Genomic DNA, 57,671 nt, shown 5'->3' with positions numbered 1-57,671 from the left:
CCCATTTACGGGAAGCTACCATTTGGACAGCCTTGCGGGAGCCAAGCCAATGTTTCAGACGTACAGACAGCTCCTCCCGAGCTTCCGTACCACCTTTACCTGCTTTCATTCCCGGAAATTGAATGACATTCCACTTTTCCATCATCCTCAAGGCACCCCATTCGATTAATTTGAATTTTCGTGTTTCGTTCTCGATGGTTCTGATTATAGATAGATTAGAAGACGTAGTTTGTCAGAATAGGTGGGCAGGGTCCAAAAAGTTTACGACAAAAGAAATGAGTCTGGCGCGGTGGAGCAAACCCCCCGGCCTTATTGAGGTTTCTGTCCTTTCCTTACTTGATTCCGACAAAGGCGATGTCTGATTTTGAACCGACGATGCTTTGGTCTCGCCATCATTTGAGCAGGATAGCTGTGGAATGCCACGGAAACCTGTCGGTAAAAAATGGTAGACGACAAATGTTCTTATGGTTCCATTTTGTCGTGCAGAAAAACTGGGGATATGGAGATTCACTTTACAAAAAAAGCTATTCCACCACTTATCTGTGAAAAGTCATCTGTGAAAGAAATGCAAAAAAACCGTTAGCCCAGGGGCTAACGGTTTCTCTTATATGTTTAGATCAGGTTGTGACAGATTACACACGCTTGGCTCCGCGGCCTCCACGTTTGCCTTCTGTGTTCTTCTTAAGCGAAGAGATCCGCTCTTCACTATCTTTCAGGAAGCGTGACATTTTATCCTCAAATGAAGGTTTGCCTGCTGCGGGCTTGAAAGAACGGCCTCCGCGGTCACCACGGTTAAATCCACCGCCGCCGCCACCACGACCTTGGCCACCACTTGGGCCTCCGCCGCTGAATCGTTCGCGATCTCCTCCACTGCGTTCCGGTCTAGGAGCTCTCGGGGGTCTGGATTGTGTTTGTTGCTCAACCGGTTTGTCAACAGCTTGCTTAATGGAAAGTCCGATCTTGCCATCCTTGTCAACGTTGATAACCTTCACTGTAACGAGGTCATTCAGCTTCAGGTGGTCGTTGACATCTTTGACGTAATTGTCGGCGATTTCCGAGATGTGAACGAGACCCGTGACACCTCCTGACAGATCCACAAATGCTCCAAAATGCGTGATTCCTGTCACCTTGCCCTCTAACTTGGTGCCCACTTCAATTGCCATAGAATAAAATGATCCTCCCTTAAAAATATACAACCCGATTTTTTGAATGCCAAAATCAATGCTGCGCTAATGTAATTATACCTTATGCCGTAAACCAAGGTCAACTGAACACTACCCCATCAGAGAGCCTATTTTTTCCGGTTTAACGGCTTCAGACACACGGATAACAAACCTAGCTCGGTAATGGACCGAATTCCATCAGTTCCCTGACTCTTCAACCTGGATCGGCGTTTCCTCAGGAAGATAATATCCCTTTTTCCGCGCCAGCTGTCCTATGTATTCAGGGTCATTCAACCGGCTGACTTCGTACTTCAACTGTTCCAGCTTCTTCAACGTATCTTCCTTTGAAGCTTGCTGAGTGGCCAGATGAGAACTCTTGTCCGAAATTTGTGCATTCTGCACAAGGAATGTATATCCTGCCCATATTACAAATACAATCATAAACGTCATCCAAAGCATGAGGCGCCTTTTTGCACCGGCAGATTTTCCTTGGTTAGTTGGAGCCTTTGATCTGCCCACAGGTGTTTTACCCATTACGGACCTCCTTAAAACCAGCGTTTCCATATCGCTGCAATTCTTGTACCCACACGGATCATGAAGCGTGGCGTTACCCAATATTTCAGGAGCGGCCTAAACATCCAGCGGAACAACTTGCCGAAAGGTACCAAAAATTGCAGTACCAGCCTGCCCAGGAATAATAGTATCGCAATTACAAAACCGAATAATACGCGAATGAACTTATAAATTCCTTTAACCGGCATAACGATCAGGATGTTAAGGATATGTCCACACCAATGAATCAGCGTTCTTGCGAGTTTAATTAACATTACCACAAAACGCTGGGTTGTAACACTTAAAAGCCAAAAATAGAAGCAAACCCCTATAATCAGCCCCAAAAAGACATAAAACCGCAACTGTCCGTGGTTTCCGGCGTATAGCATCCGAAAAACGAACAGCGCGGAAGCAACCCAGTACAACAGATCGAGCGTGTGAATACTCCATCTCGGAAACCGCAGCTGTCCGGACAGTACCCGGTAACTGTCGTAGGCCATTCCCATCACGACCCCCGAAGTAAGCATCCACATCAATGTGATCCATTGAGTATCCGGACTCATCGGAACATCTTGCCGAACAGGCCTTTACTATTCTTGTTCTGGGAACCGGGGTCCAGATATTGCAGAGAACTGACAGTGCCTTCAATGGATAAGAGGCCTTCCTCCAGGCTCAGGTTTTTGATATGTAAATTGTGCCCCCGGATGGTCAGATGCCCAAGTTCAGTCTGCAGCAAAAATTCCTCACTGTCGAAGCTCTCCACGTTGGTGACACCCGTCAGATCCAGCAGTTTCCGATTCTGCATGCTCAGATGATGCTGTTTGGCCTTACCGTGCTCAACCATGGCATGTACCCCTCCTTCTTACACCTAGCTTATGGATGTGGAGGTTGGATTAGAACCAGCGTTGTTGAACAAATAACCCGGCATCCAGTAAAAACAAAAACGCCCTCCCTTGTTACAGGAGGACGTTTCGATTCAACTTGCATTGAATGAATATTCAATACCAGATGTACTGTTACCAGTTCATCCCGTTATCCTTGGCGATCGGCTCTTCCTTCACCAAGGTGTAGAGGCTGCTCGCCTCATCCTTCTTGGTACTCTCGGCAATTCGTTCCACCTTCACGGTGACCAGTTTCTGACCGAACTGAACCGTCAACTCATCGCCTACTTTGACATTGGCGCTGGGCTTCGCTTCACGTCCGTTCACCAGAACACGTCCCTGTTCAGAGACGTCCTTGGCCACAGTGCGGCGTTTGATTAGCCGGGAGACCTTCAGGAATTTATCAAGACGCATTATTTTACGGCTTCTTTAAGTTTGTTGCCTGCTTTGAATGCAGGAACAGTGGACTCAGGAATCACGATTTCATTCCCTGTTTGTGGGTTACGTCCGGTACGACCGGAACGTTTGCGGGTCTCAAAAGTGCCAAAGCCGATCAATTGTACTTTGTCTCCGCTGGCAAGTGCATCTGTAATTTCTCCCAAAAAGCCGTTCAATACGGACTCAACGTCTTTTTTAGTCAAACCACTTTTGGTTGAAATGTTGTTAATCAGATCTGTTTTGTTCATTTTTAAAAGCCTCCCAAATTGAAAAAAAAGTATCTGCGATCCATGACAATACATTGATTGCCGCTGATTCGCGTTAGGTCACTACACATGTATTCTGGCTTGGCATCTGAAATCCTGCCTTGGTCCGCGACTTTTTTTAGCTTTTTGTCGATGGTCCGCAGGCAACAGTCTAAGACCAGTACCCGAAACCATCTGTCGCTAAACACCAACCCCAATTAATTCAGATGAACACATGTTCGTATATCATAACACACTGCATAGTATGATGGAATAAGGCTAATCGGTATTTTCCAGAAAATTGAACCGGTTATAATCCTGCCTTCTTCGCATCCTGCCAGAACTGCTCCATCTCTTCTACATTGCTATCTGCTGGTGTTCTTCCCTGTTCACGAAGACGCTCCTCAATGTACTGGAAACGCCCAATGAATTTGCGGTTCGTCGCAGCAAGTGCCTCTTCCGGGTCCGTATCGATGAATCTTGCAACGTTCGCGGCTGCGAATAATAAATCCCCCAGTTCCAGCTTCCGTTCTTCCGCAGACTGGCCTTGTTGCACTGCTTCTTTCAACTCCGCCAGTTCTTCCTCGATCTTGGCAAACACACCTTCAACATCATCCCAGTCAAAGCCAACTTTGGCTGCTTTCTTCTGTAACTTGTATCCCTTCATCAATGCAGGCAAGTCACGCGGTATACCATCCAGCACGGAAACCTTCTGCTGATCCTGGCCCTTACGCTTCTTCTCCTCTGCCTTCATCTGTTCCCAGTTCTGAAGAGCTTCATTCGCATCTGCTGCCTGATTATCGCCAAAAACATGTGGATGGCGGAAGATCAGCTTATCATTCAACCCTTCGATGACATCATACACATTAAATGTGCCCACTTCTTCTTCCATCTGGGAATGCAATAAAATCTGCAGCAACAGATCACCCAGCTCTTCTTTCATATGGTCAGGGTCATCCTCATCGATTGTCTCAATGACTTCATACGTCTCTTCAATCAGGTTTTTGCGAATGGACTGATGCGTCTGCTCCTGATCCCATGGACAGCCACCCGGGCTGCGAAGAATATTCACGATCTCATGCAAACGTGCGAAGGATCGGCGACGCAGGGCATCATCGGTGTTCTTCGGTACATAGATCAGTGACAGATTGCCGTACCCTTCGATCCGATCCAGTTCGTGTAGCGGAATTTTGTGAATGATCTCCTGGCCCTGTACACCCAGTGCATGACCGACAAATACGGGATAATCATCCGGGTAAACTTCCATCAGGCACAGCTTCACGTCCGAAGCAGTGAACACATCGTAGACTTGTCCGATCAACGTATGTAGCTGTGGTTGTACCAGTTCTGTATTCAGGCTGCTGGCATCCAGGAGTTGAAAGCCTTCAATTGGATCGAATCCAAGTCGGATAAAGGCTTCGTCCAAAAAGCTTTCCCCACCCATTACACGTAGTGAGATGCCCATTTGCGGGCAGCGTTCTTTGAGCAGTCGCACACTTGCTTCTGCCACCATGGGATGACCGGGTACGGCATACACAATCTCCGTTCCAGCCTCACCCTTGCGAGCAGCCTCGATCAGTTGGTTCGCAATCTCATCATACACCTCGGGGAAGGAGGACTTTGCCTCATAGATGGCATCAAATGAGGTCATCTCCAGTCCCTCTTGCTTCAGATCATTCAATACGGGATGATCCATGGTACGTACATACAGTGTAGCTGCATGTTTCATTTTTTTGATAATACCTACGGTCAGTTGGTCTGCATCTCCTGATCCAAGACCCACTATGGTTAAAGCTGCACTCATTACGTAAACCTCCATCCGGACTATCCTGGTCAGGCTCACTCATTCAGCGTGCCTGAACAGGACTAATTACACGTATTATAACAGAATCATTCGATATCCTATAATTGCATATTGGGTGTGCAGATGCAGAAGCACTATGAGCATGAAGCTAACGCAGCACACGCAGTCTGCGCAGCAGCTTGGCGAGGCGAGGCCCCAACTTGGGTACTGCCGCCAGCTCTGCAGCGGTCAGCAGCCCTGTCCGGGCCGCCGCCAGCAAGAACACGGCCGAGCCTGCGGCAATGCCCAGCAGGCTCACGCCCATCGCGGCCAGCCTGCTGTCGGCCGCGATACCCATGCCGCCGAGTACCGCTTCGGCGGCCCAGGCCGTGCCTACCGCCGCCAGACTCATGGCGGCGATCACCAGCGCCGGCTTCGCCAGGACGGCGCCAGGGGCAGGGCGCAGGGCGACAAGTCGCGCCAGCAGCGCCACATTCAGGCCAGCCGCCAGCATGTAGGCGACTGCGCCTGCCAGAGCCGCGCCGCTGATGCCCAGCGCCGGCACAAGCATAACGTTCAGCAGCGCCTTGACGCCTGCGGCGGCCAGCATGCTGAACGCGGGTGCGCGCACGGCGCCGAGGCCTTGCAGCAGCGCCGCCGCAATAATGCTGACGGTGCTGCCCGCAGCCGTCAGTGCCATGTACCGCAGTGCTTCGGTGCCTGCGGCATCTCCGTACAGCATGCGGTTAATCGGCTCCGCCAGCACCGCGAGACCCGCGGATGCCGCCAGGCCGATCAACCAGAACCAGCGCAGCGCGAGGCCTGCTTGCTGCCGGACGGCTTCTGGCCCGCCCTTTAACCGGGCTTCCGCCATCGCCGGAATAAACAGCACAGACAGTGACGTAGCCAGCATCGTCACCAGTTGAACCAGTGGCAATCCACGGTTGTAGATGCCGAAGGAAACCATCGACTGGAGCTCATCCAGTCCTTCTCCCCGCAGCAATCGGGGCACGGTGAAGGTATCTACCAGATTCATCAGCGGTACAGCCAGCGACCCGAGACAGACGGGAATGGCGTACATGAGCAGCGTCTTGATCCACTCACCATTGGATCGTGATCGTTCTGCCAGAGCGGGGCTAACAGCACTCACCATTTTCCTCTGTGGCGTAGCCGGTCTATGCTCTTGATGCTCTTGATGCTCCTGACGTTCTGATCCAACCTCCCCGCCTCTACTGCTCCATTCCGAATCCAATTGCCCGGTTCGCTCTTCCTTGCCTTTTCGCCGATGACGGACCATGTACCCTAACATGGTAAGCAGCCCAACCATTCCGCCGGCAACGGAGCCCATCATGGCACCAGCGGCAATCGTCTCAAGCGAAGCGTCCCGTCTCATCAACCATAGAAGCAGAACAATCATGACGGTGACACGTATCGTCTGCTCCACCACTTGGGATACCGCTGTTGGCACCATCTGCTGTAATCCCTGAAAATACCCACGCAGCCCTGTCATCACCGGAACAAACAACAAAGCCCATGAAGCAGCACGAATTGATGGAACCACATGACGGTTGCCAATCATGTCAGCGATCAGCGGCGCACCTGCATACATCAAGAGCGCCATAATAAGTCCAATTCCTCCAAGCAGCATTGAGGATAACCGAATAATCCTTCTGCTCTCGTCCGGTCTTCCAAGTGTATTCTGCTCTGCTACGAATTTGGATACGGCCAGAGGCAGCCCAGCAGCAGCAAGCGTAACAATGAGCATATATAACGGATACACCGTATTGTAAATGCCAAAAACACCGTCTCCCCCCAGATTCTGCAACGGAATTTTTTGAAAAGCACCAATGATTTTGGAGATAATGGCGGCAAGCCCAAGAACAAATGCACCCTGTAGCAGCCTTGAGCCTGTAGACGGCTGTTTCATAAGTCCCTCCTGCGTAATCCTTTTAAGCATACCTTGTTATTATACCTGCCTGAGGGCATACAGACTAACTCTGTACCATGACACCCGTCTGGATCAACTCCTTTCCCTTAAAACGCAAAAACTCCCGTATGCCCGAATCAGGGCACCAGGAGTTGATTTGCTATCTATTGCTCCATTTGCTTGCCAAGGAAACCAGCAGCTGTCTCGGACATCTTCACTTCCATCTGAGACATCTTCACCGATTCATCCTTATTGAACAGGATAACCGTTCCGATGGGGTCACCACCTGAAATAATCGGCGCAATAACAAATGATGATAACGTCTCGTCATGATCTTTGCTAAGCTCATAAGAACCGTTGTTTGTTTCCAAAATGGTCTTTCTGTTTTCCATACAGCCCTCTAACAGTTGACCTACCTGCTTGTCCAAATACTCTTTCTTGGAGCCTCCTGCCACCGTGATGATGGTATCCCGGTCGGAAATCATCGTTACATGACCCGTACTCTCATACAGGGATTCTGCATATTCTTTGGCAAAATCACCAAGTTCGCCAATTGGCGAATATTTTTTAAGGATAACTTCTCCATCACGATCCACGAAAATTTCCAGCGGATCACCTTCACGAATACGTAACGTACGGCGGATTTCTTTTGGAATGACCACACGACCAAGGTCATCTATACGGCGGACAATACCAGTAGCTTTCATTTCACATGTTGCCCCACTTTCTCGAGAAGATTTTTCAACTACTGTTCCTTAATGGGTAGAGGAAAGTCCCAGAACGTTTAGTGTGATATCTTGACCATAGTATTCATCTGTTCCCATTTCCTTATACATGCTTCGGAGAATATAGTTGTGTAACTTTTGAAGAAGGCGACCATGTACCCATACAGCTTGAATATATACAAGAAGAAGCAAGAAGGAGGTCCTAAGTCCTCCCCTTGCTTCTCTGTATGGTTGTCCATAATTACGTAGTACAAGGCATTCATTCGGGCGGATTTAACCCTGAACGTATGCTAACACAGCATGATTTACTAACTTACTTACTGCTTGTACCTTCATCTGTAGTTGCATCTTTGTCTGTTCCAGTCGTACCTTGGTCAGTCTTGGTATCCGTACCTTTGGAGTCATCCGTTTTTGGTTCGGTTGTTTTCTCTCCTTCAGTTCCTGTACCCGTTGTACCCTCAGTTGTACCTTCAGTCGTGCCTTCTTCAGCTTTTTCTGTTTTTGGCAGTTTGACTTCTTTTACGATTTTGTCCAATTCATTTTGCATGAACGTATCAATCTCAGCAGCTGCCAATTGGCTCTTCAGACTTTCTTTTTGCTCAGCTGTCAATTTGGTGAAGTCCGCTTCAGTACGAGCTTCCACTTTCATGATGTGGTAACCATACTCCGTCTCAACCGGATCACTGATTTTGTTCAGTGGCAATGTTTTTGCAGCTTCCTTGAATGCCTCTACCCAGCTGCCTACAGGTGTTTCTTCGTACAATCCACCTTTTTCAGCAGAACCTGGATCTTCGGAATATTCTTTTGCAATTTTAGCAAAATCAGCTCCGCCATCCAATTTCGTTTTTACTTCTTTTGCGATTTTCAGTGCATCTTCTTTTTTACGCTCTTTTTGCGTTTTTGGATCTGTGAAGTTAATCAGCACGTGACGAACGGAAGCCGTAGTGAACTGATCTTTGTTTTTCTCAAACTCAGCCTTGACTGCATCTTCCGTAACGCCTGTTTCTTTGTCTTTAATAACTGTCATAATCCGAGTCATGTAGTTTTTAATGTTATCGTCTGTCAGGTTCTGAGCTTTGAGCATTTCTGTCCATTGATCCGCCTGAACAGATGCTTTCATTTTATCGAATTGCTCAGTTGCCGCTTTGGAACCCGCTGTTTTGGCTTCTTCACTTGCTTTGCCACTCAGATATTCATAAGCAACTTCCTGTTTTACCAGATACTCTTTGAAATCATCCATATCCATCATTTGTGCATACTCCGGATAGAGGAATTTCATGACACGTTGCTCCATGTCGAATTCATTGGCTGTAATGGTACCACCATCATACGTAGCGACTACAGCACTCGTATCTGTCGATTCCGGTGTTTTTGCTTCTTCCTTCTTGCCACATGCAGCAAGCAGTGATAGGGATAGTACTGCGACCATGCTCACAGACAGTACTTTTCCTACTTTTTTATACTTTGGTAACATCTTTTAGTTCCCCCTTTGATTTAAAAGCCGTCTTCATGGACTCCAGAATTTTCTCTACCAGCTCCATTAGTTGCTTATCCCCAAGCCCCTTGCCTTTAGCGTGAATCAGCATATGGGGTCCTTGTTCAAATTGTACACGTCTTTCGAACTGATTTCCAATGTGCGCGATTTTCGAGAGTTCAAAGGCATGTTCACGCCCTTCATAAAACTTCACGGTAATGTCCTCACCACGTTGGGAAATGGACTCAATACCGTAAATTTTGCCGTATACTTTCATCCGCGCAACAGCCAGCAAGTTAATGACAGCTTCCGGAAGATCACCGAACCGGTCAACCAATTCGTCTTCCAACTCCATCGCATCGTCGAAGGATGCAATGACCGCCACTTTTTTGTAGATCTCAATCTTCTGAATACTGTCATAAATATAGTCGGACGGCAAGTAGGCATCGATACTGAGATCCAGCGTTGTGTTCCACTGGTCGGAAGGTACCGGCTCTTCGCCAAGCATCGTAACTTTGCGTTTGTTGATCTCCTCCGCAAGCATCTGGGAATACAGATCAAACCCGACGGAAGCGATGAAGCCATGCTGCTCTGCTCCCAGCAGATTTCCTGCACCACGGATCGACAAGTCACGCATGGCAATTTTGAATCCTGAACCCAGTTCGGTAAATTCTTTGATTGATTGCAGACGCTTCTCAGCAACTTCAGTAAGCACTTTATCCCGTTGGTACGTAAAATAGGCATACGCAATACGGTTGGAACGACCCACACGTCCGCGCAGCTGATACAGCTGGGAGAGCCCCATTTTATCCGCATCATGTACGATCAGTGTATTTACGTTGGGAATATCTACCCCGGTCTCAATGATACTTGTGCTCACAAGCACGTCATATTCACCATCCAGGAAGTCCAGAATCGTCTTCTCCAGCTCGGTTTCCGACATCTGACCATGTCCCACACCAACCTTGGCTTCAGGCACAAGTTCAGAAATTTCGGCAGCCATCTCCTGAATTCCCTGAACACGGTTGTAGAGGTAATACACTTGCCCACCACGAGCAAGCTCACGTTCAATGGCTTCGCGAACAAGCGCCTGGCTGTGTTCAACCACATAGGTCTGTACCGGGAAACGATTCTCTGGCGGAGTCTCAATAACGGACAGATCACGAACACCCAACATCGACATATGAAGCGTACGCGGAATCGGCGTTGCCGTCAGCGTAAGCACGTCCACATTGGTTTTCAGCTTCTTCAGTTTCTCCTTATGGGTTACTCCGAAGCGCTGTTCTTCATCAACAATGAGCAGTCCCAGGTCCTTGAACACCAGATCCTGCGACAGCAATCGATGCGTCCCGATGACAATATCTACTGTGCCTGCCTTGATGCCTTTGGCTGTTTCATTCTGCTCTTTACGGGAGCGGAACCGGCTAAGCACATGGATGTTGAACGGATAACCGGAGAACCGCTCACGGAACGTCTCAAAATGCTGCTGTGCCAAAATGGTTGTCGGAACCAGTACAGCCACCTGTTTGCCTTCAATCGCTGCTTTAAATGCAGCCCGAATAGCCACCTCGGTTTTGCCGTAACCTACATCCCCACACAATAAACGGTCCATTGGACGGTTTTGTTCCATGTCCTTCTTGATTTCTTCGATCGCACGCACCTGATCACGTGTCTCATCGTAAGGGAACATGTCCTCAAACTCCTGCTGCTCCGCAGAATCCTTGTCGAATCCAAACCCTTTGGAGGTCTGACGCTCTGCATACAACTTGATCAGATCATCAGCAATATCCTGTACGGATGTGCGGACTTTATTTTTAACCCGTGTCCACTCATTGCCGCCCAGCTTATATATTTTCGGTTCTTTTTCTTCGGAACCCACATACTTCTGAATCAGATCGATCTGCTCAATAGGTACAGACAGTTTGTCTCCACCTGCATAGAGAATATGCATGTAGTCCTTATGAATGCCGCCAACCTCGAGGGTGCCGATCCCAAGGTACTTACCAATCCCGTGGTTCTGGTGAACGACATAGTCGCCCACTTTTAGCTCACTATAGGATTTGATCCGTTCAGCATTATCTACATTTCGAATCGGTTTGCGTACTTTACGCTGTTTTTGCGAGAACATCTCGCCCTCGGTGACAACAGCCAAATGAATGGACGGCATTTCAAATCCCGTTTGCAAGTTACCGATCATCATCTCTGGCTCTGGAATATCATAGTCCATCAGTACCCGGCGCATCCGCTCAAGTCGCTCCTCACCGTTCGCCAGCATGAGCACTTGAACTCCGGCCTTCTGCCAGCGCTCCATCTCTGCCTTCAGTACGTTCATCTGTCCATGGAAATCCTGCATGCCACGACTGATGAAGTTCAGAATGTTCTGTGGTTGGGTGTGTGGAACTTGGCGCAAAAAGATCGACATAAACAGCGTCTGGAATGGACGCTCATACAAGAGTTCATCACCGTCTGCGGATAATGGAAGATCCGGAAGTGTTTTTCCGTTTTGCATCAAATGCAGGTTCCACTCCGATTCATCACGGTCCAGCTGTTTCGATGTCTCCGATAATCTGGCAGGCTCATCAAGGACCAGCAGGGTATCTTCTGGCATATAGTCGTAAATCGTTTTATTCTCCGGATAGAGCGGAGAGATATATTTATACATTTCAGAGAAATACACGTGCTCCCGCAAAAGCTCAATCTCCCGATGAATTTCTTCACGAAGACGCAGCTTCGCCTGCCGGTCCGTCATTTTCTCCAGCTGTTGTTCGAGCAAAAGAGCAGCCGCATCGGCAGCCTGTTCCATTCGTTCACGATCTGCAATTAACTCCTTGCATGGCAAAACCGTAATCTCTTCAATTCGTTCAATTGAACGCTGATCGGCTGGGTCAAATGTCCGAATGGAATCGATTTCGTCATCAAATAACTCCACTCGATATGCGATCGATGAAGTAACCGGATAGAAGTCGATAATACCTCCGCGAACACTCATCTCACCACGAGATTCTACGCGCTCTACACGCTCATATCCGAGCTTAACCATCTCAAGCAGGAAGGAGTCCAGTTGGAGTGTGTTGCCCTGTTTAATTAAAATTCGAGCATTGGCCATCACTTCCGGAAGCGGAACATAACGTCTTACCCCGGAAAAAGGAATCACAACAACGCCCCTGAATCCCTGGGCGCAGCGGACCAACACATCAATACGCTGACCCAATGTTTCCGGGCTGGAAACAGCGGCTTCAGCAGCGACAAGTTCGTTGGCAGGATAGATCAACACCTGATCGGGTGAAAGCGCTTCCTGTAAATCTTCTGCAATTTTTTGAGCTGAAAACATATTGTGCGTTACTACGAGCAATGGTCGGTTCATTTCCTGATGCAGAGCTGCCAGCATAATCTGACGCGCCGAGCCGGATAGACCCGAAACCAATTGTTCCTTCATGCCGGACTTGATTCCGGCTGTAATGGACCCGAAGTCCGGATCTTTGGAAAAAGCCTGTATAAGTGCTTGTAACAAAAGGGGCACCTCTCTTATAACTTACTTGATTATCTCACGCATACGCGTAGCATCACTATTAAAATGGATACAAATTCCTTTTTCTCCTGTTTCATCATAAAGGATTACTCGCAACATTGCCACATCTGTTGATGTGGCGGGACCTGATTTGGATATAGCAGTGGCTTTCATGCCAACTGAAAAGAAGCCTCAGCAGGCTGCCAAGGCTATAAAAGGTGGAGCGTTATTACGCAACCGCCCTCAACTGTCATTCGATCCTGCTACAGCGATGTCTATTGAAGCGGACTCGCGAGCAGGCTGAGCTCCGGATTGTGCTCCAGGGCTTCCTTACAATAATCACATGTAATCCGAACGGTAATGTCACCACCGGAATTATACGCTATTATATCCCTCCGCTCGTCGGGGGTCAAGAAATGAAAGCCGAGCTCTGCTTCCGTTATCCGGGCAGAATCGATTCGTCCGATAAAGGTACGGCAATGCCTACATACGTAATTCACTGACATGTTTATGCCTCCTGAACATGGTTTATACGTCCAGTATGTCCAGTATGGCTGAATCGAACCCGTCTTTTTGATCATTTTACCAAGTTGTTTTACAACATTATCCGTTAAACTTCGCCATTGTTTGTTCAAACGTATGAGTCAAGCTATGCTCCAGGGCATCACATGTTTGCTCAATGGTCTGATCAAGGGCTTCCTTTTCTTTCTTCATGAATGTCGACAGTACATAATCGACAATGGCATGTCCTGGCTCAGGACGGGATATTCCCATGCGTACCCGGTTAAACTGCTGTGTACCGGTGTGCTGAATGATGGACTTGATCCCATTATGCCCGCCTGCACTGCCTTGGTAACGCAATCTGACTTTGCCAATCTCAGTATCCATGTCGTCGTACACAACAATCAGATCTTCAAGACTAACTTTATAAAAATCCATATACGCTCGAACTGATTCGCCAGATAAGTTCATATAAGTCATAGGTTTAATCAGCACTGTTTTCACACCGCCAATATGACCTTCTCCAATCAGCGCCTTACATTTACTCTGTGTAATGGAGATACTATGACGATCAGCCAACCGATCGAGTGCCATAAAACCGATATTATGACGAGTTTTGGCATAGTTCGAGCCTGGATTTCCAAGTCCGACAATCCACTTCATCTTGTTCCCTCCTTCGGATTAGCCTGAGGTGAGGCATAGACTTCGAATGTTATATTTCATATAATATCAGGAAAGTAAAGTTCCGATTTACTGTAGTATTCACAGTTAATATTTTATCAACCCAGGAAGGTGAGCGGGTTTTGCGCGAAGACAACGGACAACTGACTCAACATAGCGATTTTATCTATCATCTCGAATATCACGTACCTGTACAGGTATACGACCGCGACACCCATATTGAGATTGGACTCATCACCCGTTTTGATAATCAATTTGTCGAAATTGCCGATACACTTTTTCATCGGCGGCGTTTCCGATTTATCTCCCGCCCCGGGTATTAACCATATAAGATGAACGAACCATTTTACACTGGATCACTGCGCGTGCAGAAACATCTTCTGGTGTAAATGAGTAGTTCAACTTATATGGACTGACCAGGGTCTGTTTCACTTTTAATAAAACGGCACGCCGACAGGGGTTACATTTTCCATTGAACCGGAAAACGTAACCCCTCTACTACTTTATGCAGACATCCTTATTCAATTTCAAACAGCTTGCTGATTGACAATTCCTCATGAACCCGGATAATCGCTTCTCCGAGCAAAGGCGCTACAGACAACACTTTGAGTTTGCTAGTCGGATTAGCATGCGTAATTGGAATGGTATCCGTTACGATGACTTCCTTCAATGGTGCATTCTCCAAACGTTCCATCGCTGGTCCAGACAATACCGGGTGAGTACAGCACGCGTATACTTCTTTTACGCCGCCTTCCATCAGAGCATTCGCTCCCAGTACAATCGTTCCCGCCGTGTCAATAATGTCATCGATCAGAATGGCTGTTTTGCCCTCAATGTTACCGATAATGTTCATCACTTCGCTCACATTTGGCTCAGGACGACGTTTATCGATAATCGCCAGGGGTGCATTCAGGAAATCAGCCAGTTTACGTGCACGCACTACGCCGCCGTGGTCAGGCGACACAACAACCGGATTTTCGATCTGTTTCGACCGGAAATATTGAGCCAGAATCGGCACGCCGAGCAAATGGTCAACCGGAATGTCGAAGAATCCCTGAATCTGCATTGCATGCAAGTCCATCGCGATGACACGCGTTGCACCTGCTTTTTCAATCAAGTTAGCAACCAGTTTCGCTGTAATCGGGTCACGCGAACGTGCCTTGCGATCCTGTCTTGCATAGCCGTAGTAAGGTATAACAACGTTAATCGTCTTGGCAGATGCCCGTTTGAGTGCATCAATCATCACGAGCATTTCCATCAGGTTATCATTAACCGGCAAGCAAGTGGACTGCACGATGTAAACGTGACAGCCCCGAACACTCTCGGAGAGTTTCACTTGAATCTCGCCATCACTAAAGCTGGTTGTGTGGGATTCACCCATAGGGATCCCGATATAATCAGCAATTTGATGGGCAAGCTTGGGGTTAGAATTGCAAGTAAATATTTTTAATTTCGAATCAAAATAAGTCATAAAATAAAAACCCTCCGTGCTGGTTCATTGGAATCTATAAGCGTCTGCGACATGTCGGCACCTCCCGGATCTTCGGGAGGCAATCTTGTTATCAAAACCCCTTATTGGGGTTTGGCATTTTGTTTCTTGGCTTTGGCACGTCCGCGAATCTTCTCCGCATAACCAGGTTTATTCTCCTGACGTGGACGAGCAATGGCCAGATCATTCTCGGGAACGGAATGGGTAACGGTAGAGCCAGCAACCACATAAGCGCCTTTTCCTACCGTAATCGGTGCAATCAGATTGACGTTGCTGCCTACAAAAGCATCATCTTCAATCGTCGTCACAGCCTTATTATAACCATCATAATTGACAGTTATTGCCCCGCATCCAACATTTACGTTTTTCCCTACTTTGGCATCCCCAATATAGCTGAGATGAGATACTTTGGAACCTTCGTCAATTGTAGCATTTTTCACTTCAACAAAGTCACCAATTTTTACGTTGCGACCCAATTTAGTCCCTGGACGCAAATTAGCAAATGGACCAACCGTTGCATCAGAACCCACTTCGGCATTGGACAACACCGAGTGTTTAATTGTAACTCCGTCCTGAATAACGCTGTCTTCCACATCTGCCTGAGGACCAATATGACATGCTTCACCGATCGAAGTTGTGCCTTTGAGAATTGTCCCCGGATACAATACTGTATCTGCTCCAATCGTAACATCCGCTCCGATATATGTCGATGACGGATCAATGATTGTTACACCGTTCAACATATGACGTACAGCGAGACGTTCACGCATGAAGGCTTCTGCTTGCGAAAGTGCCAATCGATCGTTAACCCCGATGGATTCCGCGATGTCATCCGACATGTAAGCCTCAACCACATCTCCATCATTACGCAAAATGCCGATTACGTCTGTGAGATAATATTCTCCCTGAGCGTTCTGGTTCGTTACTTTATCCAGCGCAGCGAACAATTTTGCATTATCGAAACAGTATGTGCCTGTGTTAATCTCATTCACAGCATCTTCCTGTTCGTTGCAATCCTTCTGTTCTACGATCCGCTGTACAGAACCATCTTCTCCACGTATTACTCGGCCGTAACCTTTGGGATTGTCCAACTGAGCCGTAAGTACTGTCGCTGCCGCCCCGCGACTCTCATTGTGATTCATCAGACCTTCCAATGTCTCACGAGTCACGAGCGGTGTATCTCCACAGACCACAATTGTGGATCCTGCTTCGCCGCCAAGCAAGGATTTAACTTGCTGTACTGCATGACCTGTGCCCAGCTGTTCCGCCTGGAGTGCATACTCCGCCTTGGAACCTAAAAATGACTGCACCGCTTCGGCACCATGGCCGACGACAACCACACTGCGTTCAACGCCTGCGCTGAGTGCTGCATCCAGCACATGTCCAACCATAGGTTTACCGCATACGGGATGCAGTACTTTGTACAATTTTGATTTCATTCGTTTGCCTTGCCCTGCGGCAAGAACGATTGCCATTCGTTTCAAAATTAACGACCTCCTGTTCTGAAAAACCCATTGAAATGAATTGCTTATCTATATCCAATGAGTATCGTTCAGCCGGCTTCAAGCCGGTCCTGTTCATCGCCTGCTGTCTCTGTAATCACACGTAACAACGCGGACACCAACGAATCGTGACCTATATGTATACGCCGTGTACCTGCGAGCTTAACCGAATCCCAATGATTCCTAAGATGCCGCCCTGCCACCAAGCGCACGATGCGCTTTTTGTTCTCTGCTAATAAACTCAATACTGAATATATCTTATTCCGGTCAAAAAGAAAAGAGAGCCATAAGACATGGCTCTCTTTTCCTTCGAACCCCAATAATGTTCTCAGGCACCTTCTTCAATGACTTCTTCCTCAGTTGCTGCACGATCATATTCAGTCAAAACTGCTGCCTGAATCTTCTCACGCGTACCGGAAGAGATCGGGTGGGCGATATCACGGAACTCTCCATCAGGAGTACGCTTGCTCGGCATAGCAACAAACATTCCGTTGTTACCATCAATGACACGAATGTCATGAACGACGAATTCGTTATCGATGGTAATGGATGCGATAGCCTTCATTCTCCCCTCCGAGTTAACACGGCGGAGTCTGACATCCGTAATTTGCATGTGTGTGTTCACCACCTTTTTCCATCAGAACTTGGTGTATAATTCCACACGGCATATACGAACTCCTTCTTTTTATAACCATAAAAATTTCCTAATTTCAGGAATTTTTTTATTTAATACACAATTCGACAACGTTAGTGCCAGGTCGATGGAAAAGACCCTTTAACGACATAACTTTCGTCATCTTTCTACAGGTCAAAATAGTTGCCAGGCTTGACGGAAATCTGTCTGCTCTTGGCATCAACCGCTGTCAGCTTCGCCAGAGATACGTAATCGGTTAACAGCCGTTCTTCTGAATCTACAGAACCAGATTCCACCAGTACCCCTACCCCGGCAACTGTAGCATTAAACTCGGCCAAAAGATCGATCATTCCCTGCACCGTACCCCCAGCCTTCATGAAATCATCCACAATAAGTACTCTGGAATGCTCACGCATCGCCCTACGAGACAAGGACATGGTATGCAGACTTTTATGGGACCCGGATACATAATTGATACTTACGGCCGATCCTTCTGTAGCCTGATGGTCCCTGCGTACGAGCACGACAGGCAGGTTGAGCTGGGCTCCAGTCGCATAAGCCAGTGGAATTCCTTTGGTTTCTACCGTCATAACCACATCAATATTCATATTGCCAAAGGCCGTTGCAAAGATCTTGCCGGCTTCATTCATCAATGCGGGCTGACCAAGCAAGTCGGACATGTACAGGTATTCTCCAGGCAAGATCCGATCAGGTTGCGCGAGCTGGGTCGAGAGCCGTTCCGCAAATGCCAGTGCCAGTTCTCGGGATACCTTCGGAATCCATCTTACTCCCCCGGCTGCTCCAGCCAGTGTATGCAGTTCTCCTGACCCACCTTCTTCGAACACTTCCTTGATAATCGCCAAATCTTCACTAATTGAAGACTTTGCGGCACCATAACGTTCGGCAAATGTGGTCAACGGAATAACCGTATGCGGTCTGGACAATAAATATTGCGTCATTTCAACCAGCCTTGCGCTTCGTTTTAACTTCTTCACAGAGATCCATCCTCACGATCACGGAAACATCTAAATCCGAATAATTATTTAAAAATATACCACCTTTATACGTGTTTGTACATTATAAAAGCGAATTTTACGTTAACATGCGTACAGCGTACACTTCTTTACAGAAACCACGCAGGCCATTGTATATCCGGGCAACCTTGGATTCTTTGGAGACAAGTCCAAATACCGTTGGACCACTACCGGACATCAACACACCGTCTGCGCCCAACCGAATCATGGCATCCTTCAGATGCTGAACTTCCGGATACAGCTTCAACGTTACATCTTCAAGCACATTGCCCATCTGGTCACAGACTTCCGTGAATGATTGGTTTCGAATAGCCTGTTCCATTTTAGCCGCACTCGGATGACGAACAATCTTGTCACTGCGGAACCTTCCGTATACATCGGCTGTAGACACATTGATTGGAGGCTTGGCCAGAATTACCCAACATTGCGGCGGATTAGGAATAGGAGTCAACTTCTCACCACGGCCTGTAGCGAGTGCAGTCCCTCCTGTGATACAGAATGGAACATCCGAACCGAGTTCAGCTCCAAGCTCCTGCAGTTCGTGATCCGGTATATTCAATCGCCACAGACGGTTCAATCCACGCAGAGCTGCTGCTGCATCACTGCTGCCTCCGGCAAGTCCGGCTGCAACTGGAATCTTTTTATCCAGATGAATGTGGACGCCCGTGCGCACGTTATAGCGCTCCTTAATCAGTCTGGCTGCTTGGAAAGCCAGATTCTTCTCGTCGAGCGGGATATAACCCGCCTGACTGGAGATGAAAATGGTATCTCGCGGCAACTCGGACATTTCCAGCCGATCAGCCAGATCGACCATGGTCATGATCATTTCAACTTCATGGAATCCATCGCTTCTTTTATGTAAAACGTCCAGCATCAAATTAATTTTAGCAGGCGCTTTTTCGTAAATTTTCAAGGCGTTCACCCGTCCTCACCTTTTCCCTAAGACAACTTAACATATTATATCAAAATGGGGCTGTCAAGTCATTTCTATTCCGCATCTAAGGGGAAAAAGCGGGGTTGTCCCTGACGGATTTCCCCGCTTTTCAATCTGCTTGAACCGGATTAAGATTTGCGGGCAGCCTGCTCAGCAAGTTGAATGGCTCTTTTCACCATGTTTCCTGCATCCTTGGCTTTGATTCCACCCCAACCTTCCTGTTGGACCGTATCATAGAAGCCCAGGTCTTTCGCAAGCTCATTCTTCAGATCCTCGGACATGACACTTCTTCTTCTGCGACTCATGAACCATCCTCCTCCAAAGTACCTTCATAATGTGATGAGTTCGTTCACGTTTTGGACATCTTGTCATCAGGCCAAATGAAGTTTCCTCCATTGCATAAGAAACTGTCTCTTCGCCTGTCCATATAGTATGCCGCGACCGTTCCTTACTCATTCCTGCGTATGTATGGTTACCTTAAGAGTTAAATTGGTGATTTTATAGAACATAAAAAAGCGATCCACCCGTGGGGCGAATCGCCTGTACAACGATACTTACGTCTCCATATAGGAGCTATGCGTCTGGCTGCCCGGATCAAAAACCATGACTTCCACCGATTCCGTAAGTATATCCGCATAACTATAAGATACTCGCTTGAAGGTTTCTTGCTCCTCATCAAGCTTAACAATAAAAACAGAAGGGTACGTTTCTTCCAATACACCCGTACGCTCAATGGTCTTACGGCGGCCACCATTAGCCCGCAACATAATTTTCTGACCAATATGTGCATCGAGATTGCGTTTGATATCCAACAGCGTGTTTTTAGCCATTGTCGACGACCACCTCTTTTCTTGTCCATTATACCGGATTTTACAGTCATTGTCAAATCAAAACTAATTATTATATCAGCATCAAAAAGTTGTTGTCAATGAATTTTTTTGCAAACAAAAAAAGCCCCAAATCGGGACTTTAAATGGCCTACATCAGACTGCCGACGGGTTCACTTTTAGCGTGGATAAATCATTCAGCCCCGGCAGACCTACCCGGTAGCTCCCCCGTGTCTCGACACCACCCACACCTTGGCTACCACTGATTGTGTTATGCAGAACATCACTCATGTTGACCGTATCCCGTACAGATGTGAAGGAGGCCTTAGCTGCCACATAGACCGGGTCAAGTGCGTGAATAAGTATTCTGCCTGGAGAACTGGCAAAGTTCGCTCCAGCGCGCAGCAGTGCCTCAAAATGGGACTGGCAGGCCCCTGCCACAATAGTGAGTGCGTCCAGATGGCGTTCATATTGTCTCGCCACCTGAATGGCCGCCACAAAATTTTGCGAGTTCTTATAGCTACCAAGACTATATAAGTCATAGGGCTGACGTGTCTTTAACACCCCATCATGACCCGTAATGACCACGATATCTGGACGTACTTTGGGTAATAAACGGTATAAGGTATCTGCCATTGCCGATTCATGAACATATTGTCCCTCTGCGGGAACACGAAGTTGCTCATAGAGATCCATACTTTTTTTCAAATAGTTCGGATCTCCATCCAAATGAAGCACCTTTCCAGGCATCTCAAAATAAGCCGGTTCCTGCTGAGCAGACCAATCCTGTACCAGACCTTCGCGATTCCGCTCAGCCTGTTCCATACGATTCTGCTGCAGGCGGGATAAGGTCTGATGTGCTTTAACATGCGCCTGTCTGGTCTTAGCGCTTTGCGGTTCATAGGGAACCTGTATCAAATCGTCCACTGGGGAATCGGCAAGCAGCCGGAACTCAGTCCCTTTAATGACCGCAGCATCCAACTGGAGGCCTTCCACCCGAAAAGTCACATCGCCGCCGTATGACTTCCGAACGACCAAGTCTCCGATATTCATCAACGTAATCACCTCTACCCCATCGTATGGGCAGAGACCCGGTTTGGTTCATTCGAATTTTATAACGCTGCGCGTACCCCAGCTTCCCACATTACGGTGCTGAGTGTAGCATACTCCTGCAGACTTAACGTCTCTCCACGTCGGGATGGTTGGATACCTGCCTGCTCCAGCAGAATGTCTGCCTGTTCCCGGTTCTCCTTTGTGAAGAAACGTGCCTTCAGGTTGTTCGAGATTGTTTTTCTCCGCTGGGCAAAAGAAGCCTGTACCACTTCGAAGTAGTGTGCTTCATCCGGAATCTCAACTGGTGGTTGCTCACGCACTTTCAGCTTAATGACAGCTGATTCCACATTAGGTTGGGGAATGAAGACCGTAGGTGGCACAATACACACAAGCTCCGGCATACTGTAGTACTGAACTGCGATGCTCAGACTGCCGTAGTCTTTCGATCCCGGTGCAGCAGCCATACGTTCAGCCACTTCTTTTTGGATCATGACAACAATGCTGTCCACTGGCAGCTTCTCTTCCAACAGTTTCATCATAATTGGAGTCGTTACATAATAAGGCAGGTTAGCCACAACACTGACTTTGTCCACCGATGCAAAATCAGTATGGAACAGTTCAGCCAGATCAAGCTTCAGCACATCGCCATGATGCACTCGTACATTGGAATAAGGCTGCATCACTTCTCCCAGGATGGGAATCAAGCGCTGATCAATCTCTACAGCTGTGACAGGACCGGCTACCCGGGCCAGTCGTTCCGTAAGAGCCCCGATACCCGGGCCGATCTCTAGAGCGCCCTTGGACTCGTCCAAATCGGCTGCATTAACAATTTTGTTCAGTATATTTTGATCGATCAGAAAGTTCTGACCTAGACTTTTCTTAAATGAGAATCCGTGTCTTTGAATAATTTCTTTGGTTCGTTTGGGCGTTGCAATTTCTATCGTCTCTTCCATATCCTTCATATGCTCACAATCCTTCACGTTCAATTTGCGCTAATGCTGTAGAGAACTCTTCCCGTGTAATCTGAAATACACTGAGACGTTTGTGGAACTGCTTACCGTTACAATATCCGATACCCAGCAGATTGCCCATCTCCATGCGACGTGCAGCAGCCTGCGGATGCACAATAAGTCCTGCCGCGATCAGGTCCTCCCAATCGATCAGGCTAGGAGCGCCTTCGTATGAAGTATGTACACGTGCCAGAGCATGACGGATCGCCTCCGGTGAGGCATTCTCCACCCCAATGTCCCCTTTGCGCGTTGCATCGGCTTCCGGAATGAAAGCATGCTTGCAACCAGGCACCTTATTCGCAATAATTTTACGAATACGTTCGCCGGCATGATCTGGATCTGTCAGTACAATGACTCCCCGTCTCTCCTGAGCAAGCGCAATCCGCTTCAGAATGCGTTGGTTGATGGCTGATCCGCCTGTTTCTATTGTATCGGCTTCCACGGCCCGACGGATGGCTACCGTATCATCACGGCCTTCCACCACAATGACTTCTTTTATCATGTTCCATTTCTTCCTTTCTAACGCAAAAAGAAGAGGAATATCCTCTTCTCTGCCAAACGGCGGGGGAGACTGAATTCAGACCCCTCCGCCGCATATTCCGCATGAATCATTCATGCAACTATTTTATAGCATTCCCATTTCAAAGTAAAACGATTTTAGTTCGCTTCCGGCTTCACCGGACCGATCACGTAGACCGTCTTGCCTTTCTTGCGTCCAAAATTCAGGGCATGCTTCACACTGTCATAATATACGTCAATCTTGTTGCCTTTAATGGCACCGCCTGTATCTTCCGCACGACGGAATCCCAGACCTTCGATATATACCCACCAGCCAATTGGAATGACTTTGGGATCAACCGCAATGGTGCGTCCTTCCGTTACACGAGTACCAGAAGCAGTTTTAGTTCCAATGCCAGGCTCTTCGGAAGAGTAGGCCGTCATGGATACGTTTTTAAGTACTTTGGAGTATTTAAAAGAAGTCCCGGATACGGTAATCACTTTGCTGCCCGAGGCAGATGTTTTCTTCGAGTTCGTTGTTGTAGCCTTCTTGGTTGTTGAAGTCTGAGCCGATACGGTTTGAATCTCTGGTTTTTTCACGACCGGTTTTGCTTTGGTTCCGACAGCAATTACTTTATCTACACGATTATTCGCGACAGATTTGCCGACCATTTTTTTGGAGACCAATTCTCCATCCTGAAATACCTTTTCGATGTGCTGTACAAGTTTGCCTTCTTTGCCGTTCACAACGACACGGTTATCCCCTTTGTACAAGCTAGGGTCAGCCGTTTTAATTACTTTGTAAGCAATCGGATGTTCTACATCCACTGTACGCTTTGTTACGCGCACTACACGAATCTTCATATCTGCTTTGATCGAAGTTCCAAGCGCCGGATACACTTTATCATTACTTTCAACTTGAATACCTGATTTTTGAATTGCATCTTCTACCGATGAATCCGTTGTATACAGAGTCTTGGTGTCTCCGTCTGCCGTAATGTTAACTGGAACGGCCCGCTCAATAACAATTCGGTCTCCATCTGTAATCGCCCCGTTCATGGACATGGATACCTTATCGTGAGGGCTGACTGTGATCGACTGCTCCTCCAGCATTTCCTGAAGCATTCCTGTACGAGTCTCTACCACCTGAGCTTTGCCATCAATAACCAGTGAAATTTGTTTCCCGGCCTGACCGTAAACGACTAACAAGATCATGATTGTAAGCGCAATTGAGAAAATCGCGATCAATGCCATTTGACGCATGTTCTCATGCTTCCACCGCAACGCGAAAGACTTACTGGATGATCGTGACTCATGGGTCTCTTCTGGTTGGAATGTGCCCACTTCTCCGTCCTCCTTCATAGCCTCGCCGTCTAAAGTAACGCATGATGTCTTTGACGTGACTATACCAAATTTTCTACAGAACACAGATCGGACCAACTGATCGGTTCTGCACCATGAATCAATCTTCGCAACATGATGTCATCCTCCTGAATACCTACCGTATGATGACAACATTTCTTTTATTCAAAAACAAAAAAGCCAAAGAAAGAGTGTAAGAGGAACTCTTTCGTGGCTTCCGAATGATTTTGAATATCGGAAATTCATGCACGAGGTTGCCTCTCTTTTTCCGCTTGCGAGGTTAGCTGTCGGGTTCGGGCGAAAGAGAGCCGCCCTATCTTGGGTCACCCGCTCATGGCGGACGCCCTTGAATTCACCCCGAGACCCAAAGAAGAAATCAAATACGGCTTCGCAGTTCCCTTCGCTGCTTTTGGGTCAGCGAACGTTGCGCATCGGCCAAATACACCGATGTTTAAGCCCTATTGGTTCCCCCGCTCTCCGTTAACGGAGACTCAGCGAGACTGATTCATGAAAGTAATGTTGTTTCATCGGAAAGTGTCCCTTTGTTCATCCCCCGAACATCTGTCCAATTTTCCGCACAACAATTCACTGAAAAGATGATATCCTGTTTTGATGCATGTTGTAAAGCGTTGATCAAGTACGTTTTTCTGAATATTTGGTTAAAATATTGTAATATTCTTGATTTATTTGGATCAAAGGGCAAATTAACTCCGCTTACCTGCCTTTTTCACCTCATTTGCTCGTTTTTTTAACGAATTCCAAATCGTTCCATGGCATTTTTGGTTGTTATTGCAGCAATTTCCTCCACCGAAATGCCTTTAATTTCCGCAGCTGCCTCTGCAACCAGACGTACATGCGCTGTCTCATTTCGTTTCCCACGATAAGGGTGAGGTGTCAAATATGGAGCATCGGTTTCGATGAAAAATCGGTCCATAGGAACCTTCTCAAGTACCTCTTTGGGTTGCTTTGCATTTTTGAATGTGATCGGTCCTCCAAAGGAGAGATGGAAACCCATATCGAGACAATTTTTCGCTGTTTCCCAGCTTCCCGAGAACGAGTGCATCACACCACCAACTTCACCCGCTTTCTCTTCACGCAAAATTCGTATGATATCCTCATGTGCATCCCGATTATGGATGACAATCGGCATATTCACTTCACGCGCCAAAGCAATTTGTTGTCGTAATACGCGATGTTGTACTTCCTTCGGAGAAGTGTCCCAATGATAATCCAATCCAATCTCACCGATGGCTACCACTTTTTCATGCTTGCATAAAGATGCAATCCACTCCAGATCACCATCCTGCATCGTGATCGCATCTACGGGATGCCACCCTACAGCTGCATATATAAAGTCATACGTTTCAGCGAGTTTCATTGTGGTTGGAATCGTCTCCCGGTTAAAGCCAATGTTGATCATGCGACCAACTCCTGCATCCAGAGCACGCTGAATCATGTCCTCGCGGTCCTCGTCGAATTGTGGTGCATCCAGATGTGTGTGTGTGTCGAACAGCATCATGTTTATTTCTCCCTTCATGTCGAATAACGACTTTCTTCTTTTAATAATCCAATTTGTGAATCTCAATATTTCATTGACTCATACATAAAACATTTTGAGTCATCTTTGTGTTACATCATTACGTTTGTTTCTTCACAACTACTATATATAGAAGATATACGGATAATCTGATCTACATATTGCTGAATGTGCTATTTTTACCTACTTACATTTACAAAATTATGTCGATCTACATATACTCCCCATTAAAGCAGATTACTGTATCATGAAAAATATCTCTTTTAGAAAGTCTTTTGATATCGAAATTCTTCATTGGATTATACCCACACGATTACAAGAAATAGGGGCGTATATGTGACGGTAATTCGTGAATAATCGCATCCACCTTGTTTTGCGGGTAATACAAATGATGTTTCCCTCGGTGAAGCCCGCTGATGGAACGGACAATGTCAGAGACTTCTGACAACTCACGTAAATTGTCCTGTCGATCGAGAAGAAGAATCTGCTTATCCGTGGATTCATCTGGACGAAAAACATCATACGGATTATCCGAAGGAAAATCAATTTCAAGATCATATTCGGGATCGAGGCCTGCCTGTACAAAAGCTTCCCGAATCTCTTCCATCATTGTCAAGTCGACCTGTTCGAGCTCTACATACTTATATAACTTGCGATCCATAAAACGTTCGCATAACTCACTCAGAACAGTATCGTCCTCCTTGCGCCACTGCGTAAATGCCGTCTGAATTAAGGCTTCATCCAACTGCAAATATTCATCTACGGATAATTCTCCTCCAAATAATTGAGGGAGTGGATCTATCATGAAGCGAAATTGAAAACCATGCTGTATGAGTGTTTTTGCTCGCTTGAATATTTGCCGTAATAGAATTTCAGAACTACGGGTTACCGGATGGAAGTAAATCTGCCAATACATCTGGTACCGAGACATTAAGTAATCCTCCACAGCATGCATACCTGACTCCTTGACTACAATCCGTCCATGATAGGGACGCAGCATCCGAAGGATGCGATCAAGGTCAATCGTGCCGTAATTTACACCTGTAAAATAAGCATCCCTGAGCAAATAGTCCATTCGGTCTGCATCAAGCGGGCTGGTCACCAAGTTCACCACAATCGGCTTTTCGTACGTCTTTTGAATGACAGATGCGACCTTCTCAGGAAAATCAGGAGCATACCGTCTTAAGATCGCCCCTACTTCGGTATCACCTGTAATGATGCGACAAGTCCAATCTTCGTGATTCATGTCAAAAGCTTCCTCGATGGAGTGAGAGAATGGCCCATGCCCGAGATCATGAAGTAGAGCTGCACACAGAGCTACAATCTTTTCTTCCTTCGGCCAATCCGAATAATGACTTCTTTCAAATTGAGAGATAATCTTGCGTGTAATCTCATAAACACCTAGTGAATGTGAGAACCGACTATGCTCTGCTCCGTGAAAGGTAAGGTAAGAAGTACCCAGTTGACGAATCCGGCGTAAACGCTGAAATTCCGGTGTGTTAATTAATTGCCATATAACCGGATCTTGCACGTGGATATAATTATGTACCGGATCTTTGAATACTTTCTCTTCCGTTAAACGTTGTTCCATGTCGACTCACTCCTTTAATTTCTTTTATATTAACGCTTTAAGCTTTACGGTTCATCTAAGATTCGACACGACATGACGAACTTTGTCGAATAACGTAGTTTTGTCGTTTTCCAAATCGACAAACTTAACATTGTTGTCTAAATGCGAAAAACGGCTGCCAATCCCTTACCACCAGTAACCTTGTGAAAAACAGCCTTAATTTTAAGCTAATTTTAAGGTTGACTGTTTTGGGAATCGTTGGTATGATGAGTATCATAAAACATAAAATAATGTCGAATAATGACAATGATAGTTAGCTGAGAGGAGCACTGATTATAATGATGAAATCAACAGGTATTGTAAGAAAAGTGGACGAACTGGGACGGGTAGTTATTCCAATCGAATTGCGCCGTACGCTCGGTATTGGTGAAAAAGATGCTCTGGAAATCTATGTTGACGGCGAGCGCATCATGTTGAAAAAATATGAGCCTGCTTGTATCTTCTGTGGTAATGCAGAGAACGTTACTTACTTCAAAGGTAAAATTGTTTGTAACGAATGTATTTCCGAGATCCCTGCACCTGTGACAAAATAAGAAAAACCAGGTATACTGGACTTATCTAAATTGTTATTTCTAACCTTTTTAATATTCCTTAATGGCCTTCCCGGTGTGAACCCCACCGCGGAAGGTATTTTTTTGCCCTGTTATGGGTTCCATTACCCAAAAACTACATTAACGTTGAGTATAAGGTTCCTTTCAGGTTTTGTTCCCCATAACAGAAGATATTTGGTTAGATTAGCTACTCGATTAACGCATTATATACATCCCGCTTCGTCAGACCACGATCCGTTGCCGTTTTTTTCATCGCATCTTTGCGGTTATATCCTTCACCCTCATAATGGCTGACATGATCCGCGAGTGACATCAGCTGCCACCATGCTTCGCGCTCAGCCTTACGCTCCTCTTCCTTAATACCTTCGACTAGCAAACAGTACTCGCCAAGAGGTGGATGCTCTTCAAGCCAGTCTATACATTCCTTCACAGTGCCCCTTGCGAATTCCTCATGACGCTTGGTTAGTTCACGAGCCAGCACAATCGAGCGATCACCCAGAATTTCTTCGAGGTGGACTAATGTTTTTCGAATACGGTGAGGTGATTCATAAAATAACAAAGTCCCGTTGGATTCGTCAAAAGCCTCCAGCACTTTTCGCATGTCCTTTTTCTCCCGCGGCAAAAAACCGCCGAATGTAAAACGCTCCGTCGGTAATCCGGACACGATCAGAGCAGACAATGCAGCATTGGGTCCAGGTATGGGAATGACTGTTATTCCGGCTTCCAGTGCAAGCTGTACAAGGTCGGAACCCGGGTCCGAAATAGCTGGCAGACCGGCATCACTGACGAGTGCCAAATTTTTTCCTTCTATTATATAGCGTATCAGTTCAGGTCCACTTGCCCCCTTGTTATGCTCATGATAACTAAACAGCATCGAAGGTGTAATTTCAAAATGAGTGAGCAGCTTCCGGGTCTGTCGTGTGTCTTCTGCTGCAATGATGTCACAACTCTGCAATGTCTTGATGGCTCGGAAGGTCATATCCTCCAGATTACCAATGGGTGTTCCAACCAGATATAGCTTGCCTGATCCTTCAAGCTGCTCCGCATAGCTTTTCTGAATATGCAAAGTCATCTATAGTCCTCCTTTCGTAGTACGCTCAGCATGTTGCTGGCCATAGTAAATATCCATAATCTCTTCGCAGTATTTCCCCTCTTCATTGTAAACAATGAGTGGAGGAAGCATCCTTACTTCAGGTTTACCATCTTTCATGCCTTCAATTAATACCATGTTGGCTTCCAGATGAGCACGGGGATGTACCATCCGAATTCGTTTGGGCTCCAGCTTATACTCACGCATGAGCGAGATAATCTCTGCAAGTCGCTGTGGACGATGAACCATCGATACTTTACCGCCATTACGTACAAGTCGACTGCAAGCCTGAATCACTTCTTCCAGTGTACACCCGATCTCATGACGTGCCATTGCCTGATGTGTGTTCATTTTGAGGTCACTGCCATTCAGGGGCATATAAGGCGGGTTGACCGTTATTGCATCGTATACAGCATGTCCCGTTTCTTTCACCAGTTCTCGCAAATCACCTTCACGAATCATAATCGATTCATCCAGTGCATTTAATTGTACGCTGCGACGAGCCATATCCGCCAAACGAGGCTGAATTTCAATTCCCTCCAGACTAGCCAGCGTACGCGTTGTAAGCAAAATGGGAACCACTCCGTTACCTGTACACAAATCAAGTACACGACCGCGTTTAGGTACGGAAGCAAATCGGGCTAATAATACCGCATCCATCGAAAAACTGAACACTTCATCACTTTGAATGATTCTTAAATCATGAGAAAGCAGATCATCAATCCGCTCTGACTCATGTAACACGACTTCATTTGCTTTCATATGGTACGCTCATCCTCCGGTACTCTATATCTCATGATTGTTAAGTTAAGGTTTGTAACCTTGAAAAAAAACCGTAGGGGATCCCTACGGTCACTTCATTTATTCAAAAAAGACAGGCAGAACAGACAATCGCCTTCCGTCCGCAGATGTCCATAATAGACGTTGCAGATATGGAAGCCTTCGTGATACAACCGAGCCAGGTTATCATACCCTTCACCCACAACGTCTTCACCTGTAGCCGGACCTGCTGGTCTTGCTACGGGAGCGAGTGCTGAGGAGAGTGGCAGATCTGCCGGAGCCTCACGTTTGAGCAGTTTGCGTAACTGCTCATTCTCGATGGTAAGCCGCTGATTATCCTCAAGCAGCTCCTTCACAATCATTTTTAACTCTCCTAAATCACCGTGCAACTGACCCAGTTGGGTTTCCATTTCATGAATGTGCGTAAACAGATTTTTCTTTTCCAAGTTTCCACCCCGAAGCAACCTTTATGGTTTACTTGATAACGACGTCATCCAGCGGAAGTTCTTTGACTTTACTGATGTCGAACAGTTGAACATGGACTGTGCGGCTACCGGCATTAATTCCGACAACTTTTCCTTCACCCAATGAGGTGACGACCAATTTGCCTACAGCTGGCAGTTCTTCTCTCACACTTTCATAGTTATCATGCTCAAATTTCAGACAGCACATGAGTCTTCCGCACAACCCTGAAATTTTCGTCGGATTCAGTGACAGGCTCTGATCTTTAGCCATCTTGATTGATACCGGCTCAAAGTCTCCCAGCCAGGAAGAACAACACAACACACGGCCGCAAGGTCCGATACCGCCAAGCATCTTCGCTTCATCACGTACACCAATCTGTCTCAGCTCGATTCGTGTCCGGAATATGCTTGCCAGATCCTTGACCAGCTCCCGGAAATCGACTCTTCCTTCAGCTGTAAAATAAAATATAATTTTATTGCGATCAAACGTAAATTCCACATCGACCAGCTTCATTTTGAGGCCATGGTCTTTGATTTTATTTAAACAAGTACCGAATGCTTCCTTCGCTGCACGCTTGTTCTCATCAACCACACGGGCATCGGTCTCGCCCGCAACTCGGATGACTTTCTTCAGCGGCAACACCACATCGGACTCGCCCACTTCCTTCTTACCAACGACAACCTTACCGTACTCTACCCCCCGCGCTGTCTCCACGATAACGCAGTTTTCTTTCTCAATGGGAAGGTCCAGGGGATCGAAGTAATAAATTTTGCCCGCTTTTTTGAAACGGACACCCACTACACTGTACAAAAAATTAACCCCCTTGTAAGCCAACCCCACTTCGTCTGAAGCCCCGTCTTCTTAGGGAACCGGCCGAAGTTATAACCGTTTGCATATGATTGGAACTAACTTATCCCTCTCCCAGTCTTATGCCAAACCGATCAAAAATTGCTCCAGACAAAGCTGGCCATTGACGTTAAAACGCAATTTTTTTCTGCATGCTGCGGCCATATCCATATAGGAGACCCACTGCTCTGTGCTGCGGGTATGTGCCAACTGAGATAGCATGTCTAACTGATCTATAAAAACGATATGTTCATGCCTATCGTACTGAACATACAGCATGTCCCTAAACCATAGATGGAACAAACTGAGTAACATGTCCAGGTGTTCAGAGAGTCCGGTTTTAAAAAGCTTCTGCTGTGCAGAGATCAATGATGTACTTCCTCTACCCAGGGACTCCTTCCCTAATTGTAACATTACGTTTCTAATTTCTGCAAACCAATTCTGCTGGAGAATTTCTCTACATGCTTCCAATCCTGACGCTAAATGGACGGCAGAGCGAGCCAGATTGGCAGGGTGCCCTTCCTCAATTAGTGATTGTAGCATCTCTTCCGGATTCAGTGCGCTGAACGGTACCAATTGGGAGCGTGAACGAATCGTAGGCAACATGGCCTGTCCATTATCTGTAATCAGGATGCCAACTGCCGGTACCTGCGGTTCCTCCAGAAATTTCAACAAACTGTTTGCTGCCTGCACCGTCATTTTCTCGGCTTGTTCTATAATATATACTTTGGGATGACCTGCCTCTGATCGGTATGAAAAGATACGCTGCAGATCCCGGATTTGATCTATTTTAATGTTGTTTCCATCTGGTGCAAGCATGGTTAGATCTGGATGGTTACCATGATCCACCTTACGGCATTCAAGACACTGCCCGCACGCGTCATCTTCAAGCTCTGTACAGAATATTGCCTTGGCAAAGGTAATTGCCGTCTTCCGTTGCCCGCTACCAGCTGGACCGCTAAACAAATAAGCGTGGCTTATTGCCTGACGTCTCAAACTGCTTTGTAACATTTGCTTGGCCGCTTGTTGACCCATTATCTGTTGAAAGGACATACTTCCTCCTCAGAAGCTTAAATTAATAAGCATCCCCCGAATTTCGCCTACTTGTTGTAATAGAGAGATTTTTCCTTCTTCTGTATCCAGCAATTCATCAGCCATGGATAACAGAGCGGAGTCAATTTCATCAATCAGCTTATAACGCTTGCCTCTGCCACGACGATCCCAACCCCTTGTCTCTTTCATGGATACACCGCGACGAACGGTCTCTTCCAGGAACCTTTTAACAAGTTGCTTATACGCCTTCAGTTCACGAATCGTCATGGAACGTGCCAGGCGATCGCCCTGAAGCTGGATTTCACTAAACCGGCGATTCAGTTCAGCTTGTGAGGCCCGTTCCCCCTGGTGGTTCATCATATCAGAGAAATTTTTGGATTGAACCGGTTTGGAACCTGAATCAGTAGAACTGATCCCGCTCTGAATCGGTCTGAATCCAGGATTGATTTTCATGGATACGCCCGCTTTCTATCAAAGTTAGCTAATCGCCCATCAGCACAGTGCGCGCTGCGCCTGTGCGTGAGGATGAGGCTTTTATATATGCTGATCACACTCTATATATAATGGTAGATACACATCACCATCAAGGACTTGTTGTTTGTAGTCAACCTCTTTCCGGATGAGCATTCCCCAGCTAGGAAATGCTCATCCGGAAAGAGTGTGCCAATTCTTCTGATTCGTGAAAGGCAGTTCCATAAGTGGCACGCACGAACTTCATTTAAATCTGCTTGCATCCATCGTTTCCAACATGCTATTGATCATGAAAGACCCCCATGGGTTCCATGCAACGTGTAAATTAGAAATGTTCGAAGCGATCTACCGGGAGAACAAATACAGTAGCTCCACCTACTTGAACTTCAACAGGTAGCGGCAGGTAAGAGTCGGTTGTTCCACTCATCGGTGTGACCGGAGTCACGAGCTGTTCACGAACCTTACAGCTGCTGCGAATGACGTTCATTACGGACTCGACTTGACCATCATCGACACCGATCATAAACGTCGTGTTGCCTGCCTTCAAAAATCCACCCGTACTGGCCAACTTCGTTGCCCGAAAGTTTGCTTTGACCAATGCGCTGGATAATCGGTTGCTGTCTTTATCCTGTATAATCGCAACAATCAGTTTCATCCTGCATAACCTCCTTCAGAATAAGCACCTTTATTAAATGCCCTGTCTATATATTAGACAATTACTCGTCAAAATCCTTCAAAATCCCTGTCTCCAGCGACAAAATCATCGCTGCCAAGACATCCTCCTGTTTCATGGAAGCATCGATAACTCTGATTCGTTCCGGGAACTGCTCTTTTAATAGGAAGTAACCCTCTCGCACTTTACGGTGAAACTCCAGATTCTCCAGATCCAGACGGTTCACTTCGCGGCCGTCATGAGCGTCGATCCGTGCAAGCCCCAATTCAGGCTCGATGTCCAGATATAAGGTCACATCCGGCATAAGATCACCGATTGCAAAGCGATTAATAGCCCATACATTCTCTATCCCGAGTCCACGGGCATATCCTTGATAGACCAGACTGCTATCGACAAATCGGTCACAGATGACTGCTTTTCCAGCTTTCAGCGCAGGCTCTACCTTCTCCGCCAGATGCTGGCTGCGTGCAGCTGCATACAATAGCGCTTCGGTTCGAGCATCCATTGCCGTATGAAGAGGGTCCAGGATAATTGAACGTATTTTCTCCGCAATCTCAATTCCGCCAGGCTCTCGCGTAACTACGTAAGGTATACCCCGTTCTTCAAAATAAGAACCTATTCTACCAATCATCGTTGTTTTACCGGAACCCTCTCCCCCTTCCAGCGTGATGAATTTACCTCTGCCCTGCATATGCTTCCCTGCTTTCTATGTCGATAATTGCATCTATTGCTGCTGTAATTGAAAATGCTTAGACCCTCTTGCTACAGGATATGATATACCCCGCCCAGAGGTGTATAGCTACAGCTATATCGGTACGTAATAATAACACCAAGATCATACAAGCTTGTTTCTTTCTATAATACTATAGGTCAGCAGTTACTCCAACATGAACAACAAAGTAAAGCGTTCAACCGTAGATGATCCATACCCATAATGGAAGCATAATTGATCCGGCAATGGCACTGACAATCATGGATACCGAACTGAGGGCTACTGCATTCTCTCCATATTCAAAAGACCTTGCCATGCCGAGGGCATGAGATGCTGAACCCAATCCAATGCCGTAGGCATGTTTACTGCGGACTTTGGCCCATTTCAGAAGCATCGGCCCTAGTAATATCCCTGAGAAACCTGCGATCATCACAAACAGCGATGTGAATGAGGCATTCCCTCCAACCTGATTAGCAAGTTGAATAGCAACAGGAGTCGTCACGGATTTTGGCAATAAAGCAATGACCATCTCTTGAGGATACCCCAGAAGAATGGCGATTAAAGCACCTGTGGACACACCTGTAATACTGCCTCCGATCGTTCCGCCTACAATTGGAATGATATTTTGCTTCAGCACATGCAGATGTCTGGACAAGGGAAACGCGAGAGATACAACTGCTGGGCCCAAGAGTTCCTGTATCCATTTGCCACCTAGCATATACGTTTCCAGCTTGATACCGGAAATCACCAAGATCAGGATCAGGATGGCAGTCGTTGTGAGTACAGGCATAAGTATCGGCCATTTCAGCCTTTTATATAGACGAGTGGCGGGAATATATACAGCGATAGTTAGCGCGATCATTCCAATTCCGAGGATGAATGCTGACAAGTGATCGCCTCCTTTTTACCTGAATGAGACGATCTCCATGTCATGAGCCACTCACTTAATTTGGCAGATATCAGACATGTGATTAATGTGCTAACGATCAAACCAAGAACTAATAATAATGTGTTAGCTCTAAAAAAATCAAAATGATTAATAATGCCCACAGTAGGTGGAATGAACAATAATTGCAAATGGGATTGAAGCCACGTTGACCCTTCTTCTCCCCAGCTCATTTTGACCCATCCCAGTTGAATGGCAATGAACAAAACCAGCATACCCACAATACTTCCTGTTAACGGCAGATGTAATAGATTTTGAATGAGGTTGCCAATCCAGTAAAAACCGTACATTAACAAAACTTGCAGGACTATTCCTGTATATTTTTTTAGCGGAATACCCAAAGTGTTCCCTTCTTTCTTATGTCTATCTGTATAAGCTGAACTAAAGCGTGTCTCCATACCTGCCGAAAGCCGGAACGTAACTGAACGTGTCTGGAGCAGAGCACGGAGCGGGAGCGCTAACGACCCTATGAAGTCTTATTCAGCGATTTGAAGCGTCCGCAGCAATCTAAGGAATCCGAAACACGCTATATTGGAATAATCAGCCGTTTACAGCGTGTTTGTTAGGTGAATTTGGTTAATAACATGTCTCAGGTTCCTTTCAAAGGAAAAGGAGGACCCGAAGGCTAAATAAGACGTCCTCGGTTCCTTAGAAAATCGTCTGGACATTCGCCAGGATTAGCAATCCTTGACTTCAAGATGTTGGACCCTGACATCCTTCAACGTATTGCATGCCTGAGTTTGAAGATAACAATTAGATTAATGACCAAGAGACCCGCACATGTGTAGGGTCCGGTATCGGTATTGGTCATATAGTCTCCTATTGGTGAGTGCATTCAAAGATTTCATATGTTCCTTTCAATCCTTCATGACCTTTAATACCTGTAGCGATGCATCTGATACTCCGTGAAACTTCGCTCCCTCATCACGCAGGAGTAGTATACGTTCCACCATCGATGGACTTAGGCGTTCACCCGGATAGACAAGCGGAATCCCTGGAGGGTAAGGAATAACCATCTCGGCTGATCGACAGCCCGCACTGTCTTCTATCGGAACATTGATCGTATCCGTCTCCACAATTGGTTGCAGGGTGAAGGAGATCGGTTCGGAGTAGCCAGTGTTTCCTTGTAAATTGTTCCACGTGGAAATATAATGCGCAGAATCTTTCGCGAGCTGATGTGATGTCTCTGCATTAGATTGGACCTGCTCATGCCCATCGGCAGAGCTGATATGGTGTAAAGCCTGCAACAGGTGCTGAGCATCTTGCACCGTTGAGCCCAGGCTGAAGAGCAAGACGACGTATCGTTCGTCGCTCATCTCGGGCACACAGCCGCATGCTTCCAGCTGCTGCTGTAGCCCATAACCGCTCAGCACCCCTGCGCCGTCATAGATGACGGCCTTGAATGGGTCCTGAGCGGTATACCCCGCGGCAGAAGGCATCGCCGCCGCGGTCAGGCCCTCCCGTGTCTGCTGCGCAGCGGACACGGACATACCAGCCGGCTTCGCTGTTCCGGCTGGCGGCTCTGGCTGCAGCGGCTGTGCAGGCTGCAGCAACTGGAAGCGCTGCAGCTCCGCGAGGCCGCGCTTAAAGGCGTTCACGGCGGCAAGCCCCGCCGTGAACGTGTCCGCGCCCTGCACGTGCAGCAGCCGGCGCGCAAGATCAAGCGAAGCCATCACCGGGTATGATGGGCTTGAGCTTTGCACCATGGCCAGGCGTTGCCTTAACAGGGACCGGTTTAACCGCGGTCCCTGAATGTGCAGCATCGCACCCATGGTGAAGGCCGTCAGCATCTTATGCGTCGACTGCACAACACCGTCTGCTCCGCAAGACAGTGCAGAGACAGGCAGCTCCGGATGCTGCCCATAATGCGCGCCATGCGCTTCATCCACGAGCAATGGCATGCCAGCTGCGTGGCATACCTCGGCGATGGGCGTCAGATCAGCGCCCATGCCATAGTAATTGGGCAAAGTGACAAGTACTCCCTTTGCCTCAGGATAGGACTGGACAGCAGCCTGAACCGTCTCTACCGACGGCATGACCGCAAGTCCAGACGCAGGATCGACCCACGGCTCCAGAAAAACAGCTCTTGCGCCGGCCAGCATTAACCCGTGAATAACGGATTTATGTACATTCCGCTGCACCAGCACAATACTATTCGGCTCATCACACACGGTAAGAAGTAAGGATAGATTACCAGCCGTACTTCCCCCCACAAGGAAGAAACTCTCCTCTGCCCCAAAACAATCTGCCGCAAGCTCCTGTGCTTCTTGGATCACACCTTCCGGATGATGCAAATCGTCCGTGCCCGTAATCTCTGTAACATCCATCTCCATCATCTCCAGGAATGAACGATCCGGTGCCAATCCTATTTCCGAATGAGTCGCTTCATCGCTGAGTCGTTCCCCACTCCCTATAGCATCACCATGTTTCTCCACTGAACTAAATCGCTCTATCCTTCTGTTTACATTTCTTCCCGCTTCGCTCTGAATATCTCCGTTGTGCTGGTGTTCCTCATTAACAATATCCTTAACGGGGGATTGTCCTGCTTCTGCTTGTTTCAGCAAATGTCGGTAAGCTTGTCCATTCTTATGCCCAGGCACATGAAAAGAACGCTGCTTTGATTCACGATACGCAAGCAACGCTTCATATAAAGGGGCTCTACTTGATTTAGTTTTATGATCCATGAAATAACCATCCTGTACATATATAATGTGCGCCCGGTGCGCTCCCAAATACTTTCAAATACTAAGGAACCCCATTCTTCCCCATCTCCACACGCGCTGCTGCAAATTTTCTATATCATTATATCAGCATACGCCTTCCTTAAATGGCAGACAAGACTCTCTCTCGTAAAAACAGAAAAAGGCCCATTGGGCCTCTATACACATCAGCATCTTTACAACGTGATGTTTCACTTCTACTTCTATTAGCAATATGCATTATGCGTTTTTTTGTACCCAAATTTGCTTCATTTGATGAATAAAATAATTGTACTTGGCATCCTGCGCATCGGTATGAACCATTTCTGCTTCACAAGTGTCACATATGAATTCAGATACAATAAAAATGCCTTCTCTTTTTCTTTGCTCGCAGATAATGCATGTGTGTTCGGCATGTTCTTCCATGAACCATCCCACCTTGTTTTACGTTTACTATCAGTATTGCACAGTTTCTATTATTTTATACATTTTCATAGTGCTTTCTTTCTATAAAATATATATATTCGCCCACCCCCTTTGGGGTGTCTGTACCGAAAAATACATTCATCTTCTGATCAAGAGCATTCATCTACTCCTATCTACACTGTTATCCTGCAACCATCGCATTTCCCTCAAAATCGCGTATCCCTTAGTCTGGCTCAAAACTTATATTCAAATTTCTTAAAAAAACTTGGAATCCCAGCCGATATATAATACATGATAACGATATCAAAGCCTGACAGTCCATGCATTCGAGAGTATACTGAGATAAGCACAGTCGAATCTCAATATCTTGTACAATCGTCATGGCGTGATAGACAAGGTTCATATATACATACATAATGCATTCCCTTTTACACGTATAAGAAAACAAATACCTATCCCACACAAACGTGAATTTGAAGGAGGATATATAATCGTATGATCGCCGAACCGGAGAATAAAGCAACATTTTATCAATACCGGCTTCTGAAAAAAAAGGCTATCGCCCGCAGTGTCATCTATAGTTATCTGTGCCTGCCGGTCATCATGCTTTTATTCAATCTACTTGCATTCTCTTGGACTGGCCTCTTCTTTTTTGTACTGGCAGGCCCAATCACCATTTGGATTCATTATGTCATCGCCAGAACGATATTACTTCTGGTACGTACCTCTTACGCCAAACGGTGGCGCTGGAATCTGCGTATGCCTTGGTTGGGTTATATCCCTGATCAGCATTTCAGCTTCCGTATGTTTGTCCGGGTACACCTTAACATGAGCTGGATTGGACTATGTATCATTACCGTATGTTTGATATGGTCCCCGTTATCCTTCACCCTCTCGCTGATCTTCTGGCATTTGTGGTTACTGGGTCCTCGCTTATATGTTGTCATGGTGCTCTCCCGCGAGCGCAAAGATGGACTCATCAAATTAAATGAACAAGATGTCTCATATTATCTGCAATAATGCCCTTCGTTCATCCATTAGTACATGTATCTCATTTACCCGTAATACATAATGGCCTGAGCCCCTCGGATATTTGTTAAAAAAAAGATCTCGTATCGTCCAGCTGGCTCAGCCTCACATGATTAAATAAAGGTTATCCACTGTGGATAACCTTTATTTTTGTTTCCCTTCTTATTCCTTATCCACAGTATGGGTATAGTTAAATTAGTTATCCCCACGACAGACTCCGTTCTTCTTCTCTTTTCATCTGCTGTACCATATCTCTTAACTCCAGATATCTCGTATACTTTACTCCTATGAGCGATCTCTTGCTCTGTCTCTGCTCTATCTCCTTTCCCACCTTGCCTTCCATCAACCATTCAATCTACCCCTTACCTTTATATAACTCTATATCTTTCGTCCTCTACCTTTAAAGCTCAGCACGCCCCTATAATAGTTCAAGCGCATATGCTCACCTTTCTGTACGACAATATCTACTCCTAATCTTCTGTACCTTTATGGCCTCTCCAGCATTACACCATAGGTATCCCATCACGACTAAAGCCTTCTTCGTAAAATAACAAAAAGCCCCCGATCAAGTACACGGGAGCTTTACTATATAAGGAACATCACAGCGTTAATTTTCATATCCAATCTTACACGCAGCAGCTCAATCGTCTTCAGCCAATGATTTAACTGTCGTTTGAGTAGCATCATTTCTAGGAACCATTAGTGTAAAGGATCCATCATGTACTGCTAAATGCACAGTATGTCCTTCCTTTGCAAATACACGCAAGGTACTGGATTCATTGGATGTACCCTTGGCTTGCCTCTCTGTCCAACCCCAGCTTTTAATCTCGTCTAGATATACCTCAGGCAAGCTAGTACTCTCACTAATACCAGACAGCGTATATCGAACATAATCCATATCCGAATTGTTCTCGGACTGGTCAGATTTATTCGCTACTTTAGGCACCGGAAAACTCTTCTCGTTCACCGCACCTTCATATGAAGTCCATACAGATCCTGAAGCTTCACCGCATCCTGCCAGAACAACGGTCAAACAAAGCAACAGAATTGATTGTAGTCCAAGTCTCCGCCAACTTAACACACACACCCTCCTTTTCACAGCTGCACATTCCAGCTCTGTGGTCAGGTACTTTTAGCATATTTAACATAGTCCTATTATACTGGTTTTGCCCCTGTTATCCGTAACAAAAATGTTACCTTCATTTAACGATCATGTTAGAGCTTCCGCCCATCATCTCTAATCCTTATAAAAAAATAAAAACCACCACCGAATGACATCGGCAGTGGTTCTTTGCTTGGCGGCGTCCTACTCTCCCAGGACCCTGCGGTCCAAGTACCATCGGCGCTAGAGGGCTTAACGGTCGTGTTCGGGATGGGTACGTGTGGAACCCCTCCGCCATCGCCACCAAACGCATAGCTGTGCTTACATTTCAGAGTTGTTGTTCTCTGAAAACTAGATTCGAAACGAAAGATGTGAATTATCACTTGCAATTGGATAAGCCCTCGACCGATTAGTACTGGTCAGCTCCATGCATTGCTGCACTTCCACCCCCAGCCTATCTACCTCGTCGTCTTCAAGGGGTCTTACATACTGGGAAATCTCATCTTGAGGGGGGCTTCACGCTTAGATGCTTTCAGCGTTTATCCCGTCCGTACATAGCTACCCAGCGGTGCTCCTGGCGGAACAACTGGTACACCAGCGGTACGTCCATCCCGGTCCTCTCGTACTAAGGACAGCTCCTCTCAAATTTCCTACGCCCACGACAGATAGGGACCGAACTGTCTCACGACGTTCTGAACCCAGCTCGCGTACCGCTTTAATGGGCGAACAGCCCAACCCTTGGGACCTACTTCAGCCCCAGGATGCGATGAGCCGACATCGAGGTGCCAAACCTCCCCGTCGATGTGGACTCTTGGGGGAGATAAGCCTGTTATCCCCAGGGTAGCTTTTATCCGTTGAGCGATGGCCCTTCCATGCGGTACCACCGGATCACTAAGCCCGACTTTCGTCCCTGCTCGACTTGTAGGTCTCGCAGTCAAGCTCCCTTATGCCTTTGCACTCTTCGAATGATTTCCAACCATTCTGAGGGAACCTTTGGGCGCCTCCGTTACTCTTTAGGAGGCGACCGCCCCAGTCAAACTGCCCACCTGACACTGTCCCCGCACCGGATTACGGTACCAGGTTAGAACCTAGATACGATCAGGGTGGTATCCCAACGTTGCCTCCACAGAAGCTTGCGCTCCTGCTTCAAAGGCTCCCACCTATCCTGTACAGATCGTACCCAAATTCAATATCAAGCTGCAGTAAAGCTCCATGGGGTCTTTCCGTCTTGTCGCGGGTAACCTGCATCTTCACAGGTATTAAAATTTCACCGGATCTCTCGTTGAGACAGCGCCCAAGTCGTTACGCCATTCGTGCGGGTCAGAATTTACCTGACAAGGAATTTCGCTACCTTAGGACCGTTATAGTTACGGCCGCCGTTTACTGGGGCTTCGGTTCACAGCTTCGGATTGCTCCTAACCACTCCCCTTAACCTTCCAGCACCGGGCAGGCGTCAGCCCGTATACTTCGCCTTACGGCTTCGCACAGACCTGTGTTTTTGCTAAACAGTCGCTTGGGCCTTTTCACTGCGGCCCCCTCGTGCTATTCACACTACCGGGGCACCCCTTCTCCCGAAGTTACGGGGTCATTTTGCCGAGTTCCTTAACGAGAGTTCTTCCGCGCGCCTTAGAATACTCTTCTCGCCTACCTGTGTCGGTTTGCGGTACGGGCACCTTCACCTGGCTAGAGGCTTTTCTTGGCAGTGTGAGATCATGACCTTCGCTACTACAATTTTCGCTCCCCATCACAGCTCAGCCTTACGATGTGCGGATTTGCCTACACATCAGCCTCACTGCTTAGACGGACATCCATCAGTCCGCGTCACTACCCTACTGCGTCCCCCCATTGCTCATAACGGCTTACGGTGGTACAGGAATTTCGACCTGTTGTCCTTCGACTACGCCTTTCGGCCTCGCCTTAGGTCCCGACTTACCCTGAGCGGACGAGCCTTCCTCAGGAACCCTTAGGCTTTCGGCGGATCAGATTCTCACTGATCTTTTCGTTACTCATACCGGCATTCTCACTTGTATAATGTCCAGCGCTCCTTACGGTACACCTTCAACCCTTATACAACGCTCCCCTACCCCTGATGCAAAGCATCAAGCCATAGCTTCGGTGGTGTGTTTAGCCCCGTTACATTTTCGGCGCAGAGTCACTCGACCAGTGAGCTATTACGCACTCTTTCAATGGTGGCTGCTTCTAAGCCAACATCCTGGTTGTCTGTGCAACTCCACATCCTTTCCCACTTAACACACACTTGGGGACCTTAGCTGATGGTCTGGGCTGTTTCCCTTTTGACAATGGATCTTAGCACTCACTGTCTGACTCCCGGAAGTAAGTCTATGGCATTCGGAGTTTGACTGAGCTTGGTAACCCTTGCGGGCCCCGCACCCAATCAGTGCTCTACCTCCACGACTCTGTTTTCCGAGGCTAGCCCTAAAGCTATTTCGGGGAGAACCAGCTATCTCCGAGTTCGATTGGAATTTCTCCGCTACCCCCACCTCATCCCCGCACTTTTCAACGTGCGTGGGTTCGGGCCTCCAGTGCGTGTTACCGCACCTTCACCCTGGACAGGGGTAGATCACCCGGTTTCGGGTCTACGTCCACGTACTACATCGCCCTATTCAGACTCGCTTTCGCTGCGGCTCCGGCTCTTCACCTTAACCTTGCACGGGAACGTAACTCGCCGGTTCATTCTACAAAAGGCACGCCATCACCCCTAAAACGGGCTCTGACTTTTTGTAAGCACACGGTTTCAGGTTCTATTTCACTCCCCTTCCGGGGTGCTTTTCACCTTTCCCTCACGGTACTGCTTCACTATCGGTCGCTAGGAAGTATTTAGCCTTGGCAGATGGTCCTGCCGGATTCATACGGGGTTTCACGTGCCCCGCACTACTCGGGATCCGTCTCGGAGGGAACAGACTTTCAACTACAGGGCTTTTACCTTCTTTGGCGGGCCTTTCCAGACCTCTTCGCTTAACCGGTTCCTTTGTAACTCCATGTGAGACGTCCCACAACCCCAAAGAGCAAGCTCTCTGGTTTGGGCTTCTCCGCGTTCGCTCGCCGCTACTGACGGAATCACTATTGTTTTCTCTTCCTCAGGGTACTTAGATGTTTCAGTTCCCCTGGTATGCCTCTACATAACCTATGTATTCAGTTATGAGTAACTGGAAATTACCCCAGCTGGGTTTCCCCATTCGGACACCCCCGGATCAAAGCTTGCTTACAGCTCCCCGAGGCAGTTTCGTTGTTCGCCACGTCCTTCATCGGCTCCTAGCGCCTAGGCATCCTCCGTGTGCTCTTAGTAGCTTAACCTCGTGCTCCGGTATTGGCTGCTCGCTTCCCTTGTTTTGCTTGCGCAAAGCCAAAAGTTGCTCCCACCCAAAACCATCGTACGTGCAATCTACCGTTTTTATTGAAACTTGTTTAACACAAGTTCAGCTAAAAAGGAATGTTCTAATTCGCATTTACTTTCGTTTCGATATCTAGTTTTCAAAGAACAAGCTCCATGCAAAAGCAAGCTGTTTGAGAGTTTGAGCTCTCAAAACTGAGCAACGAGTGAGTGTTTTGCAGCTAAGCTGCATATTTGAATGTTTCCACGCGGGAAACGATTCTCCATAGAAAGGAGGTGATCCAGCCGCACCTTCCGATACGGCTACCTTGTTACGACTTCACCCCAATCATCTATCCCACCTTCGGCGGCTGGCTCCTTGCGGTTACCCCACCGACTTCGGGTGTTATAAACTCTCGTGGTGTGACGGGCGGTGTGTACAAGACCCGGGAACGTATTCACCGCGGCATGCTGATCCGCGATTACTAGCAATTCCGACTTCATGCAGGCGAGTTGCAGCCTGCAATCCGAACTGAGACCGGCTTTTTAGGATTCGTTCCACCTCGCGGCTTCACAGCCCGTTGTACCGGCCATTGTAGTACGTGTGTAGCCCAGGTCATAAGGGGCATGATGATTTGACGTCATCCCCACCTTCCTCCGGTTTGTCACCGGCAGTCACCTTAGAGTGCCCATCCGAAATGCTGGCAACTAAGATCAAGGGTTGCGCTCGTTGCGGGACTTAACCCAACATCTCACGACACGAGCTGACGACAACCATGCACCACCTGTCTCCTCTGTCCCGAAGGAAAGATACATCTCTGCATCGATCAGAGGGATGTCAAGACCTGGTAAGGTTCTTCGCGTTGCTTCGAATTAAACCACATACTCCACTGCTTGTGCGGGTCCCCGTCAATTCCTTTGAGTTTCAGTCTTGCGACCGTACTCCCCAGGCGGAGTGCTTAATGTGTTAACTTCGGCACCAAGGGTATCGAAACCCCTAACACCTAGCACTCATCGTTTACGGCGTGGACTACCAGGGTATCTAATCCTGTTTGCTCCCCACGCTTTCGCGCCTCAGCGTCAGTTACAGCCCAGAGAGTCGCCTTCGCCACTGGTGTTCCTCCACATATCTACGCATTTCACCGCTACACGTGGAATTCCACTCTCCTCTTCTGCACTCAAGTCACCCAGTTTCCAGTGCGATCCGGGGTTGAGCCCCGGGATTAAACACCAGACTTAAATGACCGCCTGCGCGCGCTTTACGCCCAATAATTCCGGACAACGCTTGCCCCCTACGTATTACCGCGGCTGCTGGCACGTAGTTAGCCGGGGCTTTCTTCTCAGGTACCGTCACCTTGAGAGCAGTTACTCTCCCAAGCGTTCTTCCCTGGCAACAGAGCTTTACGATCCGAAAACCTTCATCACTCACGCGGCATTGCTCCGTCAGGCTTTCGCCCATTGCGGAAGATTCCCTACTGCTGCCTCCCGTAGGAGTCTGGGCCGTGTCTCAGTCCCAGTGTGGCCGATCACCCTCTCAGGTCGGCTACGCATCGTCGCCTTGGTGAGCCGTTACCCCACCAACTAGCTAATGCGCCGCAGGCCCATCCCCAAGTGACAGATTGCTCCGTCTTTCCAGTTTCCTTCAGGCGAAGAAAACAACTATTCGGTATTAGCTACCGTTTCCGGTAGTTGTCCCAAACTTGAGGGCAGGTTGCCTACGTGTTACTCACCCGTCCGCCGCTAACCATCAGAGAAGCAAGCTTCTCATCAAGTCCGCTCGACTTGCATGTATTAGGCATGCCGCCAGCGTTCGTCCTGAGCCAGGATCAAACTCTCCAATAAAGTATTGAAAAGAGCGATAAGCTCATTTTGAATCTGACGAGATTAAAATCTCATTTTGTGCTCCAGTCGATTCAAGCCAAGGCTTGTTTCAAACTTTTGCGTTCATTCTGCAAGCAGAATGTTTACTCACTCGTTGTTCAGTTTTCAAAGATCAAACTTGTTTCGCTACCGAATGTCGTTCTCTTCAGCAACTTTTATATCTTATCACATCCGAACCAACTTTGCAAGCTCTTTTTTTAAGTTTCTTTCGAAGCTTATTTGATTGGCTTGCCGCACCGTGTAAATCGTGTTTTCTTGGCCGGACTTAGAATATACCATGTAGAGTTTTTAAATGCAAGTCTTTTTTGAGTAATTATATATCTTTCTATAATCTTTCTGTTTTTTTCTGCATTCCCACATCTATCTCACTTAAAAAGCCTCTCTATAAAAGAAAGGCCCTCTCATCAAGTTGCTCTAATATCTATAGTTAACCGATAACCTCTTGGATGTGAAGCTGCCTTTGCTGCATTAGGTTAATGATGGTTCCTTCTACTGACACCATAGGCCGTGTAGGATGATCTCGATCAGAGAATACGATCTCTCCAATCTGGTTATTACTGAGTTTTACTCGGATACCATTATGGATCTGGGTTGATCGTTGAACAAATACACGTACAATTGCAGGATCCAATTTTCCAAATGCCTCACTCTGGATCTGCTCTAGAACTAGATACGGTGATTGTGCCTTACGGTAAATCTTCTCCAACGTCATAGCGTGGAAAATATCAGCGATAGCTACGATTTTAGCGTAAATATGAATCTGCGTCCCACTAAGCTGCAACGGATAACCTGATCCGTCAACTTTTTCATGATGCTGCAAAGCAGCAAGTCTGGCGCCCTCATTAATGGCCTTTGCCTGTTTAAGAATCTGGTAACCATATTTGGTGTGCTGCCGGATCTCATCCTGCTCTGTAACGGTCAATGTAGAAGGCTTATGGAGAATTTGCGGATCTACTTTGTTATTACCAATATCATGGAACAAGCCTGCAAACGCAACTTGCATCCAATCCTTGGAGGGGAGATCTATCCACTGGGCCAGTTGATAGGAAGTAATTGCACTCAGTACAGCATGATGATACACATAATCATGTTCTTGCATTACTCGTGGACTGAAGGTAAGCACATTATATTGTTTGAGATATGCAAACACAGCCTCTAACTGTGTACGCAATTCATATACAGGCAATTCAGCCGCTAGAGAGGACATGAATGCATTTTTGGTTAGTCCAACCATCTTCTCATACTCATCCTGTAGAGACGTTGCTACTGGGGCTGTGGTGACGTTACCTGTCTTCCCTGTCCGTTCGCCATTCTTCTCGTTTGCTGTACTTCCTGCGGACGCAGATGCACCTTTGGTTCCTGTATTACTCGACCCCACTTTCTCTTGCTCAATGTCTACCTGGTGAATCATAAAGGCTTTGAGTACTTCCATATCTTTGGGTAAAATGACTTTGCCCTTCTGAAGCAAAACGTTGCCACGAAGCGTTTGCACATCACTCCCAAGTTTGAGTCCTGGTTTGACTTCTGACAGGGTGATAAGTCCCATGTATATTCCCCTCACTCATCGTTCTTCTATGTTAATAACCAACAAGACCATAGTCCCGGTTTTTCATGATATTTCCCATTATATTACTCAGAAATGAGGCTGTACATCCTAGATTCGAAAGAATAGAAGAAGAGATCCCTTTATACAACAAAAGGGCTCCCAGTGGGAGCCCTCGCAATCTTTTTCCAATCTCCAAGAGATCGGTTTGTATAACATTCTAGGTTTATGCTTCCGAACCGGAATCGTCGCCCTCAACTTCATCCTCTGCATCCGCGTCCGCGTCAGAAACGGTTCCTTCTTCCAGGCTTACTGCCGGAGCTTGGGTTTCCCCGCCTTCCATGCCTTCAAGTGACTCATCGTCTGGTTCTTCTTCATTTTTGTCAATTCGGCTGACAGTAGCTACTGAATCTTCGTCACGAATATGAATCAGCTTCACACCCTGCGTGTATCGACCCATCGTGGATATGCCTTCCATGCTCATCCGGATCAACGTACCGCTAGACGTGATAATCATCAGATCCTCTTCGGTTTTAACCATCTTGAGGCTGACTACTGCGCCGTTCTTCTCTGTGACATTAATCGTCTTGATCCCTTTACCACCACGAGTCTGCATTCGATAGTCACTCACAGGTGTACGTTTACCGTATCCTTTGGCTGTAACGATCAAAACATCGAGATCTTTATCGACTACATCCATGCCAATAACGGCATCCTGTTCATCCAATGTGATCCCTTTAACCCCGGTTGCACTACGTCCCATGGAACGTACATTACCTTCGGAGAATCGAATAGACATTCCGTGAGCTGTACCCATAATGATCTCTTGCTGTCCATCGGTCAGCTTAACATCAATTAGAATGTCATCATCACGCAAGGAAATACCGATCAAGCCGCCTTTGCGGATATTGGTGTAATCCTCAAGTGGCGTTTTCTTCACGACCCCTTGACGGGTAGCAAAGAACAAGAATCTGTCACTTTCAAATTCCTGAACCGGAATCACGGCATTAACCGATTCACCCTGCTCAATCTGGATCAGGTTGATAATCGGTGTTCCCCGTGCAGTACGTCCAAGCTCTGGAATCTCGTACGCTTTGAGACGATACACCTTACCTTTGTCGGTGAAGAACATGAGGTAATTGTGAGAGTTGGTCACGAACAGATGCTCAACAAAGTCGGTATCCTTCGTATCCATACCCACGACCCCACGTCCACCACGTTTCTGGCTGCGGTATGTGGATACCGGCAGACGTTTCACGTAGCCTGTATGGGTAATCGTAATGATAACCTCTTCACGTGGAATCAGGTCCTCATCCAGAATACTCTCTTCACCTACAGTGATCTCTGTACGACGATCATCGCTAAAGCGGTCGCGAATCTCTTGCAGCTCTGTGCTGATAATTTCAAGCACCAAATGTTCATTGGCCAGAATTTCACGATACTCTCTGATTTTGACCATCAGTTCGTTATATTCATTCTCAATACGTTCGCGTTCCAGACCTGTGAGGCGTTGCAAACGCATATCGAGAATCGCTTGAGCCTGATCATGACTGAGTGAAAAACGCTCAATCAAACCTTCTCTGGCTGCATCTGCATTACTGGAAGAACGAATCAATGTAATAATCTCGTCGATATGATCCAGCGCAATGCGTAAGCCTTCTAAAATATGTGCACGAGCTTCAGCCTTCTTCAGTTCAAACTGCGTACGTCTGCGAATAACCTCAATCTGATGCTGCAGGTAGTGATACAACACTTCACGCAGGTTCAGGATTTTAGGTTCTTTATTCACAATCGCAAGCATGTTAATTCCGAAAGTGGATTGCATCGATGTGTGTTTGTAAAGGTTGTTCAGAACAACACCCGGATTCACGTCTCTGCGAAGCTCAATTACAACCCGCATACCATTACGGTCAGACTCATCACGAAGGTCGGTAATACCATCAATCTTTTTATCACGTACCAACTCGGCGATTTTCTCAACGAGTCTCGCCTTGTTCACCTGATAAGGCAGCTCCGTAACGATAATTCGCGCCTTGTTGTTATTCTCTTCGATGTTGGTTTTGGCCCGCATCGTTACTGAACCACGTCCGGTCTGATACGCCTGGCGAATGCCTGAGCGTCCCAAAATGTAGCCGGATGTAGGGAAGTCTGGTCCTTGAATGTAATCCATGAGTTCCATGGATGTAATATCCGGATTTTGAATCATGGCCTGTACACCATCAATGACCTCGCCCAGATTATGAGGAGGAATATTGGTGGCCATACCTACCGCGATCCCGCCGACCCCATTGACAAGCAAGTTAGGAAAACGAGCAGGCAAAACGATTGGTTCATGTTCTTCACCGTCATAGTTCGGCTGGAAATCAATCGTATCCTTGTTGATATCTCTAAGCATTTCCATAGCAATCTTGGATAAACGAGCTTCCGTATAACGCATGGCTGCTGCCATATCGCCATCGACCGATCCAAAGTTACCATGTCCATCTACATGCATATAGCGCAGGGAGAAATCCTGTGCCATCCGTACCATCGTCTCGTAAACAGCAGAGTCACCGTGTGGGTGATACTTACCGATAACTTCGCCGACGATTCTGGCTGATTTTTTATGTGGTTTATCGGGGGTCATACCGAGCTCTGACATTGCGTACAGAATACGCCGGTGAACCGGCTTCAATCCATCACGTACGTCAGGTAAGGCACGGCTAACAATGATGCTCATCGCATAATCCATAAACGATTCACGCATCTCCACGCCTATATCCCGATCTGTAATCTGAGAGTTCATTTCTTCCGCCATGCTGGACCTCCTTCTTGTCCTTCAACAAACGTTCCAATTCCGTCATGCAAGAAAATTGATTATATGTGAAAAGCCTAACAAGGCTAAAACCGCGCAAGAACGCTACTCTTTATTATATTACTTTCACAAAAGTTACACAATTAAACGTCCGCTGGGCAATAGCCTTTCTTCCGGGAACTTCTGCGTCTCTGGGGATACGCCCTGCCTTCCTCCCCAATTGCACATACAATGCTAGAAATACGGCATATGTACTGTGCCCATCGAGGCTAAAGCCATTCCCGTCCTACGATCAAACTGCAAATTGTGCAGCTCATCGCACAAAACGCCATATTTCTCTATTATACCACTGAAATCGTCTCTTGTCCTTTGATTTCTCCGTGTATTTCCCTCTTTGGAAATGAGCAAAACATGAAAGGACTGATGGATCTTGGGTATCCAACGCGTCTCCAGCAAATGGGCCAAAACAGCTGTGTTACAACGCAGTCGCATGGTGAATGAATATATCCCAGTCACCCGAAAATATAGCCGTCAAACTCTGGAACGAATGACTGAATTATTTGAGTCCAACTATATCAAACCGGACCGTGGTACTTACGGTAATGGAGTCATGCGGGTGAAAACAACCCGTTTATACGTACCTGTCGTTAATTCCGAAGATCCCACCACAGAAGCAGAGGTTCCAGAAGAACCCAATGATGGGAACCCACCTGATGAACTCGAAGCAAGTGGTATTACCTCCAGAGCTACCGAGCTCACAACAACATATCAACTCCAATACGGTACAGAGGAGAGATCATTTCATTCCCTGGATGAACTCGAACGAGCACTGAATGATCGCATTCAGGAACGTGAGTATATCATTCAACAGGGAATCTCGCTGATGAAGCATGGAGATTTGCCTTTTGATTTGCGTGTGTTGACTCAGAAAAATCTGCAACACAACTGGGAAACAACAGGTATTCTGGGACGTGTTGCTGCACCGGGCAAAATTATCACCAACATTCATGGTGGTGGGCGATTGGCCACGTTTGAAGAACTCGTACTCCCCCATCTTCACCAGGATGGCTTCAAAAAACTTCGCAATGAGCTGTACCGCTTAGGTATCCATACTGCTGTGCAATTGCAAACATCATTTCCAAGGCTCAAAGAGATTGGTATTGATATTGCGCTAGACGAAGAAGGACGCCCCTGGATTCTTGAAGTTAACACACTGCCGGGCATTTATGCTTTTGGTTTACTACCGGACAAGGGGACGTACCGAAAGATCAAACGCTATGCAATTGCATACGGTCGTTTACCCTCCAAAAAGAATAAGAGTTCTCGTCCAGCCCCCAAAGCACAGGCCTCTTCTGCCAAAAAACGTGTACGTCGCTAACAATGGGATACGGAAGTCTAATACTTCCTATTCCGTGATTCTAATAATATAAAAAGGCGCCCTCACAGGCGCCTCTTCGAATATCGTTAAATGTCGAGGTTTTTCACGTATTTCGCATTTTCCTGGATAAAGTCACGACGCGGTTCAACGTTATCTCCCATCAGGGTATCAAACATCGCATCAGCAAGTATGGCATCATTGATCGATACTTGCATCATGGTCCGGCTCTCCGGATCCATCGTCGTTTCCCACAATTGTCCGGCATTCATCTCGCCAAGACCTTTGTAACGCTGAACGTTAAATTTCGCATTTTCTCCGAAGGTCGCAATAATTTCATCGCGCTCTTTCTCGGAACCGGCATAACGAATCACTTTGTTACGCTCAATCTTGAACAATGGCGGTTGTGCAATATATACGTAACCTGCCTCAATGATTTTACGCATGTACCGATACAGGAATGTCAGCAATAGTGTTCGGATATGAGCACCATCGACATCGGCATCAGTCATCAAAATGATTTTGTGATAGCGGGCTTTGGCAATATCGAAGTCATCACCAATACCAGTACCCATCGCCGTAATAATAGCCCTGATCTCCGCATTACCCAAGATCCGGTCGAGACGAGCTTTTTCCACGTTCAGAATCTTACCACGCAGCGGCAAAATCGCTTGGAAATGACGATCACGGCCTTGCTTCGCTGATCCGCCGGCAGAGTCACCTTCGACGATGTACAATTCGCTGATTGAAGCATCCTTGGATGAACAGTCGGCCAGTTTACCCGGAAGTGAGCTTACTTCGAGTGCACCTTTACGACGTGTCAGCTCTCGGGCTTTACGGGCTGCTTCACGCGCACGGGCTGCTTGCAGTCCTTTTTCCAAAATGCGACGGGATACGGAAGGATTCTCTTCCAGGAACTCCTGCAGTTTCTCGGCAAACAAGGATTCGACAATCCCACGAACTTCACTGTTACCCAGCTTGGTCTTTGTCTGTCCTTCGAATTGCGGTTCCGGAATCTTGACCGAAATAATAGCGGTCAAGCCTTCACGCACGTCATCCCCCGAAAGGTTACCCGTGCTGTCCTTGATTACTCCCGCTTTACGGGCGTAGTCATTGATAATCCGCGTAAGGGCACTCTTGAAACCTGATTCATGGGTTCCGCCCTCATGCGTGTTGATATTGTTGGCGAAGGAATAGATATTCTCGGTGTAGTTGTCATTGTATTGCAGGGCAACTTCCACCTGGATATTATCTCTGGAACCTTCGACGTAAATTGGATTTTCATGCAGTACTTCGCGCTTCTGGTTGAGGAAGGAGACGTATTCGATAATGCCACCTTCATACAGGAACGAGTTGGTTGCACCTGTACGCTCATCCGTCAGTGTAAGACCAATTCCCTTGTTCAGGAATGCCAGCTCACGAATACGGGCAAGCAAGATGTCATAATCATAAACTCTCGTTTCTGTGAAAATTTCAGGGTCTGGGTGGAACCTAACCGTTGTTCCCGTTTCTTCCGTTGTTCCAATTACTTTCAGGTCATACTGTGGAGCCCCACGGCGGTATTCCTGTTGATAGACATGCCCGTCAACCTTAACTGTGACAACAACTTTTTCGGATAGTGCGTTAACTACGGATACACCTACACCGTGCAGACCACCGGATACTTTGTACCCGCCGCCACCAAACTTACCGCCTGCATGGAGGACGGTCATAACAACCTCAAGCGCAGGACGTTTCATTTTGGCATGTTCACCGACAGGAATCCCACGTCCGTTATCGACAACAGTGACACTGTTGTCTTCATGGATAGTAACCTCGATATGGTCACAGTAACCTGCGAGCGCTTCATCGATACTGTTGTCCACTACTTCCCAGACCAGATGATGCAGACCTTTGGAACTGGTTGAACCAATATACATCCCCGGACGTTTCCGTACGGCTTCCAGTCCTTCAAGAACCTGAATTTCATCTGCACCATATGACGGTTGATTCATAGACATGCTTTCACCTACTTCTATAGATTCAATATCGTAAATATGCGTTAACTAATAATGTTTGCTGAAATAGGCAACGTCCTTCATTTCAGCCAGTTGTCCACATAAAGACAAGCAGCAAAAGACACACCCTTATGCCAATTAACGACTAGAGATCAGGGAAAATGTGAGCCCGCTTCTTCAGCGTGGCTGAGGAAATCGGCGAGTAGTACACAATGTTTTTGGTCACCACAATGGACTTGGCTTCCTCCTCACCGATATGTTCCACGGTTTTTTCCTGCTCGGCATGTGTGACATATTGCTTGGAGATCTTTGAGGATTTTTCAATCGATATATCGAAAATAGCGACCAATTCGGAAGAACGGATGATCTTCTCACCGCCCAGATGAATGTACATAAGCCCTCACTCCTTAGCGTTCAACCTGTCCGGCATGAACGTGATAAATACTGGCATCTTTGAGCTTGTCAACGTTCAGGCTCTCGATCCCCGTAGCTGTAATAAAGGTTTGCACCTTGCTCTGGAACGTTTCGATCAGCTGCGTCTGGCGAAAAGGGTCCAGCTCTGACAGAACATCATCCAGCAGCAGGACCGGATATTCTCCGATTTCTTCGTGAATCAGTTCGATTTCCGCAAGTTTAAGGGACAACGCCGTTGTGCGCTGCTGCCCCTGGGAGCCATATGTTTGTACTTCCCGATCGTTAATGAAAAAGGACAGGTCATCCCGATGCGGCCCACTAAGGGTTGTGCCTCGGCGAATCTCCTGCTCTTTCATTTGTGATAATTTTATCATAAATTGGTCCATTAAGACAGCTTCATCTTCCTCAGCGGCTTCGCTGAAGGACGGAAGGTAGGCCAGCCGCAAGACTTCACCGCCTCCGGTGATCCCCTGATGAATCGTTTCTGCCCACTTTTGCAGTTTCTTTATGAATTGTTTCCTTTTTTTGACGATCTTAACACCATGCTCGACCAGTTGTTCGTTCCATACCTCAAGCATGGTCTGGGCTGATGCCCCTTTTCCCCAAAGCTGCTTAAGCAAATTGTTTCGTTGGACGAGCACTTTTTGGTATTGCTGCAGGTGATACAGGTAACCTGGTGCAACCTGTCCGATCTCCATGTCAAGAAACCGGCGGCGGACCCCCGGTGTGCCTTTTACAATCTCCAGATCCTCCGGTGCAAACATCACGACATTGAGCGCTCCAACAAAATCACTTAACTTGCGCTGCTCGAGGCCGTTAATCTTTGCTTTTTTGCCTTGTTGCGACAAAGATAGCTCAAGCTTGACCGATCCGTACTTTTTGTCGACCTCTGCTGCAAGTCTGGCACGTTCCTCACCGAAACGAATCAGCTCCTTGTCACGGGATGTGCGGTGGCTCTTGGTGAGTGCAAGTACAAAAATCGCCTCTGCAAGATTGGTCTTGCCTTGGGCATTTTGCCCGATCAACAAGTTTACAGGACCAAAAGAGTCCAGTCTCAGATGTTCATAATTGCGGAAATTCTGCAGATCAATGCTGTTCACAAACACGCGGTAACCTCCCTTTTATCCCGTCCGTCAGGAGGCAGCAGGATCGAACTGGTCTTCTTATTCTGCAGCAACTTCGAATGTGCCTTCTCCGTCCACTTCAACGATATCCCCAGGGTATAACTTACGTCCCCGGCGTTCCTCAGGCTCTTTATTCACACGTACAAGTCCTTCCTGAAGCAGAGCTTTGGCCATACCCCCAGTTGGGATGCAATCAGCCAGTTTCAAAAATTGATCAAGCTTAATATATTCCGTACGAATCGTAACTTGGTTCACTGTGATCTTCCTTTCGTTAGTTGGTCGTCCGGTATGGCAATATCACATAAAGGCTATGACTGTCATCCAGTGGTTTCAAGATGATTGGACTCATGACTCCTGTAAAAGCGATCATCAGCTGCTCACTTTCAACGACTTTCAGCACATCCAGCATGTATTTGGAGTTGAATGAGATTTTTAACGGATCTCCTGTAAACTCGGCAGGTTCGATTTCTTCTCTTACTTTACCTAGCTCGGAAGAGCTTGAAGAAATCTCAACGGATCCTGAATCCATCGTTTGCATACGCACAATGTTTGTTTTCTCTTCACGCGACAGCAAATAAGCCCGGTCAATGGATTCACTTAATTTTTTTGTATCTAAAACAAGTTCTGTTTTGTATGACGTTGGAATAATTCTAGAAGTATCGGGATATGTTCCGTCCAGAATACGGGAGTAGAACAATACACGATCGATTTTGAACAGAACCTGATTGTCTGCAACAACGATATCCACAAGCGTATTTTGATCCGGAACAATTTTGCTGAGCTCGTTCAGCGTTTTACCGGAAATGACCACGTTGTTGAAGCGGATACCTTCTGCATTATCCAGCATTGCTGAACGAGTAGCAAGACGGTGGCGGTCTGTTGCCACAAATTTCAATTCGTTGTCACCCAAACTCCAGAGTACACCTGTCAGGATTGGAGTTGTCTCATGTGTGGAAATGGAGAAGACGGTTTGTTTGATCATATTTTTCAGTAAATCTCCTGGAATGGAGACCGTTTGGTTTTCTTCGATGCTTGGCAGTACCGGGAATTCTTCCGGATCAAGACCTACCAGTTGAATCTCGGTAGCACCTGCGGAGATAAAGGTGTTGAAGTTTTCTTTGACTTCCATGTGGACTTCTTGGGATGGCAGCTTCTTGATGATCTCCACGAAAAACTTGGCTGGCAGAACTACACTTCCCGGTTGATCTACCTGAACTACGCTTTTATCTCCATCTTCAAGCGGGATGAAGGATTGAATGGATATATCGGTGTCGCTTGCTGTCAACGTTACACCCTGATGATTCACGTCGAATTTGATACCGCTCAGAATCGGAATCGTTGTACGGCTCGAGATTGCTTTGGATACTTGCTGTATGGAATCGTTTAAGTAGTTTTTCATTATGCTGATTTTCATGGTTTCACTCCTAGCTGATTTTTTGGGTGTTGGGGTGTTGAAAGGTGTTTTTCAAAGGCCGAAGGCTAAGCTCCGAAATGGCTATTTTGGAGATGATATCTTTAAGATCTTTTTAGTAATAATAGTAATAGGGGCACTGAATATGTGGATAAGTGGGTATAAACCCGTACACCCAAGCCTATCCACATGTGTATACGTTGTGCATAGGCTTGGGACTTGTTCAGGTTGGATTCTTAATTTTTTCGGTTAAGTTGTTGATAACTTTATAGAGATCCTGATCGTTTTTAATCGCTTGGGAGATTTTTTCGTGAGCATGTATGACAGTGGTGTGATCTCGTCCTCCGAATGCTTCCCCGATCTTGGGCAGAGAAAAGTCTGTCAGTTCACGAGAGAGATACATGGCAATCTGTCTTGGGAAAGCAACTGCCTTGGTCCGTTTCCGTGCTTTGAAATCTTCAAGCTTAAGGCTATAGTACTCGCCGACCTTTTGTTGGATGTCATGAATAGTGATCATTTTGGGACGACTGGAAGGAATAATATCCTTCAGTGCTTCAGCTGCCAGATGAGTGGTTACATCTTGATTAGTCAGTGAAGAATAAGCAACGACCCGAATCAGGGCGCCTTCCAGTTCACGGATGTTGGTGTCAATCTGGTTGGCAATGTACATCATCGCTTCATTCGGAATATCCAAGTTTTCCGCACGTGCCTTTTTCCGCAAGATTGCGATCCTTGTCTCCAAATCTGGAGGCTGGATATCCGTAATTAACCCCCATTCAAATCGAGAACGAAGTCGTTCTTCCAGTGTCGGAATTTCCTTTGGTGGTCTGTCGCTGGAGATGATGATCTGCTTCCGTTCCTCATGCAGCGCATTAAACGTATGGAAAAATTCCTCTTGTGTTGATTCTTTTCCCGCCAAGAACTGAATATCATCAATGAGCAAAATGTCGACGCTCCGGTATTTGTTACGGAAGCTCTCCCCGCGGTTGTCACGGATCGAGTTAATGAATTCGTTCGTGAATTTCTCAGACGACAAATAAACGACTTTGCTGCCCGGATCATGCTCCAGAACGTAATGTCCGATCGCATGCATCAAGTGAGTTTTACCGAGACCTACCCCTCCATACAGAAAGAGAGGGTTGTAAGCTTTGGCGGGCGCTTCAGCGACCGCCAGCGATGCGGCATGGGCAAAACGGTTGCCCGGTCCGATGACAAATGTATCGAACGTATATTTCGGATTCAGCATGCTAAGTACCGCTTCTTCCTGTACAACTGTAGGCGTTGGTGCCGGCAGTTGCGGGTCCGGTTCAGCAGGCTTGTTCTCTTCAATGACAAATTTCACATCGACTTGTTTGCCAAGCAGTTCGTATACCGTCGATCCAACCAATTTGGTGTAACGGCTCTCCAGCCATTCGACGGCAAACGTAGTTGGTGCGGAAATGACGATGGAGCGGTCATTCAGTTTAGTAGCCTTGGTTGCTTTGAACCAGGTATCAAAACTGGGTTTGCTGAGTTTGTTTTGTATGATTGATAAAATTTGCTGCCATAAATCAGAAGTATGGCTGTCCAC

Annotated in this window: 54 protein-coding genes, 3 rRNA genes and 1 riboswitch (1 of these 58 running past the window's edge); of the genes, 4 read left to right on the top strand and 53 right to left on the bottom strand. The window is 47.0% G+C overall.

What is annotated here, in order from left to right; all coding sequences use genetic code 11:
• From spoIIE to pth, 14 genes are all read right to left on the bottom strand, one after another.
• On the bottom strand, positions 1 to 145 hold the 5' end (the start) of the coding sequence (gene spoIIE / locus NKT06_RS00285) for a stage II sporulation protein E (RefSeq protein WP_253428897.1). It extends 2,363 nt beyond the left edge of the window; only the first 145 of its 2,508 coding nucleotides appear in the window; it begins with the start codon at positions 143 to 145; its stop codon lies beyond the left edge, outside the window.
• Positions 146 to 632: 487 nt separating this feature from the next.
• Positions 633 to 1,163: a S1 domain-containing RNA-binding protein gene (locus NKT06_RS00280; protein ID WP_017691357.1), complete on the bottom strand. Its 531-nt coding sequence runs from the start codon at positions 1,161 to 1,163 to the stop codon at positions 633 to 635.
• A gap of 198 nt (positions 1,164 to 1,361) precedes the next feature.
• On the bottom strand, positions 1,362 to 1,697 hold the full coding sequence (locus NKT06_RS00275) for an FtsB family cell division protein (protein ID WP_076254642.1): 336 nt from the start codon (positions 1,695 to 1,697) through the stop codon (positions 1,362 to 1,364).
• 11 nt (positions 1,698 to 1,708) lie between these two features.
• Entirely contained in the window at positions 1,709 to 2,278 is a 570-nt protein-coding gene (yabQ, locus tag NKT06_RS00270; protein ID WP_253428896.1) for a spore cortex biosynthesis protein YabQ, read from the bottom strand.
• Entirely contained in the window at positions 2,275 to 2,559 is a 285-nt protein-coding gene (gene yabP, locus NKT06_RS00265; protein ID WP_253428894.1) for a sporulation protein YabP, read from the bottom strand. The genes yabQ and yabP overlap by 4 nt, the downstream gene beginning before the upstream one ends.
• A gap of 172 nt (positions 2,560 to 2,731) precedes the next feature.
• Positions 2,732 to 3,010, bottom strand: a complete 279-nt coding sequence (locus tag NKT06_RS00260; RefSeq protein WP_124118808.1) for an RNA-binding S4 domain-containing protein — start codon at positions 3,008 to 3,010, stop codon at positions 2,732 to 2,734.
• Positions 3,010 to 3,282 carry an HU family DNA-binding protein gene (locus tag NKT06_RS00255; RefSeq protein ID WP_017691362.1) on the bottom strand — a complete coding sequence of 91 codons (273 nt, stop codon included), beginning with the start codon at positions 3,280 to 3,282 and terminating at the stop codon, positions 3,010 to 3,012. Before NKT06_RS00255 ends, NKT06_RS00260 begins: the two co-directional genes overlap by 1 nt.
• Positions 3,283 to 3,589: 307 nt before the next feature.
• Complete coding sequence (gene yabN / locus NKT06_RS00250; RefSeq protein ID WP_253428892.1) at positions 3,590 to 5,083, bottom strand: bifunctional methyltransferase/pyrophosphohydrolase YabN; 1,494 nt, start codon at positions 5,081 to 5,083, stop codon at positions 3,590 to 3,592.
• Positions 5,084 to 5,231: 148 nt separating this feature from the next.
• Positions 5,232 to 6,989: a putative polysaccharide biosynthesis protein gene (locus NKT06_RS00245; RefSeq protein WP_253428890.1), complete on the bottom strand. Its 1,758-nt coding sequence runs from the start codon at positions 6,987 to 6,989 to the stop codon at positions 5,232 to 5,234.
• 164 nt (positions 6,990 to 7,153) lie between these two features.
• Entirely contained in the window at positions 7,154 to 7,696 is a 543-nt protein-coding gene (gene spoVT / locus NKT06_RS00240) for a stage V sporulation protein T (protein ID WP_036606123.1), read from the bottom strand.
• A gap of 331 nt (positions 7,697 to 8,027) precedes the next feature.
• Positions 8,028 to 9,188 (bottom strand): peptidylprolyl isomerase, encoded by a 1,161-nt coding sequence (locus tag NKT06_RS00235; protein ID WP_253428888.1) that lies wholly within the window; start codon positions 9,186 to 9,188, stop codon positions 8,028 to 8,030.
• Positions 9,172 to 12,699: a transcription-repair coupling factor gene (gene mfd / locus NKT06_RS00230; RefSeq protein ID WP_253428886.1), complete on the bottom strand. Its 3,528-nt coding sequence runs from the start codon at positions 12,697 to 12,699 to the stop codon at positions 9,172 to 9,174. Before mfd ends, NKT06_RS00235 begins: the two co-directional genes overlap by 17 nt.
• Positions 12,700 to 12,971: 272 nt before the next feature.
• Positions 12,972 to 13,202, bottom strand: coding sequence for an anti-sigma-F factor Fin (fin, locus tag NKT06_RS00225; RefSeq protein ID WP_253428884.1), 231 nt, complete (start codon positions 13,200 to 13,202; stop codon positions 12,972 to 12,974).
• A 97-nt stretch (positions 13,203 to 13,299) separates the two neighbouring features.
• Positions 13,300 to 13,860, bottom strand: coding sequence for an aminoacyl-tRNA hydrolase (gene pth, locus NKT06_RS00220; RefSeq protein ID WP_253428882.1), 561 nt, complete (start codon positions 13,858 to 13,860; stop codon positions 13,300 to 13,302).
• A gap of 140 nt (positions 13,861 to 14,000) precedes the next feature.
• On the opposite strand from pth, the gene NKT06_RS00215 reads away from it, so the two are divergent.
• Positions 14,001 to 14,201: a hypothetical protein gene (locus NKT06_RS00215; protein ID WP_024633712.1), complete on the top strand. Its 201-nt coding sequence runs from the start codon at positions 14,001 to 14,003 to the stop codon at positions 14,199 to 14,201.
• A 194-nt stretch (positions 14,202 to 14,395) separates the two neighbouring features.
• Here NKT06_RS00215 and NKT06_RS00210 read toward each other — a convergent pair whose 3' ends face one another.
• From NKT06_RS00210 to NKT06_RS00145, 14 genes are all read right to left on the bottom strand, one after another.
• On the bottom strand, positions 14,396 to 15,349 hold the full coding sequence (locus NKT06_RS00210) for a ribose-phosphate diphosphokinase (protein ID WP_017691370.1): 954 nt from the start codon (positions 15,347 to 15,349) through the stop codon (positions 14,396 to 14,398).
• Positions 15,350 to 15,450: 101 nt separating this feature from the next.
• Positions 15,451 to 16,842, bottom strand: a complete 1,392-nt coding sequence (glmU, locus tag NKT06_RS00205; RefSeq protein ID WP_445252664.1) for a bifunctional UDP-N-acetylglucosamine diphosphorylase/glucosamine-1-phosphate N-acetyltransferase GlmU — start codon at positions 16,840 to 16,842, stop codon at positions 15,451 to 15,453.
• A 77-nt stretch (positions 16,843 to 16,919) separates the two neighbouring features.
• Complete coding sequence (locus tag NKT06_RS00200) at positions 16,920 to 17,114, bottom strand: hypothetical protein (RefSeq protein WP_124118801.1); 195 nt, start codon at positions 17,112 to 17,114, stop codon at positions 16,920 to 16,922.
• An 83-nt stretch (positions 17,115 to 17,197) separates the two neighbouring features.
• On the bottom strand, positions 17,198 to 17,482 hold the full coding sequence (gene spoVG, locus NKT06_RS00195; protein ID WP_017691372.1) for a septation regulator SpoVG: 285 nt from the start codon (positions 17,480 to 17,482) through the stop codon (positions 17,198 to 17,200).
• 188 nt (positions 17,483 to 17,670) lie between these two features.
• Positions 17,671 to 18,498, bottom strand: coding sequence for a pur operon repressor (purR, locus tag NKT06_RS00190; protein WP_017691373.1), 828 nt, complete (start codon positions 18,496 to 18,498; stop codon positions 17,671 to 17,673).
• 97 nt (positions 18,499 to 18,595) lie between these two features.
• The gene (gene ispE, locus NKT06_RS00185) at positions 18,596 to 19,450 is read right to left on the bottom strand and encodes a 4-(cytidine 5'-diphospho)-2-C-methyl-D-erythritol kinase (RefSeq protein ID WP_026081373.1); all 855 of its coding nucleotides are present in this window, start codon (positions 19,448 to 19,450) and stop codon (positions 18,596 to 18,598) included.
• 149 nt (positions 19,451 to 19,599) lie between these two features.
• Positions 19,600 to 19,776, bottom strand: coding sequence for a small, acid-soluble spore protein, alpha/beta type (locus NKT06_RS00180; protein WP_017691375.1), 177 nt, complete (start codon positions 19,774 to 19,776; stop codon positions 19,600 to 19,602).
• A gap of 249 nt (positions 19,777 to 20,025) precedes the next feature.
• Entirely contained in the window at positions 20,026 to 20,301 is a 276-nt protein-coding gene (veg, locus tag NKT06_RS00175; protein WP_053778931.1) for a biofilm formation stimulator Veg, read from the bottom strand.
• A gap of 153 nt (positions 20,302 to 20,454) precedes the next feature.
• Entirely contained in the window at positions 20,455 to 21,351 is an 897-nt protein-coding gene (gene yabG / locus NKT06_RS00170; protein ID WP_253428880.1) for a sporulation peptidase YabG, read from the bottom strand.
• A 59-nt stretch (positions 21,352 to 21,410) separates the two neighbouring features.
• Entirely contained in the window at positions 21,411 to 22,313 is a 903-nt protein-coding gene (gene rsmA, locus NKT06_RS00165) for a 16S rRNA (adenine(1518)-N(6)/adenine(1519)-N(6))-dimethyltransferase RsmA (RefSeq protein WP_301289661.1), read from the bottom strand.
• Between the two features lie 4 nt (positions 22,314 to 22,317).
• On the bottom strand, positions 22,318 to 22,863 hold the full coding sequence (gene rnmV, locus NKT06_RS00160; RefSeq protein ID WP_017691379.1) for a ribonuclease M5: 546 nt from the start codon (positions 22,861 to 22,863) through the stop codon (positions 22,318 to 22,320).
• A gap of 155 nt (positions 22,864 to 23,018) precedes the next feature.
• Positions 23,019 to 24,203, bottom strand: a complete 1,185-nt coding sequence (locus NKT06_RS00155) for a resuscitation-promoting factor (protein ID WP_253428878.1) — start codon at positions 24,201 to 24,203, stop codon at positions 23,019 to 23,021.
• A gap of 271 nt (positions 24,204 to 24,474) precedes the next feature.
• Positions 24,475 to 24,728, bottom strand: a riboswitch (cyclic di-AMP (ydaO/yuaA leader).
• Between the two features lie 241 nt (positions 24,729 to 24,969).
• A complete protein-coding gene (locus NKT06_RS00150; RefSeq protein WP_253428876.1) occupies positions 24,970 to 25,740 on the bottom strand; it encodes a TatD family hydrolase in 771 nt (256 codons plus the stop codon).
• A 331-nt stretch (positions 25,741 to 26,071) separates the two neighbouring features.
• Positions 26,072 to 27,349, bottom strand: a complete 1,278-nt coding sequence (locus NKT06_RS00145; RefSeq protein WP_253428874.1) for an HD domain-containing protein — start codon at positions 27,347 to 27,349, stop codon at positions 26,072 to 26,074.
• A 317-nt stretch (positions 27,350 to 27,666) separates the two neighbouring features.
• Between NKT06_RS00145 and NKT06_RS00140 the strand changes: the two genes are divergently transcribed.
• Positions 27,667 to 27,921 carry an AbrB/MazE/SpoVT family DNA-binding domain-containing protein gene (locus NKT06_RS00140; protein WP_024633700.1) on the top strand — a complete coding sequence of 85 codons (255 nt, stop codon included), beginning with the start codon at positions 27,667 to 27,669 and terminating at the stop codon, positions 27,919 to 27,921.
• A 205-nt stretch (positions 27,922 to 28,126) separates the two neighbouring features.
• Here NKT06_RS00140 and rsmI read toward each other — a convergent pair whose 3' ends face one another.
• The 12 genes from rsmI to NKT06_RS00080 form a co-directional block, all read right to left on the bottom strand.
• Positions 28,127 to 29,011: a 16S rRNA (cytidine(1402)-2'-O)-methyltransferase gene (rsmI, locus tag NKT06_RS00135; protein WP_253428872.1), complete on the bottom strand. Its 885-nt coding sequence runs from the start codon at positions 29,009 to 29,011 to the stop codon at positions 28,127 to 28,129.
• Positions 29,012 to 29,791 carry a tRNA1(Val) (adenine(37)-N6)-methyltransferase gene (locus tag NKT06_RS00130; RefSeq protein WP_253428871.1) on the bottom strand — a complete coding sequence of 260 codons (780 nt, stop codon included), beginning with the start codon at positions 29,789 to 29,791 and terminating at the stop codon, positions 29,012 to 29,014.
• Between the two features lie 95 nt (positions 29,792 to 29,886).
• The gene (gene yabA / locus NKT06_RS00125) at positions 29,887 to 30,255 is read right to left on the bottom strand and encodes a DNA replication initiation control protein YabA (RefSeq protein ID WP_253428868.1); all 369 of its coding nucleotides are present in this window, start codon (positions 30,253 to 30,255) and stop codon (positions 29,887 to 29,889) included.
• 28 nt (positions 30,256 to 30,283) lie between these two features.
• A complete protein-coding gene (locus tag NKT06_RS00120; RefSeq protein ID WP_053778939.1) occupies positions 30,284 to 31,084 on the bottom strand; it encodes a PSP1 domain-containing protein in 801 nt (266 codons plus the stop codon).
• Positions 31,085 to 31,201: 117 nt separating this feature from the next.
• The gene (gene holB, locus NKT06_RS00115) at positions 31,202 to 32,173 is read right to left on the bottom strand and encodes a DNA polymerase III subunit delta' (protein WP_253428866.1); all 972 of its coding nucleotides are present in this window, start codon (positions 32,171 to 32,173) and stop codon (positions 31,202 to 31,204) included.
• A 9-nt stretch (positions 32,174 to 32,182) separates the two neighbouring features.
• The gene (locus NKT06_RS00110) at positions 32,183 to 32,626 is read right to left on the bottom strand and encodes a YaaR family protein (RefSeq protein WP_017691389.1); all 444 of its coding nucleotides are present in this window, start codon (positions 32,624 to 32,626) and stop codon (positions 32,183 to 32,185) included.
• A 343-nt stretch (positions 32,627 to 32,969) separates the two neighbouring features.
• A complete protein-coding gene (locus NKT06_RS00105; RefSeq protein ID WP_017691391.1) occupies positions 32,970 to 33,299 on the bottom strand; it encodes a cyclic-di-AMP receptor in 330 nt (109 codons plus the stop codon).
• 61 nt (positions 33,300 to 33,360) lie between these two features.
• A complete protein-coding gene (gene tmk, locus NKT06_RS00100) occupies positions 33,361 to 34,008 on the bottom strand; it encodes a dTMP kinase (RefSeq protein ID WP_253428864.1) in 648 nt (215 codons plus the stop codon).
• Between the two features lie 217 nt (positions 34,009 to 34,225).
• Complete coding sequence (locus tag NKT06_RS00095) at positions 34,226 to 34,918, bottom strand: LrgB family protein (protein WP_253428862.1); 693 nt, start codon at positions 34,916 to 34,918, stop codon at positions 34,226 to 34,228.
• A complete protein-coding gene (locus tag NKT06_RS00090; protein WP_253428860.1) occupies positions 34,888 to 35,316 on the bottom strand; it encodes a CidA/LrgA family protein in 429 nt (142 codons plus the stop codon). The genes NKT06_RS00095 and NKT06_RS00090 overlap by 31 nt, the downstream gene beginning before the upstream one ends.
• Positions 35,317 to 35,832: 516 nt before the next feature.
• On the bottom strand, positions 35,833 to 37,659 hold the full coding sequence (locus NKT06_RS00085) for an aminotransferase class I/II-fold pyridoxal phosphate-dependent enzyme (protein ID WP_253428858.1): 1,827 nt from the start codon (positions 37,657 to 37,659) through the stop codon (positions 35,833 to 35,835).
• A gap of 255 nt (positions 37,660 to 37,914) precedes the next feature.
• The gene (locus NKT06_RS00080) at positions 37,915 to 38,100 is read right to left on the bottom strand and encodes a sigma factor G inhibitor Gin (RefSeq protein WP_017691396.1); all 186 of its coding nucleotides are present in this window, start codon (positions 38,098 to 38,100) and stop codon (positions 37,915 to 37,917) included.
• A 495-nt stretch (positions 38,101 to 38,595) separates the two neighbouring features.
• Here NKT06_RS00080 and NKT06_RS00075 point away from each other — a divergent pair, with 495 nt between their 5' ends.
• Complete coding sequence (locus NKT06_RS00075; RefSeq protein WP_076216777.1) at positions 38,596 to 39,120, top strand: hypothetical protein; 525 nt, start codon at positions 38,596 to 38,598, stop codon at positions 39,118 to 39,120.
• 122 nt (positions 39,121 to 39,242) lie between these two features.
• Here the strand turns inward: NKT06_RS00075 and NKT06_RS00070 are convergent, their stop codons facing one another.
• The 7 genes from NKT06_RS00070 to gyrA form a co-directional block, all read right to left on the bottom strand.
• Positions 39,243 to 39,479, bottom strand: coding sequence for a hypothetical protein (locus NKT06_RS00070; protein ID WP_253428856.1), 237 nt, complete (start codon positions 39,477 to 39,479; stop codon positions 39,243 to 39,245).
• A gap of 290 nt (positions 39,480 to 39,769) precedes the next feature.
• On the bottom strand, positions 39,770 to 40,210 hold the full coding sequence (locus NKT06_RS00065) for a hypothetical protein (RefSeq protein WP_253428854.1): 441 nt from the start codon (positions 40,208 to 40,210) through the stop codon (positions 39,770 to 39,772).
• A gap of 212 nt (positions 40,211 to 40,422) precedes the next feature.
• Positions 40,423 to 40,539, bottom strand: a 5S ribosomal RNA gene (rrf, locus tag NKT06_RS00060).
• A gap of 81 nt (positions 40,540 to 40,620) precedes the next feature.
• Positions 40,621 to 43,546 (bottom strand): 23S ribosomal RNA (locus tag NKT06_RS00055).
• Positions 43,547 to 43,852: 306 nt separating this feature from the next.
• A 16S ribosomal RNA gene (locus NKT06_RS00050) occupies positions 43,853 to 45,404 on the bottom strand.
• The 16S, 23S and 5S rRNA genes sit together here, the layout of an rRNA operon.
• Before the next feature lie 466 nt (positions 45,405 to 45,870).
• Positions 45,871 to 46,989 carry an HD-GYP domain-containing protein gene (locus NKT06_RS00045; protein WP_253428852.1) on the bottom strand — a complete coding sequence of 373 codons (1,119 nt, stop codon included), beginning with the start codon at positions 46,987 to 46,989 and terminating at the stop codon, positions 45,871 to 45,873.
• Between the two features lie 223 nt (positions 46,990 to 47,212).
• Positions 47,213 to 49,783, bottom strand: a complete 2,571-nt coding sequence (gyrA, locus tag NKT06_RS00040; RefSeq protein ID WP_253428849.1) for a DNA gyrase subunit A — start codon at positions 49,781 to 49,783, stop codon at positions 47,213 to 47,215.
• A gap of 427 nt (positions 49,784 to 50,210) precedes the next feature.
• Between gyrA and NKT06_RS00035 the strand changes: the two genes are divergently transcribed.
• Positions 50,211 to 51,158 (top strand): YheC/YheD family protein, encoded by a 948-nt coding sequence (locus tag NKT06_RS00035; RefSeq protein WP_253428847.1) that lies wholly within the window; start codon positions 50,211 to 50,213, stop codon positions 51,156 to 51,158.
• Positions 51,159 to 51,244: 86 nt separating this feature from the next.
• Here the strand turns inward: NKT06_RS00035 and gyrB are convergent, their stop codons facing one another.
• From gyrB to dnaA, 6 genes are all read right to left on the bottom strand, one after another.
• Positions 51,245 to 53,155, bottom strand: coding sequence for a DNA topoisomerase (ATP-hydrolyzing) subunit B (gene gyrB / locus NKT06_RS00030; protein WP_253428845.1), 1,911 nt, complete (start codon positions 53,153 to 53,155; stop codon positions 51,245 to 51,247).
• Between the two features lie 142 nt (positions 53,156 to 53,297).
• Positions 53,298 to 53,546, bottom strand: a complete 249-nt coding sequence (gene remB, locus NKT06_RS00025) for an extracellular matrix regulator RemB (RefSeq protein WP_017691405.1) — start codon at positions 53,544 to 53,546, stop codon at positions 53,298 to 53,300.
• A 13-nt stretch (positions 53,547 to 53,559) separates the two neighbouring features.
• On the bottom strand, positions 53,560 to 54,672 hold the full coding sequence (gene recF / locus NKT06_RS00020; RefSeq protein WP_017691406.1) for a DNA replication/repair protein RecF: 1,113 nt from the start codon (positions 54,670 to 54,672) through the stop codon (positions 53,560 to 53,562).
• Between the two features lie 57 nt (positions 54,673 to 54,729).
• On the bottom strand, positions 54,730 to 54,945 hold the full coding sequence (gene yaaA / locus NKT06_RS00015) for a S4 domain-containing protein YaaA (protein WP_036611994.1): 216 nt from the start codon (positions 54,943 to 54,945) through the stop codon (positions 54,730 to 54,732).
• Positions 54,946 to 54,961: 16 nt separating this feature from the next.
• Positions 54,962 to 56,104, bottom strand: a complete 1,143-nt coding sequence (gene dnaN, locus NKT06_RS00010) for a DNA polymerase III subunit beta (RefSeq protein WP_017691408.1) — start codon at positions 56,102 to 56,104, stop codon at positions 54,962 to 54,964.
• 220 nt (positions 56,105 to 56,324) lie between these two features.
• Positions 56,325 to 57,671: chromosomal replication initiator protein DnaA (gene dnaA / locus NKT06_RS00005; RefSeq protein WP_301289659.1), on the bottom strand; the 1,347-nt coding region annotated here is incomplete at its 5' end.

Origin of the sequence: Paenibacillus sp. 1781tsa1, assembly GCF_024159265.1 — a bacterium.
GTDB lineage: Bacteria > Bacillota > Bacilli > Paenibacillales > Paenibacillaceae > Paenibacillus.
Note: the sequence above shows the minus strand (reverse complement) of the source record. Positions and strands in the feature narration are given on the sequence as shown.

Bases quoted from the DNA above. Each gene is read 5' to 3' on its own strand.
- rsmI (WP_253428872.1), bottom strand. From the start codon at position 29,011: ATGACTTTGCATATTCAGAAAAGCTATGCGGAGCAGCTTGAAGGATCA.
- spoVT (WP_036606123.1), bottom strand. From the start codon at position 7,696: ATGAAAGCTACTGGTATTGTCCGCCGTATAGATGACCTTGGTCGTGTG.
- NKT06_RS00070 (WP_253428856.1), bottom strand. From the start codon at position 39,479: ATGGTTGATGGAAGGCAAGGTGGGAAAGGAGATAGAGCAGAGACAGAG.
- NKT06_RS00260 (WP_124118808.1), bottom strand. From the start codon at position 3,010: ATGCGTCTTGATAAATTCCTGAAGGTCTCCCGGCTAATCAAACGCCGC.
- NKT06_RS00085 (WP_253428858.1), bottom strand. From the start codon at position 37,659: ATGGATCATAAAACTAAATCAAGTAGAGCCCCTTTATATGAAGCGTTG.
- gyrA (WP_253428849.1), bottom strand. From the start codon at position 49,783: ATGGCGGAAGAAATGAACTCTCAGATTACAGATCGGGATATAGGCGTG.
- gyrB (WP_253428845.1), bottom strand. From the start codon at position 53,155: ATGTCTATGAATCAACCGTCATATGGTGCAGATGAAATTCAGGTTCTT.
- NKT06_RS00255 (WP_017691362.1), bottom strand. From the start codon at position 3,282: ATGAACAAAACAGATCTGATTAACAACATTTCAACCAAAAGTGGTTTG.
- NKT06_RS00130 (WP_253428871.1), bottom strand. From the start codon at position 29,791: ATGAAAGCAAATGAAGTCGTGTTACATGAGTCAGAGCGGATTGATGAT.
- remB (WP_017691405.1), bottom strand. From the start codon at position 53,546: ATGTACATTCATCTGGGCGGTGAGAAGATCATCCGTTCTTCCGAATTG.
- rnmV (WP_017691379.1), bottom strand. From the start codon at position 22,863: ATGATAAAAGAAGTCATTGTGGTGGAAGGCCGTGATGATACGGTAGCC.
- yabQ (WP_253428896.1), bottom strand. From the start codon at position 2,278: ATGAGTCCGGATACTCAATGGATCACATTGATGTGGATGCTTACTTCG.
- NKT06_RS00140 (WP_024633700.1), top strand. From the start codon at position 27,667: ATGATGAAATCAACAGGTATTGTAAGAAAAGTGGACGAACTGGGACGG.
- spoVG (WP_017691372.1), bottom strand. From the start codon at position 17,482: ATGCAAATTACGGATGTCAGACTCCGCCGTGTTAACTCGGAGGGGAGA.
- NKT06_RS00210 (WP_017691370.1), bottom strand. From the start codon at position 15,349: ATGACTTATTTTGATTCGAAATTAAAAATATTTACTTGCAATTCTAAC.
- NKT06_RS00110 (WP_017691389.1), bottom strand. From the start codon at position 32,626: ATGAAAATCAATCCTGGATTCAGACCGATTCAGAGCGGGATCAGTTCT.
- tmk (WP_253428864.1), bottom strand. From the start codon at position 34,008: ATGCAGGGCAGAGGTAAATTCATCACGCTGGAAGGGGGAGAGGGTTCC.
- NKT06_RS00245 (WP_253428890.1), bottom strand. From the start codon at position 6,989: ATGAAACAGCCGTCTACAGGCTCAAGGCTGCTACAGGGTGCATTTGTT.
- NKT06_RS00105 (WP_017691391.1), bottom strand. From the start codon at position 33,299: ATGAAACTGATTGTTGCGATTATACAGGATAAAGACAGCAACCGATTA.
- veg (WP_053778931.1), bottom strand. From the start codon at position 20,301: ATGGCTAAAAACACGCTGTTGGATATCAAACGCAATCTCGATGCACAT.
- NKT06_RS00180 (WP_017691375.1), bottom strand. From the start codon at position 19,776: ATGAGTCGCAGAAGAAGAAGTGTCATGTCCGAGGATCTGAAGAATGAG.
- NKT06_RS00280 (WP_017691357.1), bottom strand. From the start codon at position 1,163: ATGGCAATTGAAGTGGGCACCAAGTTAGAGGGCAAGGTGACAGGAATC.
- holB (WP_253428866.1), bottom strand. From the start codon at position 32,173: ATGTCCTTTCAACAGATAATGGGTCAACAAGCGGCCAAGCAAATGTTA.
- yabP (WP_253428894.1), bottom strand. From the start codon at position 2,559: ATGGTTGAGCACGGTAAGGCCAAACAGCATCATCTGAGCATGCAGAAT.
- pth (WP_253428882.1), bottom strand. From the start codon at position 13,860: ATGAAGTGGATTGTCGGACTTGGAAATCCAGGCTCGAACTATGCCAAA.
- NKT06_RS00150 (WP_253428876.1), bottom strand. From the start codon at position 25,740: ATGATGCTGTTCGACACACACACACATCTGGATGCACCACAATTCGAC.
- dnaN (WP_017691408.1), bottom strand. From the start codon at position 56,104: ATGAAAATCAGCATAATGAAAAACTACTTAAACGATTCCATACAGCAA.
- glmU (WP_445252664.1), bottom strand. From the start codon at position 16,842: ATGGCAATCGTTCTTGCCGCAGGGCAAGGCAAACGAATGAAATCAAAA.
- rsmA (WP_301289661.1), bottom strand. From the start codon at position 22,313: ATGAAGGATATGGAAGAGACGATAGAAATTGCAACGCCCAAACGAACC.
- NKT06_RS00275 (WP_076254642.1), bottom strand. From the start codon at position 1,697: ATGGGTAAAACACCTGTGGGCAGATCAAAGGCTCCAACTAACCAAGGA.
- NKT06_RS00075 (WP_076216777.1), top strand. From the start codon at position 38,596: ATGATCGCCGAACCGGAGAATAAAGCAACATTTTATCAATACCGGCTT.
- NKT06_RS00045 (WP_253428852.1), bottom strand. From the start codon at position 46,989: ATGGGACTTATCACCCTGTCAGAAGTCAAACCAGGACTCAAACTTGGG.
- NKT06_RS00080 (WP_017691396.1), bottom strand. From the start codon at position 38,100: ATGGAAGAACATGCCGAACACACATGCATTATCTGCGAGCAAAGAAAA.
- NKT06_RS00145 (WP_253428874.1), bottom strand. From the start codon at position 27,349: ATGGAACAACGTTTAACGGAAGAGAAAGTATTCAAAGATCCGGTACAT.
- yabN (WP_253428892.1), bottom strand. From the start codon at position 5,083: ATGAGTGCAGCTTTAACCATAGTGGGTCTTGGATCAGGAGATGCAGAC.
- fin (WP_253428884.1), bottom strand. From the start codon at position 13,202: ATGTCAGTGAATTACGTATGTAGGCATTGCCGTACCTTTATCGGACGA.
- yabG (WP_253428880.1), bottom strand. From the start codon at position 21,351: ATGAATATCGGAGACTTGGTCGTTCGGAAGTCATACGGCGGCGATGTG.
- NKT06_RS00235 (WP_253428888.1), bottom strand. From the start codon at position 9,188: ATGTTACCAAAGTATAAAAAAGTAGGAAAAGTACTGTCTGTGAGCATG.